This window comes from Cohnella sp. GCM10027633, from assembly GCF_042675445.1.
GTDB lineage: Bacteria > Bacillota > Bacilli > Paenibacillales > Paenibacillaceae > Cohnella.
Genome location: NZ_JBHTGV010000005.1, coordinates 403700 through 461370 on the forward strand (window position 1 = coordinate 403700; position 57671 = coordinate 461370).

The following is a 57671-nucleotide window of genomic DNA, read 5'->3' on the forward strand; positions in this document are numbered from 1 at the left end:
TTGAAGAATAAGCGGAAAAGCGCGATACGAGGACTATCCATCCTCGTTATCATTCCTATGGTTCTAACGAGCTTCAGCGGAATGGCGTTAGCCGCCGTCGCCGGAGGCGGGACGAAGGCGGAGGCGGTAAGCGTTTCCGTCGCGAGCTTCGACTATTCGGGAGGCAATGCCAAGACGTTCGCCGTCGATGACGGCATGGAGCGCGTCGCGACGATTACGTTGGAAACCGATTATGTTGACATGTCGGGGCTCGTGAGCGAGATTAACGAGCAGCTCGCCGGCGCCGTTTCCGACATCGAAGCGATCGATAACGGGAACACGTTCATGCTGCGCTCGCGTATCGTCGGCAAATTCAGCGTTATCATGCTTTCCGGCGCGAACGTATCCGACTTCTTCTCGGGCACGGTATACCGCGGTGTGCCCACCGATCAACAAATCGTCGAGGAAGTCCAAGCGGCGCTCACGCCTTTGTACGGCACGGACGAGAGCCAAGGATGGGTCACGGTGCCGATTACGTTGCCTTCGGACATGAATGGAACGACCATTACCTGGTCCTCGGCTAACCCAAGCGTTCTCACGAGCGCGGGCGCAGTTACGAGACAACCGAACGATACGGTCGTGACGTTGACGGCCCACATTACGTTGAATAACGCAACGGCCGATCAGACCTACGATATTACGGTAATCGGGACGGAGCCCCGCGTCGTAATGACGGACGAAGAGCGCGTCGCGAATACGAAAGCGAGCTTGACTCCGTTCTACGACACGGACGAGACGCAAGCATACGTAAGGGGCAGCGTCACGTTGCCGACGACGGACATCATTAATGACACCATCATCACGTGGGTATCGCAGAACGAGAACGTCATATCCGATACCGGCTACGTACAGAGGCAATCGGCGACGCAGAATATTACATTAACGGCTACGATTACGAGGAATAGCGTTACCGATACGGCTATCTTCATCCTCTCCGTCATCGGCTACGACTCGGAATGGATTCTGCAACAAAGGCCCGATATCCATCCGACCTATGCAAGCGGAGATTACGAGTCGTCGGTAACGCAGGATCTCCAGCTGCCGAGCGCTTACAACGGCGTCGCTATTAGCTGGTCGTCGAACGACTCTGCGATCGCGAACGACGGGACCGTGCGGCAACCGAACTTCGCGGACGGCCGACCGAAGTCGTGTTGACGGCTACGCTGACGAGAGCGGACGCCCTAGAGACGAAGGCGTTCACCCTTACCGTTCAGACGTTGCCCGAGACGGATCTCGAGGCGGTAACCTACGACAAGAGTAATCTTGTCATCGGATATGCGGCCGGAGACTCCGCGAGCAGCGTGACGGGCAACGTGACGTTGGATACCGAAGGCGATCACGGCTCGGCGATTACATGGTCTACCGACAATGACACCGTCATCACGGCTGCAGGCGTCGTAAGAAGATTGTCGGGCACTGACGCGACGGTCACGTTGACGGCCAGCATCGCCAAAGGAACGGAAGTGCTTACGAAGACGTTCGTCCTGACCGTGAAGGGAACTCCGATCCCGGTTATTGTCGCTCCGCCGCCGCCGGTCTCGTTGACCGATGCAACGGCAGCGTTAATCGGATCGTCGGGCGATAACGCGATCGTGGCTCCCGTCGATACTTCGACGAACGGCGAAGGAGTCGTCGTAACGAAGGTGGACGAACAGAAGCTGCTGAATCAATTATCGCAAGGGGATACCCTAGCCATCGTAATCCCTCTCCCCGATACGAAGGGCACGTCCGTCGTCTCTCTGACGCCGGGATTGCTGACCGCGCTGCAGCAGAAGGACGAGCATGCTAAGGTCGTGTTCCAGAGCAACGGCGTCACGTACGAGATTCCCGCGGCGCTGGCGGACGTATCCGCGATCGAGCAAGCGCTCGGGCTGACGGGGACGGATGCGGAGGACGCGGAGCTTCGGATCGCGATCGAGCTCGTTCCCGCAAGCACCGTGCAACGTCAGATCGCGGATGCGAACGGTACGCTTGCGGCTTCCGTCGTCAGCTTCTCGATCTCCGTCGTTACGCCGAATCGGACGTACGAACTCAACGACTTCGCGGGCACGTATATTAGCCGCTCCTTCGAATTGGACAAAGCCGTCGATCCCTCGGTAGCGGTAGGCGTAATCGTTCATTCGGACGGTACGGTGACGCCGGTTCCGACGACGTTCACGACCGTCGGGGGCACGCCGGTAGCGGTGCTGAAGGCCGACCACAACTCGGTCTATACGGTAATTGAACATACAAGCGCGCTAACCGACGTGGACGCTTCTTGGGCGAAAGACAACATCACGGCATTGGCCAACAAACTGATTATCAAAGGATACGAGGACGGTACGTTCAAACCGAACGGGAACGTAACCCGGGCGGAATTCGCGCAGATGATCGTCGCGGGATTGGGGCTGAACGCGGTTTCCGGCTCTTCGAAATTCTCGGACGTGAATGCCGAAGCTTGGTACGCGGGCGTTGTCGGAGCCGCGTCTTCCCGCGGGTTCATCACGGGATACGAGGGAGGCAGCTTCAAGCCGAATCAGCCGATTACCCGGGAGGAAGAAGCCGTCATTCTAAGCCGCGTGCTCGCGTACCTGCGGCATGAAGCCAACGCAAGCGAGGCCGTTCTGGCGCAATTCCGCGATCGGGACGCGATCGCGGCTTATGCTCGATCCGCAGTCGCCATGCTAGCGGAACTGAAAGTGATGAACGGCAACGCGCAAGGCGACGTAAGCCCGAAAGCTGCCGCTACGCGCGCCGAGACGGCGGCGTTGATCTATAAGCTGCTGCGTTCCGTGGATCTTCTCAACTAATCTCCGGTATCGGCGATACGCGAATAAGGCCAGGGTTCGCCTGATGACAGGTGCCCTGGCCTTTATCTATTACGATAATTCCCCCGCATGCGTAACCCGGTTCCGCCCGTTCTCCTTCGAACGGTACAGCGCCTGGTCCGCCTGGCCGATCAGCGTCTCGTCCGTGTACCCAGGCGTCATCGTCGCGACGCCGAAGCTCGCCGTCACGCGAAGATCTGCCAACGGCGTCGCCTCGATGCTCGCCCGGTACCGTTCCGCGATCGCGACCGCGTTGTCCCAGTTCGCCTGCGGCAAGAGAAGCACGAATTCTTCTCCCCCGTAGCGAGCGACGACGTCGGACTCTCTGGCTTTGGACTTGAGCAATTGGCCCAGCTGTTTCAGCACGATATCGCCGACCGGATGGCCGTACGTATCGTTAATGGACTTGAACCGGTCGATGTCGAGGATAATGAGCGAGAACGGCGCCTGGGACCGATGGAACATCGCGATGTTGGCCAGCAAGCTTTCTTGGAAGTAACGACGGTTGTACAGTCCGGTCAGCGGGTCGGTCAGCGCCATCGTCTCGAGCATGTGGTTGACGTTCATGAGCTCCCGTTGCTTGCGCTCGTACTCTTCGTGCAACGCTTCGAGCCTCATGTTCGCTTCGTTCGTCTGCTGGTAGAGCTCCTCGAGCTTCTTCTTCGTCTGCATGATGTCCTTCTCGTGCTCCAGCCGCTTGCGCATCTCGACGACGACGCAATCCATGAACGTCTCGCCGTCCCTCTGTTGCCGAACGCCGTTGAGCAATACCGGAACGTCCAATCCGTTACGCGCGCGAAGCGAGAGGAAGATCTCGCTGACTTGCCCGTGCAGCTGCATGACCGGATAGAAGTACGTGTGGAAGAACAGCTTGTTCGTCACGGACATGAACGTCTCGATATGGTTGCCGACCAGCTCGTCCCTCTCGCGGGCAAGCATGTCCGCAAGCGTCCGGTTGGCGGATCGGATAATCCCTTCGGCCGAGATGGAGAAGTAGCCGCACGGCGCATGGTCCAATTGGATGTCCATCGGCTTATGCCCCCTTGCCCAGTCGCGAGTCGTCCAAATACTGCTTGATCATGGCCGTCGTCTCTTCGGGATGGCTGAGCTGAGGATAGTGGCCTTTGGCGGTCATCATCCGCAGCGTGCTGCCCGCCAGATGGGCGTGCAAGTAGTTGCCGACTTCGATCGGGGCGATGCTGTCGTCGGAGCATTGCAGAATGAGCGAAGGGACGGTGGAGCGATCCAGCTCCGCCCGGCTATCGGACAGGAAGGTAACCTCCGCGAATTGTCTCGCGATCTGCGGATCCCGGGAGCAGAACGTCTTCTCCAGCTCGTCCGACAGCTCTCGGCGCTCGTGGTTCTGCATAACGATCGGCGCGATGTAGCTAGCCCAACCTCTGAAATTCATCTGCATCATCGTAAGCAGCTCGTCGATATCCGCTCTATCGAATCCTCCGTAGTAGGCGGGGAGGTCATTGACGTAGCGGGGCGACGGGCCGATCATGACGAGGCGGCCGAAATGCCGGGGCGCCCGGATCGACGCCAACAGCCCGATCATGCTGCTCACGGAGTGTCCGACGAAGACGGCGTCGGTTAAGTCGAGCGTCTCCATGATGTCCAGCACGTCTTGGGCATAGCCCTGCAGATCGTTGTATTTCACCGCATCGTACTCGCCTAGCATCGACTTGCCCGAGCCGACGTAATCGAACAAGACGACGCGATAGTCGTCCTCGAAGCTCGGAACGATGTGCCGCCACATCTCTTGGTCGCAGCCGAAGCCGTGCGCGAATACGATCGGACGGGTGCCTTTGCCGAATATTTTCACATGATTGCGTTCCAGAACGTCGATCGTCATGGCGGTATCCCCCTCGATCAGGCATCGCTAAGTTGCTAGTACGACTATTATATTCGATAAATGTCGACAATGCCTATGGATATGCAATCTTCGTTCGACTGTACAAAATGGACGCGAGAATACTATGATGAGTGGATACGATGCGATAACGGGATACAGAAGGAGATTTGTTATGACCACAAGAAGCTTTCGGGACTATACATTAAGCGAAGAGATCTTAAGGGCGCTGGAGAACCTCGGCTATAAGGAGCCTACGGACGTGCAGGAGAAGGTGATTCCGCTCGCGCTCGAAGGCAAGGACATCGCGGTCAAATCCCGGACGGGCAGCGGCAAGACGGCGGCGTTCGGCATTCCGGTCTGCGAGAACGCGCTATGGGAAGAGAACAAGCCGCAAGCGCTCGTGCTGGCGCCTACCCGGGAGCTGGCGTTGCAGGTGAGCGAGGATATGACGAATATCGGGAGATTCAAGCGGATCAAGTCGGCGGCGATCTTCGGCAAAGATCCGTTCGCCAAGCAAGCCGCGCTGCTGAAGCAGAAAACCCATGTCGTCGTCGGAACGCCGGGACGCGTGCTGGACCACATCGGCAGAGGGACGATCGACTTGTCGAATATCCGGTACCTGGTCATCGACGAAGCCGACGAAATGCTCAACATGGGGTTCATCGAGCAAGTGGAGAGCATCCTCCAAGCGCTTCCGAAGGAACGGACGACGCTGCTCTTCTCCGCGACGCTTCCGAAGGACGTCGAGAAGCTGTGTCATCAATACATGAGAAATCCGATCGATATCGAGATCTCCACCCCCGGCGGCGGAGCGCAGAACAACCTGATCGATCATTCGCTCATCGCGACGGCGAAGGACGCGGACAAGCCGAAGCTGCTCCGGGACGTCCTCGTGGTGGAAAATCCGGATAGCGCGATTATTTTCGGTAGGACGCAGGAGTCGGTCGATCTGGTTTACCGGCAATTGGACACGATCGGTCTCCGCTGCGGGAAGATTCACGGCGGCATGGAGCAAGAGGACCGCATCAAGGTCATGAACGCGTTCCGCAGAGGCGAATTCCGCTACCTCGTCGCGACGGACGTGGCGGCCAGAGGCATCGACATCGACAGCATCACGCACGTCATTAACTACGATATGCCGCAGGACAACGAGAGCTACGTTCATCGCAGCGGCCGCACGGGACGCGCGGGCAAGGAAGGCAAGGCGATCTCCTTCGCGTTGCCATCCGAGGACAAGTTCCTCGCGAGCATCGAGCGCTACGTCGGCTTCGAGATCCGCAAGCGGAAGGCGCCATCCTCAGACGAAGTGCAGCTGAGGCAGCCGTCCTTCGAGAAGAAGGTCACGACCCAGCCGACGATCAAGAAGGACAAGAACGCGCAGCTCAACCAAGGCATCACGAAGCTGTATTTCGGCGGCGGGAAGAAGAAGAAGCTGAGACCGGTCGACTTCGTCGGCACGCTCTCTAATCTTCCGGGCATGTCCGCGGACGATATCGGCATCATCGCCATTCAGGAGCTGGAGTCGTACGTCGACATTCTGAACGGCAAAGGCAAGCTCGTGCTCGAAGCGATGAAGTCGACGACGGTCAAGGGCAAGCTGCTGAAGGTGTACGTGGCGAACAAGTAGAGTGGAAAATGGGGGGATCGCGGTGAGCGTCATTCGGTTGGAGAACGTGACGAAGAAATACGAGGATTCGCTGATTTTCAGAGATATTTATTTTCGCTTGAGCCAAGGGGAACGCATCGGTCTCATCGGCCGGAACGGCGCGGGCAAGTCGACGGTGTTCAAGCTGATTCTGGGCAAGGAGGAGCCGACGTCCGGCAAGGTCGAGATCGACCCGCAGGCGAAGATCGGATACTTCTCGCAATTCTCCGAGTTAAGCGGCAGCATGTCCGTCCAGCAAGTGCTGGAGACGTGCTTCGAGCAGGTCGCGCTGATCGAACGGGAGCTGCAGGATGTCGCGGACAAGCTCGGGATCGCGACCGACGACGGCGAGATGGACAGGTTGTTGTCGCGGCAAGCGGAGCTATTCGAGCAGATGGAGCATCTGGACGGCTGGAACGTATCGGTCGAGATCAACACGGTACTGACGAAGCTGGGGTTTAATGACCGGTCGCGGCATCAGCCGATCGACGAGCTGTCCGGAGGTTGGCGGAACCGCGCCGCGCTCGCCAAGATGCTCATCGAGCAGCCCGACGTCGTCTTGCTCGACGAGCCGACCAACTACTTGGACATCGAGGGGATCACGTGGCTGGAACAATGGCTGTATCGGTTCAAGGGGGCCATGATTCTCGTGTCGCATGACCGTCAATTCATCGACAAGGTCGTCACGCAGGTCATCGAGATCGAGAACTATCATTTTCAGGAATATGAAGGCAACTACACCGATTACGTCCGGAAGAAGAAAATGCGCAAGAAGGAGCTCGACCGCCAGTTCGAATGGGAGGAGGAGCTTCTTCTCATGGAAGTCGAGGCGATCGACGACCGCGCGACCCGGAAGGCGGCGTCGAAGGACCGCCTCTCCCGCAAGCTGGCGGACAACAAGAAGCGGATCGAGCCGCACCCGGTCAACGTCCTCATTACCGATATCTACGAGAGGCTGCGGTTCCCGGATAAGCTGTGCGAAGCGAAGGGCATCGGGCAAACCTACGACGGCCGGCGAATCTTCGAGAACGTCAGCTTCGACATTCAGAAGGAAGACCGTCTCGTCATCGTAGGTCCGAACGGAAGCGGGAAATCGACGCTCATCAAGGCGCTCACGGGGCAAGAGAAGCCCGAATCCGGGGAGATCGTCTGGGAGAAGGGCGTCGACTATGCCTACTTCAACCGAATGTGGGCCGAGCTTGAACCGAAGGATACGGTCAGCCACGCGGTGAACACGTACGGACTCGGACTGGACGCGCCGCGCAAGAAGGTGAACAAGTTCCTGTCCATGCTGCAATTCTCGGAGGCGGACCTGAGCAAGCAGATCGGCAACCTGTCCGGAGGGCAGAAGGCGCGGGTCGCGTTGGCCAAGTGCTTGTTGTCTGGCGCGGCCGTCATCGTCTTGGACGAACCGACGAACCATCTGGATCTGACGAGTATTCAGGTCATGGAACAGGCGTTAATTCATTTTCCCGGGGCCGTCGTGACGGTCAGCCATGACCGGTTCTTCATCGACAAGATCGGGACGAAGATGCTGACGTTCGATCCGGCGACGGGCGTAAGCGAGCAGAGTTTGTAGGCGGCTGGAGGCCGCGCGCGGGCGGACGGTTGTTAGGGACGTGATGGAGCATTAGCAGGTCATAAGTTAAGCCCTCGATTCGCTTATGCGGTCGGGGGCTGTTTTGTAGATAACCATCAATAATTACGATTTATCTTGTTCATAAAACTCAATATAGCTTCAATGCGTATCTGATCAGCGCACTCTTCGCAATAAAAATACTTATCCTTTCTTTCCTTTGCTTGCTTATATTTTAGCGAACCTTCGTACGCGCTGAATGTTTTTTTACAACTAAAACAAATTACATCATAGTAAAACATTGTTATCCCTCCAAATTGACAACACCTTACTTTCTAGTTGATATATCGAAGATTGTAACCAGTTCTCTCGTATATTCCTGAACATCTAAATGAGGCTTTCTCATTAATTCCATGGTGAACCCATCAATGGCATTTCTTATTGTTAACGCCATCACCCTTGCCGATGGTTGGGTAAATTCCCGGAAGACTCCTTCTTGCATCCCAAGGACGAGAATATTTTCAATCGGAAGTAAAATAGCTTTATCATGGTCTGCTGCAAACTGAAGTTTACCATCAGCGGTTATCGTTTTAGAAACCAATTCTATAACAGCGAAAACATGCTGCCGATTTTCAGCTACAAATGCAAGATTGGATTCAATATACGCTCGAAGCATCTCTTTAGGAGATTTTTGAGTTTCTACTCGTGGAGCAATATAGGATTGCCAAGCTATATAGTATTCGATAGTTATTTGCTCTAATAATTCCTCTTTGTTTGCAAAATGATAAGAAATAACCCCCTTACTGATATTTGCGCGTTTTGCAATTAGTCCTAGAGAGGCGTGAGTGTAACCTACTTCTGCGATCGTTTCAATCGCACATTCCACGATTTGAGCTCTACGGGCTTTTTCGATGAATGACATCTCTTTTTGATTGGTCGATTTATTTTTTATATTCATGTTCATATTTTAGTACGATCGTACAAAAAATCAAATGGCGTCGAGAAAAAAGTGAGGACCGTAGCATAGAAAAAGGCTGCAACCGCGTACTCCGCGACTGCAGCCCGCACGGGGCAATGCTTTTATTACTCCCGCCGCGACAGCTTCTCCTGCGCCAGCCGGATCATCTCGCGGACCATCGCGCCGCCGATCTGGCCGCCGACTTGGCCGGCTTCCTCGGTCGTCAGCTGGCCGTTGCCGCCGCCGCGATGCAGAGGGACGCCAAGCTCCTCCGCGACCTCGTATTTCACGTCGTCCGGATTCGCCGGATCGACGTCGTAGCCTTCCTTGCGCATGACGTCCGCCTTGAAGGTTCGCAAGCCTTGCTCGGCTTCGGGCACGAGCGGTTTTCTTCTTCTGGCCATAGGGTTCGTCCTCCTCCGGTGAAGCTTGCCCCTATGTTGCCCGAATGCGATATTGTTTATGGCTGTTCAAGCTTTACGGCGCGAAATGTTAATGCGGATAACGCGGATAAAGAGCAAAGGCCAGTACCGGTTCGCCGGCACTGGCCCTTATCCCTTCTATTGGAAGAACTTCGGCAAGTACGCCTTGTTCTTCTCCAGCATCTCGTCCAGCAGCTTCTTGGCGACGCCGACCGACGGCACGAGAGGGTTCGCGACCATCGCCTGCAACGCGATGTCGCGGTCGCCCGTGATCGCCGCTTCGATCGTCAGCCGTTCGTACGTCTTGACCGCGGCGATCAAGCCCTTCGCTTGCTCAGGTACCTTCGTAACCGGCAACGGAAGCGGTCCTTGAGCGGTCACGACGCAGTTCACTTCGATCGCCGCGTCCTCCGGTAGGAAGTCGAGCACCCGGCCGTTCGCCACGTTCAGCGTCTGGATGTCGCGCCTGTCGTTGTACAGCGACACCATGAGGTTGACCGCCGCTTCGGAGTAGTACGCGCCGCCGCGCTTCTCGAGCTGCTTCGGCTTCTCCTGAAGGTTCGGGTCCTTGTACAGCTCGAACAGCTCGTCTTCGACGCGCTTGACGACTTCCGCGCGCGTGCCGTTCGCCTTCAGCGATTCGAGCTGCTCCGCGAGCATCGCGTCCGACATATAGAAGTACTTAAGATAGTAAGAAGGGAATCCTCCCAGGGAGCGCAGGAAGTCCGCGTCCCATTCGGTCGCCGGCACGTTCTTGCCGGAATATTCCTCGCGCTTGTCCAGCAGTTCAGTCAGCTTGTCTTCGCCGTCGATCTCGATCCGGGTCACCCAGTGCAGGTGATTAAGTCCGACGAATTCTGTATAGATCGCGCGCGGATTGACTTCGTACTTGCCGATCAGCCATTTATGAAGTCCGATCGGAGCGTTGCATAGACCGATGCTCTTCACCTTGGAGTAGCGAGAGATCGCTTCGGTTACCATGCCCGCCGGGTTCGTGAAGTTCAGCAGCCACGCTTCCGGCGCAAGCTCCTCGATGTCGCGGCAGATGTCGAGCAGCACCGGAATGGTGCGCAGCGCCTTCATCATGCCGCCCGGGCCGGTCGTCTCTTGCCCGATGACGCCGTGCAGGTTCGGCAGATGCTCATCCCACTTGCGAGCCTCGAGCAGTCCGACGCGCATCTGCGTCGATATGAAGTCGGCGCCCGCGATCGCTTGCCTGCGGTCGAGCGTCAGATGGACGTCGATCGGGAGGCCCGACTTCTCGACCATCCGTTTGGCCAGATTGCCGACGATCTCGAGCTTGTGCTTGCCTTCCTCGATGTCGACGAGCCAGAGCTCGCGGATCGGCAGTTCACCGTAATGTTTGATGAAGCCCTCGACGATTTCCGGCGTATAGGACGAGCCGCCTCCGATGACGGCGATTTTCAACCCTGTGGACCGTGTCATGCTATTCCATCTCCTTCACGGATCATAGTCTAAGCTAACGAGTACTCCGATACGTGCTGCAAGTTCCGATAGATCGCTTCCGGCAAGGCGATGCCCGTCGCTTCGACGGCCATCCATACCGCGCCGACGACCGGCTCGACCGACAGCTTGACGACCTTCGCTCCAGGAGCCGCTTCCCGCGTCGCCTCTTCGATCGGCGCTCGCACGAAGTCGCCTTCGCCGCGCACGACGATGCTGCCCGCCAGCACGACGTCGAAGCTGTCGTTGCTCATGCCGAGCTTGTTCACGATCGCTTGGACCGACTTGCCCAGTTCGACGCCTTGCTCGCGCAAGATGCGAATCGCCACGCCGTCGCCTTGCGCGGCCGCTTCGAACAACAGCTTCGCCAGATGCAGCGGCGGCGACTTCTCGTGGTCGAGATAGTCGTCGTACATCGCCTGCACGCTGTCGTAGCCGAGCTCCGCCAGCACGAGCGGCGTCAGCAGCGTCGCCGGCTCGCGGCCGTCCCACGCCCGGATGACCGCCCGTAACGCTTCCACGCATAGCGCGCCGCCGCCTCCGTAGTCGCCGTACGTATACGAGAAGCCGCCGACTTGGATGAACTCCCCGGCCGGATTGACGCCGGCGCTGTTAATGCCCGTGCCGCAGATGAGCACGATGCCGTACGGGCGATCGGTGCCCGCGCGCATCGCGATCATCGTGTCGCAGTTGATGGCGTGCCGCGGGAAGCCGAGCTCCGCGATCATCGGCCGAAGAATGCGGTAGTCCGCCTCCCGGTCCGCCCCCGCCAAGCCGAAATAGGCGAACGCGATATCTTGCTGCGTCAGTCCGGCTTGCGAGAGCGCCATCTCCGCCGATTCGCGGATGTTGCGCTTCGCTTCCTCGTAACCGATCTGGTGATTGCCGTTGCCGCTATGGCCCTTGCCTACGACGGTGCCTTGCTCGTCGACGATCAGCGCGTACGTCTTGCTGCCTCCGCCGTCGACGCCCATATAGTAGTTCAATGCGCTCACTCTCGCTCTCTATCGTTCTGTCGTCTTGGGCGGCGCGGTCGATTCCCTGACGATCAGCTCCGGTTCCAGCTGAATCGTCTCGCGGCGTACGCCCGGCTCATTCATGGCGGAGAGCAGCAGATCTACCGCCGCGCTCGCGATCTTCTCCGCCGGCTGGCGGACGGTCGTCAGCGCCGGACGGAATTCCGCGGCCAGGAACTGATCGTCGAATCCGACGATCGAGATGTCGCTAGGAACGCGGATGCCGACGGTCTTGCATGCATCTATGACGCCGATCGCGATGTAGTCGTCGCCCGCGAACACCGCGGTCGGCAGCTTGCCGGCCTCGATCCATCGGTTCGCGAACTTATAGCCCGTGCTAATCCCGAACTCGCCGCGCTCGACGGCATACGGCCGCAAGCCCGACTCCTCGAGCGCGCATAGGAAACCCCGTTCCCGTTCGCGGCTGCTCAGGAACGACTCGGTACCGCCGATATGGGCGATCTCCGTATGGCCGAGCCCGATCAGGTGCTTCGCCGCGTCGTATCCGCCCTTGAAGTTGTCGATGACGACCGAGGACACGGAAGCATCGCGAAGGGAATTGTCGATGAGGATGAACGGGATATTCTTCCGCTTCAGCTCCATGACGTATTCGTCCTCGTCGACCGGAGAGAGCAAGATGACGCCGTCGACCCGATCCTCTTGGAACAAGGAGCGGTGGAAGGCGTCGTCGTACCGGTTCGAGATGGATAGCGCGAGAAAATAACCGTGCTCCGCCAGCCGGTCGTTCACTTCCTTCACGACCGAATCGAGGAACGAGTCCTGCAGCGTCGTGATCGTCAGTCCGATGATGCCCGTCTTGCCGCGGGCGAGGCTGCGCGCCGAGGCGTTCGGCGTGTAATCGAGCTCGCGCATCGCCTGCAGCACCTTGTCCCGGTTCGCTTGACGAACCGAAGAGGCGTTGTTGATCACTCGCGATACGGTGACGACGGACAGGCCGGACTTCTTGGCGACGTCGAATATGCTTACCTTCATGGCGTCTCTCTCCCAAAAGTTAAAGCGCTTAAACTTATCTGCACTTATTATAAACCTGCTTAAAGGCGAAGGCAAGCGTAAATCGCTAATGCCGCCGGCACACGCCTAGCCCGCAATGCTCATAGACTAGGCAATAAACAGCGTTCATTCGCGAAAGGAAAATGATTCATGTATGGATACGGATGGAATGGAACGTATGGATACGCGCAGTACCCTTACGACTACTTGTATCGCGCCTATCCCCCGATTCAGCCGCTGACGTTCGTGCTCGTCCACGGTTCGTGGGCGGACGCGGGCTTCTGGAACGGCGTCGCCGGAGAACTGCGCCGGATGGGGCATAAGGTCTACGTGCCGGAATACCCCGGACACGGCGGCGACCCGAACATGAACGTCACCCACGCGCAAATCACGAAGGCGGTCGCCGATTACATCACGTCGAACGACTTGCGCGATATCATCCTGGTCGGCCACAGCTTCGGCGGGTCCGTCGTACAGAAGACGGCCGAGCTCGTGCCGGAGAGGATCAAACGTCTCGTGTTCATGGACGGGTTCGTGCTCGGCGACGGCCAGTCCGTGCTGGACCAATTCCCGCCGCCCGTGCAGCAGTCTTTCGAGCAGCTCCGGAAGGCGTCGAAGGACGATTCGATCATGCTGCCTTTCCCGGTGTTCCGGGAGCAGTTCGTGAATCTGTCCGACTTGGCGCTCGCGCGGCAGCTCTATGCCGAGGTCCGTCCCGAGCCCGCGAAGCCGGCGTTCGAGAAGCTTGACCTGAAGAAGTTCTATACCCTGCAGATGCCTCGCAGCTACCTCTATCTGACGGAAGACAACGTCCTGCCCCAAGGCGACGGCTACGGTTGGAGTCCGCATATGTCGAGCCGCCTCGGCTTGTTCCGGCTGATCAAGTCCGACGGAGATCACATGACGTACTTCCGCACGAATCCCGCGTTGATGGCGCAGAAGCTATACGAGGCATCGAGAGATTGAGCCGAACGAGATCGCAAAGGGCCGGGAATTCGCTTAATTAGGCGGACGTCCCCGGCCCTTCCGCGTCTTCCGCATTCTCGGGAGCCTTATCGGGCAAAAATAAGTTACGATTGATCATCAGCCCGAGGTAGTCGTCGATCTGCTCGGGAGGAATGCGCGCCCCGTCGTTCATCCACCAAGTGCACAGACCGGACGCCGCGCCGGAGTAGAAGGCGGCCATCATCTCGACGGGGACTTTGAAGTTCATGCCGTTCGCCTGCGCGCGCAGCATGTCCCGCTTGAGCGCTTCCGCTCCGTGCTTCGTCAGCATTTCGTTCAGGAAGCTGCTCTCGCCGGCGGCTTTGGCGAGTACCCGAAATTCCTTCGCGTCCGCGAATCGCATCATCAATCGCATCGGGTGGAAGATCCGTTCCTCGTAGCTCGTGCCCGCGAACAGCTCGTCCATCTTCGCCAATCCGTAGGAGAGCAAGGCGAACTTGTCTTCGAAATGCTTGTAGAAAGTCGTGCGGTGCACCATCGCGGCGTCGCAGATTTCCTGGACGGTGAGCGAATCGAATTCGCGGGCTTCGAGCAAGTCCAGCAGCGCGTTCCATAATAACTTGCGCGTGCGCATCACCCGCATGTCCGTCTTGCCGCTTAGCCTGTCTTTCGTATACATTTCGGCCTCCTTTGTAGATTAGCCTACACTCCGGCTTGATCTGGTTCTTGGCGAATAATGTCGACGCGTGTATATTATTAACTATACAGTTGTAGCTTTACGCATACAAATGTAGATTTTACATTATCGCACGTAGAAGGGTAGGAAACAGAGAGAGATGAATGCTTCAAGCACAAGCGCTCAATCGGGAGCGCCGGATCTTAGTAAAATCAAACGGGGACCGATCGTCATCGCGCTCATCATCGGCGCGTTCGTCGCGATCCTTAACGAGACGTTGCTCGGGAACGCGTTCCCGGAACTGATGAAGGCGTTCGACGTCGAGGCGTCCACGATCCAATGGCTGACGACGGCTTACATGCTCGTCGTCGGGGTGCTCGTCCCGGTAACGGCGTTGCTTCAGCAATGGTTCACGACAAGGCAGATGTTCATCGGGGCGATGACCCTATTCTTGATCGGGACGATCGTCTCGGCGTTCGCGCCAGAGTTCGGCGTGCTGCTGACCGGCCGGATTATTCAGGCGTTAGGCACGGGATTGATGCTGCCGGTCATGATGAACACGATATTGGCCATCTTCCCGCCGGATAAGCGCGGCGGCGCGATGGGCCTCATCGGTCTCGTCATCATGTTCGCGCCGGCGATCGGACCGACGGTGTCCGGGCTGATTCTGGACAAGATGTCGTGGGAATGGCTGTTCATTCTCGTCATTCCGTTGGCTGCTTTCTCGATCGTGTTCGCGGCCGTCTTCATGAAGAACGTATCCACGATCACGAAGCCTAAGGTGGACATCTTGTCCATTCTGTTCTCTACCGCCGGGTTCGGCGGCATCGTCTACGGCTTCAGCTCCGCGGGCGAGAGAGGATGGTCGGATCAGGAAGTCATCTGGACGATCAGCGTCGGCGGGGTCTCGCTGGTGTTGTTCATCTGGCGTCAGCTCCGGCTGAAAGAGCCGGTGCTCGATCTGCGGACGTTCAAGTTCCCGATGTTCACGCTCGTCACGATTCTGCTCTTCGTCCTTATGATGACGCTGTTCTCGACGATGACGATGCTGCCGATGCTCCTGCAAGGCGCGCTGCTCATGACTGCGTTCAAGTCCGGACTCATCATGCTGCCGGGCGGCGTCATCAACGGCATCATGGCGCCCGTCGCGGGCACGTTGTTCGACAAGTTCGGGCCTCGCGTGCTCGTCATCCCCGGTCTTGCGATTACCGTCGGCTCGATCTGGATGTTCACGGGAATCGACGCGGGAACGAGCACGGGCTATATCGTCACGGTTCATATTCTGATGATGATCGGCCTCTCGCTCGTCATGATGCCGGCGCAGACGACCGGCTTGAATCAGTTGCCGCGCCATCTGTACGCGCACGGCTCCGCGATTCTGAATACGTTGATGCAAGTGTCCGGCGCGATCGGGACGGCGCTGTTCATCAGCATCATGTCGAACGGCCAGGAGGATTACCTGGACAAGTCGAGCGATCCGGGAGCTCCGGCGGAGATCGCGAATTCGCTCGTATCCGGCATCAACGACGCGTTCTGGATCGGTCTGGTTATCGGAATCGTGGCGCTCGTCATCGGCTTCTTCATCCGCCGCGTGAAGCCGCCGGAAGGCGAAGAAGCGCGCGAGCCGATGGGTCACTAATCTTCGCATCAAGGACAAGCCCTGCACGACCAAAAAACGGAAGCCCGCGGGCTTCCGTTTTTCATATCATCATCCCTCATTACTTGCTCAACGCGTCCAGTACCGCCTGCACGCCGTAAGCGTTGCCGATCGGACCGTAGCCGAGAGCGAGCTGGCCGTCGACGCCGTACACATGGCCGTTCTGCACGGCCTTCAGCTTCTTCCATACTTCGCCGTCGTCCCACTCGTCGGTAAGCGCGGGGATCGTCTTATCGCTGTAGTTGAAGTAGCCAAGGACGATATAGTCAGGGTCGAGCACGCTCAAGCCTTCAAGCGATAGCTCCGCGCCTTCTGTCATATCGATATCGGCGGATTCCGGCGCCTTGAGTCCCATGCCTTCATAGTACTGCTTCGTGTAATTCGTTCCTTGGAGCCATACCGTCTTGTCGCGAACTTGCAGGAAGGCGACTTTGCCTTCCAAGCCCGCGAGCTTCTCCTTCGAAGACTGCAGCAGCGCGTTATAGTCCGCGATATACTTCGCCGCCGTCTCTTCTTGGCCGACGATTTCGCCGAACTTCGTGACGAGCGCCGGCCAGTTCGACCAGACGTCCGTCGTCGCTTCGTCGATCACGACGGTCGTGGCGATCTTCTCGAGGTCGGCCGTAATGTCCTTGTTGACCGCGTTGCCCGCGAGGATTAAGTCCGGCTTGTAGGCGAGCAGCGCCTCCAGGTTCACTTCCGTGTTCTCGCCGACGATCTTCAGCTCCTGCAGCTTGTCCACGTAAGGCTTATAGCTATCCGTATGAAGCGTCGATTGCGCCTCCGTGAACGGCAGAGCCAGCGCGACCGACGGGATGTCGAACAGCAGCAGCGAATCGCCGTAGCCCCAGTGAACGACCGCAACCTTCTTCGGTTGCTCCTTGATCTCAATGTCGCCGTTCGCCGCTTGGATCGTGCGCGGGAACGCGCTAGTCTCTTGCGACGCGGGAGCGGAAGCCGTAGCCGATGCCGTGCTCTCCGGGGAAGCCGAAGCGGTATTGCCGCTATTCGCGGCATTGTCGTTCGCGTTATTCGAGCCGCAAGCGCTCAGGATTAGAACGATAACTAACAAGCTGGCCCATAGGGCTAGTGATTTCGCGCGCATTCTTCGTCAAGCATCCTCTCTGAATTCCATTATCCGATAACGATTCTCATTATCAATGATGAGATTATCATTCCCCGGCTTGAATGGAAATGGAGATATTCCCGACTTTATAATGGACGATTTCTTCTGCGATATTCTCCGACGGCGCCGGGAGGAAGTCCAGCGTGCTTCTTGAACAGCCTGCTGAAGTAATAGGCATCCAAGTAACCGACGCTCCTCGCGACTTCGGCGACCGAGAATTGACCCGTCGCGAGCAGCTCTCGCGCCCGGTTCATCCGATACTGGATCAAGTAATCGATCGGCCCGATGCCGACGTACTTGCGGAATAGGTAGGAGAAATATTTCGGCTTCATGCGGCACCGTTCCGCCAAGCTGCCCAGCGTAAGCGGCTGCGCGAAGTTCGCTCGGATATACGCGATCGTCTCGTCGATCGGCGCATGGCTATCCAGGTTCCGGTGTTGGCGCTCGGATCGGAGGGCGTTGTTGAGCAACCGGAAGAAGAGCGTCTTCTTCTCCAGCAAGCCCATCGCGTCCGGCGACGAAGCCGCCAGAGCGAGCTGGTCCAGCAGCTGAAGCAGCTCTGGACGAGGTCCGCATGGAGCATCGTGATGTCCGTCAAGCTCGCCGGCTCGGCTCCTTCCGCGACGCAGGGGAGGTAATGGACGAGGCAATATTCGAACGGTTCGTCGCCGGTACGGATTTCGAGCCGCTTACGCCAGCCCCCTAGCAGCGCTTTGCCGGGCTCCATCGCATACCGATCGTCATCCTCGAACCGGAATTCGGCGCTGCCCTTCAAGCAGACGATTAAGCCGCATTTGGTCGTGGGGCGGTTGACGTGTCCGCCGTACGTCTCGTCCGGAGCCAGCACCGTCCGATAGACGCCGTGCACGTCGATAGGCGTACTCGCGAAAGCTTGCGCCAGTTCCTCGTAGGAATAGGCCATAGCCGTTTCCCGCCTTTCCGTAATGTCCGATTGTATCTCATTATACATTTTCCGCGGACGGGCCGTAAAAATCAATCATCGCGGAGTACAACCTGTCGCCGTGCCGCATATGCTGTACATGAGCAACCATCCTCCCTCAAGGAGGTGATGCAAAATGTCGATTATACCGTTGACGTACTGGATGGAAGTCGCTCTCTGGGTCGTTCTTGGCGCGATGGCCGTCGATTTCCTGATCGGCCTGTTCCAATCGCTTACCGGCGGCAAGATCTCGGTCGAACCCGTCCTTGGCCATTTGAAGGACATCGGAGGCTACGTGCTGGCGCTATTGATCCTGGCAGGCGTATCCGTTATGGACACGACGGGCTGGATCGTGGAAGCGGGCTATTATGTCGGCGCGATTGCCGTCGTCGTCAAATATTTAATGAGCATTAAGAGCAAGTTCTAATCGATCCCATCGATAGGAGAGGGGCTCCGCATAGGGCGGAGTCTCTTTTTCATGCTGTTGAGAGAGCGGGGAATTGGATAAAATAAGAGAAACGAGGTTGTCTCGCGTCCGTAGAATGATAGGCAAGCTAGATTGGGATAAAGGGGATTGATCATGCAGACGCCTTGGAAAAAAGCGTTCGCGTATATTTTCGCCGGGCAAATCTTCTCGATTCTGACGTCGTCGATGGTGCAGTTCTCGATCATCTGGCATCTGACGGAGACGACGGAATCGGCGGTCGTGCTAACGATAGCCGGGATGATCGCGTTCCTGCCCCAAGCGGTGCTCGGGCCGTTCATCGGGGTATGGCTGGATCGGATGAACCGCAAAAAGACGATGATCGTCTCCGACTCCGCGATCGCGTTGTTCAGCCTTCTGCTGGGCGTATACTTCTACTTTGGAGATCCGAGCCTGGCGTTCGTCTACCTGATCCTGCTCGTCCGCTCGGTCGCGGCCGCGTTCCATGCGCCGTCGTTCCAAGCGGCCATTCCGTTGATCGCTCCGGCGGAAGAGCTGACCCGGGTAGCGGGCTGGCACCAGATGGTGTTCTCGGTGTCGACCGTCATCGGTCCGGCGCTCGGCATCGCCGTCTATTCGGCGACGTCCATGGGCGTCGTGCTGTTCTTGGACGTGCTCGGCGCATTGATCGCTTGCCTCATGCTGATGAGGGTTCGCATCAACCAACCGAAACCGGCGACGCACGAGAAGAAGGACTTCGCCGCGGAGTTCAAGGTCGGCTGGCAGGCGTTCGTCAAGGTGAAGCCGGTCGTCATCATTACGGGGGCGACGGCGGTATTCAGCATCGCGTTCATGCCGCTCGCGACGCTATTCCCGTTCATGACGCTGTCGCACTTCGGACGGGGAGGATATAGCGCGAGCCTCGTCGAAGCGGTGTTCAGCGCCGGCATGATCGCAGGCGGGCTGGGGTTGTCCGTCCTGGCGTCGAAGGCGAAGGACGTCACGTACATCTGGCTCAGCCTCGTCGCGATCGGCGTCGCGTGCGCGGTCAGCGGCGTGCTCGATCCGGGCGCGTTCGCCGCGTTCGTCGTCATGTCGTTCCTGATGGGAGCGGCGTCCCCGTTCTTCAACGGACCGTACATGGCGATGATTCAGCGGGCGTTCGAGCCGGAGATGCTCGGTCGCGTCATCTCGCTCGTCACGAGCGTCATGCTGCTCGCTTCGCCGATTGGACTGGTGCTGGCGGGGCCGATCGTGGACAAGTTCGGCATCGAGTCTTGGTTCTTCTGGGCGGGCATCGTGACCGTCCTGACCGGGCTGTTCCTCCTGTCTCAGATCAAGCGGCTGCAGGTGGACGCGGCGGAGACGGCGCAAGCGCAATCCTAATGCTTCAAGCACCGAGTTGAGATGACGAATCGTCATCTCAATTTTTTTATGAATTTCTTCAGTGCTTTTCCCTCGCGGTCGAAATCGACTTTCGCTTTGAAGTTGTCGCGGATATTGTGGCATAGAGCGGCATACCGGCGTTCATCCGAGTAGTAGACGATCTTTCGCGCGATCTCGCCGGGCGTTAATCCGTCTATGGCCACGCACGTGATTCCGTCCGACATAAGCTCTATTCCCTGTTTGTCTTCGTAGTCCGCCATTCTTACGATCATCGGCCGCGCTACGGCGGCGCTGTTATAGATCACATGCCCGTACCCGTCGCCGCCGTTCTTGGTATGCCATACGAATCTGGCCTTCTTCATGCATCTCGCGACTTCGGCGGGACCCGCGGCATCTCCGTCCCGGCAGTTCCCGCCGAAGCTTCGGAACGTCCAATCGGGCATTAACCTTTCTATCTCTTCGAACAGCTTCCAATCCGAAACATATTGATCGGCCGTCGCGAAGCAATTGATGAAGGCGTGAATATGGCGGCCCGGGGATGCGAAGTCGGGATGGAACACGGTCAGATCGAACTCTTGATGATAACGAATATAATGGATGTCGCTAGGTACGTCTCTAACTAGCGCGCTGGACATCACGTTCCGCACCTGCCTATCTTCGATAGTCCAAGGATTGCCGATCTGGAAGATCAGCTTCGGCTTGCGGGGATGAACGGCGCAGAGCCGGCGATAAGGTTCGATATGCTCGGGGACCGAAGCGATTACGATATCCACCGGCATTCGGTAGAAGGCTTCTAAAGTAATAGCTTTATGGGCGAATCCTTCGTCTTGGTACGAGTAAACGGAAGGGTAGGGAAGACCTGCGATCGTTCCCTTCAGTTTAAGCGGCGTTGCTCCTTCTATGCTCAGATACTGATTCACCACGCCCGGGTCGTCCGACAACCGCCATAACCCTTGGGTATGCCAATCCAAGCCGATGGGACGATAGAGACTTCCGTTCATGCGTCCTTCGAACAGCATGATCAGACTGTACAACAGCGAGGAGTGATGGAAGTCGGCGAATACCAACGGCTTTGCGTTCACGGGGTTCCCCTCCTTCATGTTATTGCCGCACCCGGTCTGTTTGTCTAGAACGATTGCGGATAATCGACATACACATGACTGTATATATTGCCGACTGCGGGTAATCCATCAGTGGAGGTTGCGAGGATGCAGGTTGTTTTCCGGAATTATTTCTACGAAGCAACGGGCTTCGGCAATTGCGCTCGCCAATTAGCCTGTCGGTTGGAGGATGCCGGCGTCGACGTGAGAATCGAGGTCATGGGAGACCGCAGCGTTTCCTTGGATAAATCGGAGTTGGACAGATTGCGCAGATTGGAGAACAAGCCGAATCAGAGAGACCAGGTCCTGTTAACCCAGGAAGTTCAAAGGCGTTCGCAAGATCGGGGAAGATTCGCGAAGGCGCTCAGCTGTACCATGTGGGAAACTTCCAAAGCCCCGGCGGAGATGGTGGAGGGCTGCAATCAGTTCGACGGTCTTATCCTGCCGAACGAGTTCAATCGTCAAACCTTCTTGAAGGGCGGCGCCAAAGTCCCCTTATTGATCGCGCCTTACGGCGTCGACGCCGACCTGTTCCATCCCGTCGGGAGACGGGAGAGGCTTGGAGAGAGCGAGGAGACGTTCGTATTCCTATCCGTGTTCGGCTGGTCTCACCGCAAGGGACCGGACATTCTGCTGAAAGCTTATCTGCAAGAATTCGGCGAGCATGAACCCGTCGTGCTCCTGATCAAAACGTTCGCGAAGCCGACGGAGCCCATACCGCGGTCCTGGTACGAGCAAGCGATTCAGCAGGTGCCGAGAAAAACGGGCACGCCGAGAGTACGAACGTTCACCGACATTATGACCCCCCGGAAATTGGCTGAGTTATACCGCGGCGCGGACTGTTACGTGTCGCCGACGAGAGGCGAAGGGGTAGGTCTTCCATTCTTGGAGAGCATGGCGTGCGAGACGCCGGTCATTGCCACGGGGTGGAGCGGACATACCGATTTCATTAAGCCCAGCAACGGATACTTGATTCCTTTTCGCTTGGTACCCGCTCAGCCGCTGCATTATACCCAGCTCTACAAACCGGACCAATTATGGGCGGAAGCGGATGGCGGATCGCTGCAATTGATCATGAGGAAGGCGTACGCCGATCGCGATATATCGAGAGCCAAGGCGAAGCAAGCGCGAGAAACCGCGATGCGATGGAACTGGGAACGTTCGGCGGCCCTATTCATCCAGGCGATCGAGAAGACCGTCGGAACGAGAATAACCGCTCCCAAGACGAATGAAATACTGAAACGATAGCGGGGGTATAAGGGATGCGAGTTGGAATCGATATGTACTACGCCCAGCATCAGGTGGCGTTCGACGGTATCGGGAACTATGCTTTTTCTCATATTGCTCATCTATCGGAGCATCCCGATATACAGCTGTATTACTTTCAGCCGGACTACCGCATTCTGACCAAGGAGCAATATCAGACTCAATTATCGAACTTTATTCTGGATAATCGGCTGGATATCTTTCACTTCCCGAGTCCGATGCAGATTCCGTTCCCGGAGATCATCTTGCATGATCGGTTGCCCCGGGTTCGGTTAACCGCTCTTGTTCACGATATTATTCCGTTGATCTATCCCGACGTGTACTTGGCGGATAAGAATATCAAGCGGCTATACCATCTCCAATTGGCGATGCTCAAGAACTTCGATCATTTGTTTACGAACTCGAGGTTCACTGGGAAGGACCTCGTTCGAATCGGATTCGCTCCCGAGTCCATCACGGCAATCGGCGTAGGCTGCCAGGATTTTTTCGTGCTCGAGCAAGCGGATCTGCAAGAAATGCGGCATTTATTCCCTGTAGATAAGCCTTACGTAATGGCGTTCAACCCTTCCGATTATCGCAAGAACGCGGAGAGAATCATTCAAGCGTTCGCTCGGGCCGCGGAACATTCCCGATTCGGCGCGAATGTTCGGTTGCTGTTCGTCAATCAGCTTTCGGAAGCCGTCAGAGCGAAGCTTGACGGGCTGGCGGCGGAGTGCGGCATTGCGGATCGCGTCTTCTATACGGGTCGAATAAGCAAGTCTCAGTTATTGCGTCTGTATAACCGAGCGCAGGGACTCGTCTTTCCCTCCTTGTACGAGGGGGTCGGGCTGCCTGCGCTCGAGGCCATGCTATGCGGAACGCCCGTTCTTACGTCCAACGGCAGCTCCATGCCCGAGATCGTCGGGGATGCGGCCATTCAAGTGGATCCGCATGACGTGAACCAAATCGCGCAAGGGCTGGTCGAGCTCGTGTCCAACGCCGCATTGCGGCGCAAACTCGTCGAACGCGGGTTCAGGCAAGCCGAACGGTTCCAGTGGACGGCCGTATCGAACCGTACGGCCGCCAAATTCCGCGAGCTGGTCAAACAAGCCCCGAAATTGAAAAACATAGCGGAGCATTCCGTTGCGAACGACGAACTGGAGGATACGTTGGAGCAATTGAAATCGGATCTGGCCGAGAGATACGATCGGGACAGGGAAAGCTTGCTGAACGAATTGCGAAGCGACATCGATAGAACCGTAGCCGATCTCTATCAATATATCGACCGGATGTTCGAGCAAGGGACGATCGGCGATACGCATCCCAAACCGTCGATAACTTCCGCCTCTCGTCGTATTCATGAACGGAGTACGGGCCATCGGAGGAGCAAACAACGAAATCGATCGAAACAGAAGTCGTCGTTCAAGAAGAAGAGCTCGACGAGGCGCAGGAAGATCGCGAAGCGGGCGGATTAGAACGCCTTTTCCAATCCTTCGTAGACGACATACTTCTTGTAGGCTTCAATGTCTTGACTTCGGTAAACGCGAAGAAGCTTCAGTTTGGCGCGCAAAGTGTTCAAATCCAATATTCGATCGCTTAATTTGAACGCGTACAGATTGTTCTTGACTAACCGATGCATCACCTCGGACAAGGCGATATGTTGGGGATGTCCGTATTCTCCGTTCAAGCCGTGCGTTACGATCATTTCATATGTTCTTTCGTTAAGTACCCGCTCGATATCCCGGCTTAGCCGCGTACGATCGAAGTCGCCGTCGTACCGATCTTCATAGTTCCATATTTCATAGTCTGCCTGCACGAATGCCATGGCTTTCGCGTATTCGCGCCTTCGCGATTCGTTATCTCCGTTGGTGACGCAGATCACCTTCCAGCGTTTATCCCCCAGCAACAACGCTCCCCCGAATATGCTCTCGTCGTCGGGATGAGCCACGACCATAAGACGATCAGCCAATCGATGATCCCTCCGCGCGCGATACGGCCTATTTTTTTCCATACTATGAGTCGCTTCGGGTTTCGTGCAAGAATTCGATCGCCGCCGAATAACGACGAACCGGCGATCGCCTCTTGCGAGGGATCGCCGGTTCGTATATCCGTCTATTTGAGCTTGCTCAAATCCTCCGTTCGATGGAATATGTTAGGAAAATTCGAACCCTGTCTGGGCGAATGACATAGATTGATCCTACAACGGGATTCAGGAGAAGGAGAGACTCGCCATGAAGCGATGGAGACAGACCGCCATGCTGTCGCTCGCCGCCGCGTTGATCGTCGTGCTGGCCGCTTGCGGAGGGGACGGCAACGACAAGTCGTCCGAGAAGGTAACCGTCAAGTTTTCCGAGGTAATCCGGTCCATCTTCTACGCGCCGCACTATGCGGCCATGTCGCAAGGCTTCTTCGAGGACGAGGGCATCGCGCTCGACCTCAACACCGCCCAAGGATCCGATAAGGGCGCCGCCGCATTGCTCGCGGGCACGGCCGACATCTCGATGGTCGGTCCGGAGACGGCGATCTACATTCACAACCAGAAGGGCGATAAGACGCTCAAAATATTTTACCAGCTTACGATGAAGGACGGCTCGTTCCTGCTGTCCCGCGAGAAGCTCGATTCGTTCGAGTGGAGCGACTTGGCGGGCAAGAAGGTCATCGGGTGGCGTACGGGCAGCGCGCCGGGGATGGTCATGAACTCCACTCTGCTGAAGGAAGGGGTGACGGACGCCGAAGTCGTCACCAACATCGCGGCACCGGCGATGGCGGGCGCGTTCGCGAGCGGCCAGGGCGACTTCATCCAGTTGTTCGAGCCGGTCGCGTCGACGCTCGTCAAGGAAGGCAAGGCGTATTACGCGGCATCGCTGGGCGAAGCGTTCGGCGCGTTCCCCGAGACGTCGTACGTCGCGACTTCGGACTATATCAAGGATCATCCGGACGTCATCCAGCGGTTCTCCAACGCTGTCGCCAAGGGCGCCGCTTGGCTGCAGACCGCGTCCGACGACGATATCGCGAAGGCGCTCGCCCCGTTCTTCGAGGGCACTTCGAGCGATCTGATCATCCAGTCGATCGAGCGGTATAAGGGGCAGGACACATGGACGACCGATCCGGTGATGACGCGGGAGCAGTTCGATACGCTGCAAGCGGTGCTCGTCGAGAACGGCGTGCTGAAGGCGGAAGAGAAGATCGCGGATATGGACGCCGTCGTCGATATGACCTACGCGAAGAAGATCGATACGGAGTAACCGGCCATGAAGCAGATCGAAGTGCATGACGTCGGACTCAGCTATTTTACGCCGAAGCAAGAGACGGAAGCGCTCCGGGACGTGAACATGGAGATCGGCTCGGGAGAGTTCATCAGCATCGTGGGACCGAGCGGCTGCGGGAAGAGCACGCTGCTCTCCCTCGTCTCCGGCATGCTGAAGCCGACGTCCGGGAAGGTGTTGGTCGGCGGCCGGGAAACGTCGGGCGTCTCCCCGAAGGTCGGCTACATGCTGCAGCGCGACCACCTGTTCGAATGGCGCGACGTGCTGAGCAACCTGCTCGTCGGCGCGGAAATCCGGCGGCTGGACCGAGGAAGGGCGCTGGTTCGGGCGCGGGAGCTGCTGGAGCGTTACGGGTTGGCGGGCTTCGCCGGACACAGTCCGGAGCAGCTGTCCGGCGGCATGCGCCAGCGGGTCGCGCTCATTCGGACGCTCGTCACCGACCCGGACATTCTGCTGCTCGACGAACCGTTCTCCGCGCTCGACTACCAATCCCGCCTAACGCTGGCGGAAGACGTGTTCCATATCATCAAGGATCAAGGCAAGACCGCGATCCTCGTCACGCACGATATCTCGGAGGCGATCAGCATGGCCGACCGCGTGCTCGTCATGTCGAAGCGTCCGAGCTCGATCATCGCCGAATATCCGATCTCGTTCGAGGAAGGCGAGGGCCTATCCCCGTGGAAGAAACGGGAAGCGGGCCGGTATCACGAATACTTCAACTCCATATGGAAGGATCTCGATGGCCATGTCGTCACCGCGCGATAACGAGCCGTCGCCGGGATACGTCCGGTACAAGAAGCTGCAGAAGCGGGCGCGCGCGGGGATCGTCCTGTCGCGCCTCGCGCTGCTCGTCGCATTCCTCGGACTATGGGAACTGGCGGCCAGGCTGAAATGGATCGACCCGCTGCTTACGAGCCAGCCGTCCAAGGCGGCGACGACGTTCCGCGAGCTGGCGTTCGAAGGCTCCCTGTTCATGCATGCCCGCGTGACGGCGACCGAGACGATCATCGGCATCGTCGTATCGATGGCGCTCGGCACGTTGATCGCCGTTCTGTTCTGGTGGTCGACTTACGCTTCCAAGGTGCTGGAGCCTTATATGGTCGTGCTGAACGCGCTGCCCAAGGTGGCGCTCGGGCCGATCTTCTACATCTGGCTCGGCGACCGATATTCCGTCTACGGGATGGCCGTCGCGATCTCGGTCATCGTCACGATCATCATGGTGGAGAACGGCTTCAAGGACATCGCGCGCACGAAGCTTCAGTTGATGGATTCGTTCGGAGCTACCAAGCTGCAGATGCTGCGGATGGTCATGCTGCCGGCCAGCGTGCCGAACCTGATCGCGACGCTCAAGGTGAACGTCGGACTGACGCTCGTCGGCGTCGTGATGGGAGAGTTCCTGTCCTCGAAGGCGGGACTCGGCTATCTCATCATCTACGGCGGGCAAGTGTTCCAGATGAACATGGTCATGGTCAGCATCTGCATGCTGGCGCTGATGTCCGTATTGCTATACGGCATCGTTAATCTGATCGGCAACGCGCTCTTGAAGCGGGGCTTTCACGGGAAGATGTGAGGCCTCGCTTTGCTTTTTTGCTTTCGGGCGCGTATGCGAGTAGAATAGATCAGTCTGCCCGGAGATGGGGTGCCGTCTTCGGGCTATGCGCCGTCCCGATGATTCGTCAAATCGCCGGGTATCGATCGGGGCATTTTACAGTACGTTGGGGGTGGAAGAACGCGTGGAAACCGAAACGAAGCCGGACCTGCAGGCCGTGCCGATCTGGCGTTGCGTAGACAAAGAATGCAAAGCCTGGACGCGGGAAGAGCTGGCGACGTCGGACGCGCCGGAATGTCCGCTGTGCAAGGGACAGATGATTCGGGGCATCAAGCATTTGCCGAAGCTCGTGAAGAAGCATAAGGCGGCGCGCAAGCCGGCCGATCCTTGGAAGTAGAGAGATAGACTATTAAGAACCAAAGACGCTTTCCGCGATTCGCGCAGCGTCTTTGTTCGTATTTCAGCCTCTATATACGAAGATTCGTACCCATGACGCAACGGTCAGTTGATCATTCGCATTCTCCCTTGCCAATACGGCTTGCGAATTTCCGCTTTGTTCAGCTTGCCGACCGAAGTTCTGGCCAGCGTATCCGTAATCGCTAATCGAGTAGGGAGCTTATAGACCGCAAGCCGGCCGGCGCACCAGACCCTGAGCTCCTCTAACGACAGCTCGGCATGTTCTTTTACTACGATCACTGCGGTCACCTCTTCGCCATCGTCCGGCAGCGGCGTTCCGATGACGGCAACCTCCTCGATCGCGGGATGCGTGCTCAATGCTTCCTCGACTTCCGAGCCGTATACGTTCGAGCCGCCTACGATAACGATGTCTTTTTTTCGATCCAGCAGATATAGAAAGCCGTCCTTGTCGAACTGGCCAATATCGCCCGTATGCAACCATCCGTTCCGCAGCGCATTGCTCGTCTCTTCGGGATTGTTCCAGTACCCCAGCATGAGTTGTTCTCCTCTGCAGATGACCTCGCCGAAGGCCCCTTCCTCCACATCTTGGCCCGATTCGTCGACGATGCGTACTTCGAAAGGCCGTTGTCCCCAATACTCCGTATGCTTCGGGTTCCCTACGGATAGGATTCGGTCGGGGGTGCCTAGGGCAAAACAGTCGTTAATGGAGACGAAGCTAATGAATTGACCGCTCTCCGTCTGCGAATATACTTCGATCAGATGGGCGTTCGGGAATACTTCGCGCGCTTGCTTGAAGGTTGTCTCGCCGAAGGGAGTGCCGCCGCAGGAAATGCCTTCGACGTAGGGTATAGGCGTGTCCCGTTGCGTCAGCAAGCGAACGATGTCTTTGAATAGCAACCCGACGGTGCCGATGGATTTCAGCTGTTCGCGCTCGATGAGCCGCACGGCTTCTTCCGCTTGCAGCGGGTACGTGTCCGGGTAGACAAGGCAACCGCCTTCGAACAACGTTGTCCACAAGATGAACTGTCCGGTCAGGTGCGCCTGGTTCGGGACGAGGGACTTCTTCGTCTTGTTGTGTCCGCCGCCTCTCTCCGGATTCAGGAATGACCAGCTGGCGATGCCGCGGTGCGAGTGCATGACGCCTTTGGAACGGCCGGTCGTTCCGCCGGTATAGATAATGAGCGCGACATCGTCGGGCGATGCTTGATGCCATAGGGTTAGTTGAGGGGAGTCTGAGATGAAACTCGCGATGGAAGGGCGGGATTGCGTCGAACGAACGGGAATGGGGTGGATAATGGAGAGTGTTTCCACGCATTCGGAGATTTTCGCGTTCTCCGAATCGTAGACGATGGCAATCGGGTCGGCATCTCTGACGATCTGGACAATTTCATCTCGCGCTAGACCGGGGAAGATTCCAACCGGTATCGCTCCGATGGCGATTGCGGCGCATTCCGCGATGGCGAGAGAGGGGGAAGGGTCGCTAAGCAGAACAATCCGATCGCCAGGCTTGACACCAAGCTCCCGTAGTCCATAGGCAACGCTATTCGCGTAACAAAGTACTTGTTCGTAGGTGTAAGAACCATGTCGATCTTTCATGGCATCGCGATCGGGCTGCATGCGGGCGACCGTCGGCAGTATTTGCGATAGCAACATAGCGGCGCCTCCTCCTTATGAATTGTAATAATTCCTATAAATTTACCCTGCTATTGAAGCGTATCATGGGAGAGGCGGTGCGACAAATTGCGATTATTTATAAATGCAAGAGGTTTTGGTTATGGGTAACCAGACAAAGCAACCTCATTGAATTCCCCCATGCATAACGGTAAAATGAACGATATATGGAAACGTCGATAAAAGGTGGTCTGAACGATGGCGCATGCATTCGCGATCGAGCCGAGCGGCTACACGCCGTTCGAGAACGAAGACGAGGAAATCTCGAAATGCCGGGAATGGGGCTTGCTGTCCGACAAGGCGACCAAGACGAAGGCGTTCACGTACAAGAGGGCCGGACAAGCCTGGGGCTGCAGCATCGTCGGCTACGTCGATTCGTTCACGGCGGTCATCGCGTTCGAGAGCGGGCAGCGTCATTGCATCCACCCGTCCTTCTTGAAGGAGATGCAGGCGTCGAGCTTCGGCAGCCGGGCCGTAGCGGATAGCGAGGCCGAAGGCGCGGCAAGCGGTGAAGGCGAGCCGGTAGTCGCGGCGCAAGCGTTGGCAGAGCCGGCTGCCTCCGAGCCAGCGGCGGCGCCGGAACCGGTCAAGGCGGCTCCGCCCGCGGCGGCGGAACCGAAGAAGGAGCCGGCCGCCAAGCCGGGCAAGAAGCAGAAGCTTCAGTTGCCGGAGGACAAGGTGAAGATGACGGCGACCGTTCAGGAGTTCGCGAAGGTGCCGAACCACTTCACCGAAGAAGAGGACGAGGTCGTCATCTACGAGGCAGTCGCGATTCTCGATCCCGAGATCGAGGTCGGGCTGGCCTGGTCGAGCCATAGCGCCACGCTGAAGAAGCTGGAGCTGGCGGTCGGCGACAAGCTGACGTTCGACGGGAAGATCGCGGCGAAGAAGCTGCTCAAGCATCCGGTCCCGTACAAGATCAACAACCCGAGCAAAATCCAGAAAAACGCCGAAGAGTGATCCGCGTAGGATCGCTCTTTTTGCGATTAGCGATCGGGGGAGGAAGCCGTGAATAAGACGTTGTTGCAGGACGGACTAACGATCATCGCGCGGTGCAAGCCCGTCACCGGCGACATCTGGCACGCGCACTACGGCGCCGCCGCGATCGCGGCATACGATCTCGCGCGAGACGATCGAATCGATCCGGAAGCCGCGCGACGTCTAACGGAGCAGGCGAAGGAGATGGTAAGACGTCACGCGTTGCCGGCCTTCGAGACGGACGGCGGATCGCGCCTCGTCCACGCCGCCGAAGCCGAGGCCGTCATTGTCGCCGCGCTCGAGCGGACGATCGACGGGCTGCACTGGGTCGGCCACAACGCGATCTACGCGGCGCATAGCTTGCGGGCGATTCGGGAGCTGGGCGGCGAGGTAAGCGAGGATGTGCCTGACGGTATCGCGCAACTTATCGGCTCGTTCGAGCGAACGATACCGGGCCGATCTTGGCTCGGCTACACGGCATCCGAAGTCAAGCGACTCGTCATCGAGCCGTCCGACGGCATGCCCGACATCGAAAGGCCCGAGCAACTGTCCGAGTTCGTGCTCGGCGAGCTTGCCGCCTTCGTAACGATCTACCGGGCGGAAGCGCACCACGACCTGATCGGTCATCTGCTCACTTACTCGCACGCGCTCAACCTGCTGCACGACCTCGGTTACGCTGCCCAGTTCAAGAGAGGCGTCGTTCCGCTGCAACGGCTCGCCAAGGCGCTCCGCGCTAGCCGGAGCATCCCGCCCGACGACCCGATCAAGCTCGCATCGCCGGTCGACCGCCTGCCTCTCGTGCCGGCGAGGCGCTCGCCGCATCTGCCCGAAGAGGCGGCGTATTGGGGCGACGAGGTTGCGGAGCACGACTGGGATTACGGCCATTCGTTCAAGTTTCCGGCCGCGTTCTACGATCACTCTCGTCGTGCTCGTTACGCAGACGTCGCGGTCGTTCGAAACTTTCGATACCTCATTAATCTTAAGCACGGTTAAAGAAAAGGTGGAGTCGCACATGTCCGTTCGTCAACGCATGACCCGTAAGTCGATCATCGCAGGGATCGCCCTCGCCCTTGCGTTCGCAAGCGTACCCGTCCAACCGGCGCGTTCCGCGATCGCAGCACCGGCCGTGGCAGCTTCTAAGGCAGTCAAGCAGCCGATTGACGTCGACGACGTCGCGATCGCCGAGAAGTTATTCGGCTTCATCGCGGAAGAGCTGAAGCTATCGGAGGCCGAAGCCTCGGAGCTCGACGCGAGCCGCCTTATGGAAGTGTTCCTCGGCGGAGTGCCCGCCGGCTACGCGAGGCAATTCGTATCGTTCGTCTACCGCGAGGAGACGGGCATCGAGCTGTTGCTGCTGGCCGCCGACGCGAATCTGACCCGCATGCGGTTGCTCGGCAGCGCCGATTCGAGCGAAGAAGGAGCCCTATTCATCAACATGGGCAAGCTGGAGCTGTCGACCGATAACGATCGCTTGATCGTCTGGACGCAGGCGCCGTTCCGTGCGTTCGAATCGAATGCCGAGCTGCAATGGAACGGCGAGAAGCTCATTGTAGCGGTGCATGAATACGACGATCCTTCCCAAGCGTACTTCGATAAGAAGGGCGAGCTGATTCGCAAGAAGGACATCGCCGGGCTGCTTCGCCTGGACGAAACCGACGCGGCGTCGTATCCCGCCTTCTATCAGGAATATTTCGAGCTGGCCGGGCCGGCGTTGCTATTGTCTCACCAGAAGGCGCTGGGCTTCTATCAGCAAGACTTGAAGACGGCGATCCGCTATCTCGCTTACGGACTCGGCCAGTATGCGGACGCGTTCGGCGTCCGGTACGAGGACGGCAAGCTGACGAAGGCTGACATTGTCGGCTCGTCCGAAGAATTCGCCATGCAGCCGACGATCGGCTTCGGCAAGTACGTCGCCATCCTGAACGATTACGCGTACTTCCTGACGCTCGCCGGACGCAACAAGGAGGCGAAGCCGCTGCTCGCGAACGTCGTCAAGCTGGCGCCGGATCGCGTGGTCGCGTATTTGAACTTGGCCGACGCCGAGTGGGCGCTCGGACTGAAGGCGGACGCCAAGACGCATTATAAGCAGTATTGGAAGCTTCTCGGGAGCAAGGCGGCGAAAGTCGCGCCGAAGCGGGTGCAGGAACGGATCAAGGCCAAATAAAGTTACTCCTTATGCGCCGGGACCGTCACAAACGGAGCTTAAGCGGAACCTATAGGATAGCGGGATTCTTATGCCCGCACCGCGGATCGAGGTGTACGTCATGTATGACGCATTATATATGAAACACGGAAGCCGGATGAAAGGCATCGCTTATCGCATGCTCGGCTCGGTATCCGACGCGGAGGACGCGGTTCACGACGTCTTCGCGAAGCTGGCGGCGGGAGAACCGGTCGAGATGCAGTATCCCGGAGCGTACTTGGCGAAGCTGACGGTCAATCGGTGCCTCAACATTCTGAAGTCCGCCAGAAGGCGCCGGGAGAGCTATATCGGAGCTTGGCTGCCGGAGCCGATCATCGAGTCGGCCGAGCAAGGACCCGAGGCGAGGCTGGACAGCGACGGAGACGTCTCGTACGCGTGGCTCGTCATGCTCGAGCGGCTGACGCCGGCGGAGCGGGCGGTATTCGTGCTGCGCGAGTCGTTCGGGTACGGTTACGACGAGCTGGCGTCGATGCTGGGCAAGACGGAAGCGAACTGCCGCAAGCTGCAGTCTCGCGCGGCGGCCAAGCTTAAGGATGCGCCGCAACAGACGGCCCAACCTGAGCCTGAGCACGTCTTCGTCTGGATGAAGGCGTTCCTGAAGGCGGCGCGCGACGGGGATTTCACCGAGGTCATCGCCCGCCTGTCCGAGGACGCGGTGCTCGTCTCCGACGGCGGCGGCAAAGTGCGCGCGGCGATCAACCCGATCTACGGCCGCGAACGGGTGGCGGCGTTCTTCGAAGGACTCTCCGCGAAGGGAGCCTATCGGGGAGAATGGGCTGAGGTGTTCGTGAACGGTCAACGCGGGCTGATGTACCGTAAGGACGACTTCATACGGGTCATTACCGTAGTCGGGGACGAAGATGGACGAATCTCCTCCGTCTACATGATTATGAACCCGGATAAGCTCGTCCACGTGAATTTGCTTAGAGGCGTCACAAACGGGGAACCTACATTGTCTTAGGTTTGGTAAGCAACACAATAACCGAATCACGAGGAGGACAACCCCATGCAACAAAGAATCGACTACGTAAAAGTCGCGCCGGGCTTATTCCAACACATCTTGCAATTGGAGCAATATATCCGCGGAGCCGGCTTGGATAAGAAGCTGCTCGAGCTCGTGAAGATCCGCGTATCCCAAATCAACGGCTGCGCGTACTGTCTCGACATGCACACGCACGAGACCCGCCAAGGCGGCGAGAGCGAGCAACGCATCCATTGCCTGCCCGCTTGGCGCGAAGCGCCGATCTATTCCGAGCAAGAGCGTCTGGCGCTCGAGCTCGCGGAAGTCGTCACGCTGCTGCCTTCGAACCGCGTATCCGACGAACTGTTCGGCCGCCTGCGCGAGCATTGGGACGAGAAGGGCATCTGCGATCTCGTCGGCGCGATCATCACGATCAACAGCTGGAACCGCCTCGCGGTGTCGATGGGCAACGTGCCGCCGATTCGTTAAGCGATGTTCTATATGGTAAGAAGAGCCGGGACTCCTCCTTACGAGGGGCTCCGGCTCTTCGGCGTTCATGGCCTTTCATTACGTTTCACGGCGCGAGAGCCTTGTCGAACAGGCGGATGACCTCGGCGCTGTACGTCTCCAGGTCGAGTCCGGACGTGATCGACGTTCCGGCCAGTTGCTCGCCGATCGCGCCTTGGATCGCGCTGGCCATGACCGGCACGAGGAACGGCCCGAAATCACCGCTTGCTTGCCCTTCGGCCAGGATGCCTTTGAGCATGGCGGCCATCGGGTCTTCTTCGCCGTCGTCTTCCAGCTTGTAGTAAGGAACGTTGTCCGGCGTTCGGGCATGGAAGATAATCTCAATCAGCGCCGCATTGTGCTTCGGCCGCGTGCCTTGGTACGCGAGATGCGAAGCGATGTACGCGTGCAGCTTCTCCCGCGCCGTCTCCGCGGCTTCCACCCGCGCGCCCACGTACGTCACCATCTCGTGGAGCAACGTCATGAGCGTATGATCCATCAGGTCGTTCTTGTCTTGAAAATGATACGACAGAAGCGCGGTGCTGACGCCCGCCCGCTTGGCGATCTGGGCGAGACTCGCGTTCGCGAAGCCGATCTCGTCGAGTGTGACGATGGCGGCTTCGATCATCTGCGCGCGCCGCGCTTCGGTGATGAAGGAAGGTTTATCTCCCGGATTAGGACCCGTCGGCATCCTTGTTCTCCTTTGCGCCGGACTTGGATTTCCTGCTTAGCCAGCCCAGCATGATGATGAAGATAATAATCGCGATATTGATCGTCAGCTTAACCGGATTCGCGTCGCTCAGCCATTCGAAGAACGAGCCGTCGGACAGCTTGCCGGCGGCTTTGCCGGCGACGACGAAGACGACGATGACCAGGCGAGCGGCGAGAATGATCGGAATGAAGGACAGCGCGAGCTTGAACCATTCCCAGCCGCTCTTGCGACCGGTCGCCAGGATCGGCGCGGCGGCGAGCGCCGTTAAGCTGCCGATGGTCATTAGAATCGGTTGAATCCAATGATACCAGCGGAACTCCGGATCGTCCAATGCGTCCCCGTAGAAGTGCCAGACCGCCCATAGCGCGGCCATGCCGATGAGCGCGCTAATGGGAGACAGCCATCTTAAGTCGTTTTGCGAGAGCGAGGTTTCGGGGGATGCGGATTTGTTCGTATCGTTCATGAACGTGTTCCTCCTCATAATTTGTTCGTTTACTTAAAATACTGATTACTTAATCAAATATTAAATCGACCGACCGAAAAAGTCAACGGGCGGTCGTCTTCTCGGGAAAAGACTTCGCCCGAGCAGCGGGTCGCGTCGTTTGATGCCGCATGGAAAACGCGATATACTTGTACCCAAAGCGTTAATAACTGGATGTCAATGGGAGGGCTAGCGCGTGGCGAAGACGGACTATCAGAACCCGGACGAGTATATTCGTACGTTTCCGAAGGAAGTCCAGGAAGGGCTGGAGCTGATCCGGCGAACCGTCAAGGAAGCCGTGCCCGAGGCGACGGAAGCGATTAGTTATCAGATTCCGGTATTCGAGCATCACGGCAAGCTGATCTATTACTCGGCTTACGCGAAGCATTACTCGCTGTCTTTTCCGCCTCCGTTCGCGGTGTTCGAGGCGTTCAAGGAGCGGTTGTCGCGCTACGCCGTATCGAAGTCCGCCGTACAGTTGCCGATGAGCGAGCCGCTCCCGACGGCTCTCATCGCGGACATGGTCAAGTTCAACGCGCGGGAGAACGAGAACAAGCCCGCGAAGAAGCGCAAGTAGCCCGTTAATCCGAACGAAGGAGCCATTGCCGCGCCTATGAACACGAACAAAATGCTGCCGATCATCGTCATCTTCTCGATCGTTCTGATCGGAATAATCGCAACGCTCTTCTTCTTGCCCGGTTACGAGGGAGCCGTCGGGTTCGACGTGACGATCCTTCCTTTTCTCAACGCCGTATTCAATCTGTTCACCTTCTCGTTCCTGCTGATCGCCTTGATCTCGATCAAGCAGCGCAATATCGCGCGTCACCGCGCCTTCGTCCTGGCGGCGTTCGGCACGACGTTCCTGTTCCTCGTCTGTTACGTCGTCTACCACTTCCTGACGGAACCGACGACGTTCGGCGGGGCTCAGTGGCTGAAATCCATCTACTTGTTCATTCTCGTCACGCATATTCTGCTGGCCATCGTGAACGTGCCGCTCGCGCTCATCAGCGCCCTGTTCGGCTTCGCGATGAAGGCCGAGCGCCACCGCAAGATCGCCAAATGGACGATGCCGATCTGGCTGTACGTCAGCAGCACCGGCGTTATCGTCTACTTGCTGATCTCGCCTTATTATTGAGGAGCTATTCCCGATGAAGTCGCACGGTTGCAGAGAGCGCCGTTGCGGCTTTTTCCTATGCGTCCGCCGATCGCCGATATGATAATTATCATGCGCAACTCATGACTATAATGCGTGGGAAGGCGATCGGCGATGCGGTAAGATGGGGTGCATAAGGAGTGATGAACGATGAACGCGGCAATCGAGCTAGAGCGGGTCACGAAGATATACAAGGGTAAAAAAGCGGTGGACGATCTGTCGCTGAAGGTGGAGAAGGGCACGGTGTTCGCGCTGCTCGGGCCGAACGGCGCCGGCAAGACGACGACGATCTCGATGATCCTCGGCATGCGGCAGCCGACTTCCGGCCGCGTGAAGCTGCTCGGCGGCGATCCGAAGGATATCCGGGTGCGCGACCGGATCGGGGCGATGCTGCAGGACGTCAGCGTCATCGACAGCCTGAAGGTGGCGGAGACGATCAACCTGTTCCGCAGCTATTATGCGAAGCCGCAGTCGTTGGAGCAACTGCTTCGCATCTCCGGCCTCGAGAAAGAGCGGGACAAGATGGCCACCGCGCTCTCGGGCGGACAACAACGCAGGCTCGGCTTCGCGCTCGCCGCGGCCGGAGATCCGGAAGTCATCTTCCTCGACGAGCCGACCGTCGGCATGGACGTCACGTCGCGGCAGACGTTCTGGGACACGATCCGGACGATGGCCGACAGAGGGAGAACGGTCGTGCTTACGACGCACTATCTGGAGGAAGCCGACAGTCTGGCAGACCGGGTCGTCGTCATTAACGAAGGACGGATCGTCGCCGACGGCACGCCGAGCCAGATCAAGGCGGAGACGACGGGCAGGGTCATCTCGTTCACCGCCGGAGCTTCGGTTACGACCGAGCTGCTGAGCGCGCTTCCCGGAGTGACGAACGTCGAATGGAACGGCCGCCGCGCGAAGCTGCATAGCGGCGATACCGACCGGTTGATCGCGCTGCTCATCGAACGGCGCTTCGATATGCGGGACATCGAAATTCAGAGCGGCGGCTTGGAAGACGCGTTCCAAGCGCTCGTTCAGCAGAAAGGGGCACACTGACATGAATGGGATTACGATGCGGGCGACGTTCGCCCAGTGCAAGGCGGAGCTGCTCCGCACGGCTCGCAACCGTCGATTCGTTATTTTCTCGGTGATCATGCCGGTCATCTTCTACTTCATCTTCACGAGCACGGTCGGAGACGATACGCAGGTCGGCAACGTCGATTGGAGCTCGTATTACCTCATGTCGATGACCGTCTACGGCGTCGTCGGCGCGAGCCTTACGTCCTTCGCCCAACGGCTGTCGAAGGAACGCTCGCAAGGCTGGCTCTCGCTGCTTCGTATTACGCCGCTGCCGTCGTGGTCTTACGTCGTGTCCAAGGTCATGGCTCAGGGGTTCATTAACCTCTGCATCGTTCTGATCATGTTCCTCGTCGGCGGCTTCGTGAAGCATGTAGACCTATCGGCGACGGCATGGATCACGAGCGGGCTGTTCATCTGGATCGGCGGCTTCTCGTTCATGGGCATCGGCACGTTGATCGGCTCGCTGAAGAACGCGGACTTCGCGCAGGTGCTGTCGATGATCTGCTACATGGGGATGTCCATCCTCGGCGGACTCTGGTTCCCGACCGAGTCGATGTCCGATACGATGCAGAAGATCGCCCATGCGCTGCCGACGTATCGGCTCGGCCAAGGCGCGTGGGACGCGGTCGCGGGCGCTTCGGTTAACTGGAACGGCGTGCTTATCTTGATCGCTTACGTAGCCGTCTTCCTCGCGATCTCTTCCTACGTCATGAAGAAACAGGATGCGGTGTAAGGATGAAGCGACTGTCGACAATTCACGAAATGATTCTAAAGCGGCCCGAAGGGGGGCCGCCTTTCGCGTTCGCGATGGTGTGGCTCGTCTATCTGCTGTTCCCGATAACCGAAGTGGCGGACAAGGCGCCGGTCGAGCAATGGGTCGGCTTCCCGCTCATCGTCGCGTTCGCCGCTTCGCATATCGTAGGCTTCGTGCGGGAGCAATGGCGGTTGGCCTGCATCGTCGCTCAACTGTTCATCATCGGCTATTTCATCTGGCGTTATCACGAGAGCTTCGTCTACATGGGCTTCTATACGGCGTCGCTGCTCGGCATGCTGTCGACGACGCGGCAGATCGGCATCGCGCTGTCCGGCATGTTCATGCTGTTCGGGTTCGATGTATGGCGGTACGAAATGACGCGGACGATGGACGACTTCCTGGGCTTGCTGCCCGCGGTTCTCGCCATGCTGCTGCTTCCCGTCGCGATGCTGATCGGCCGGCGTTCGCGGCGGTTAAGGATGCAGCTGCGTCTCGCCAACGACGAGATCGAGCGGCTGTCCAAGAGCGAGGAGCGGCAGCGTATCTCTCGCGAGCTGCACGATACGCTGGGCCATACGCTGACGATGATTACGCTCAAGAGCGAATTGGCGGAGAAAATGATCGACGCGAAGCCCGAGCGGGCGAAGCAGGAAATCCGCGACGTGCAGGCGACGTCCCGCGCGGCGCTTAAGCAGGTGCGGGATCTCGTGACCGATATGAGCGCGGTGACGATTCTCGAAGAGCTGCCGAACGCCAAGCGCATATTGGCCGCCGCTTCTATCGGCGTGAAGCTGCAAGGGGACTTCGATAGCATCGCGCTTAGTCCTCTGCTCGATAACTTGCTCGGCATGTGCATGCGCGAAGCGGTCACGAACGTCGTGAAGCATAGCCGCGCTCGCCTGTGCACGATCGCTTGGGCGGAGGAGCCGGCACGGTACGTGCTGACCGTCGCCGACGACGGCGTCGGTCTAGCCGGTCGAGACGAACAGGGAATATTGCCGGCTCACGGCCACAACGGCCTGCGAGGGATGCAGGAGCGGTTGAACCTGGTCGACGGGCTTCTGAGGTTGACGCCGAATTCGCCCCAAGGACAAGGGGCTCGGCTTACGATTACGGTGCCGAAGGTTAACGCGGCATCTTCGGGGAGGATGTAGGATGAGGATTATTTTGGCGGAGGATCAAGGCATGCTGCGGGGAGCGCTGAGCGCGCTGCTCGATCTGGAGCCGGACATCGAAGTCGTCGGACAAGCGGAGAACGGGGAACAGGCGCTCGCGATGATTCGGGAGCTGAAGCCGGAGCTGTGCGTGCTCGATATCGAGATGCCGCTGCTGACGGGACTGGACGTCGCCGAACGGCTGCGTGCGGATAACGACTCTTGCCGCGTGATCATTCTGACGACGTTCTCCCGCGCGGGGTACTTCCAGCGGGCGATGAAAGCCGGGGCGAAGGGGTTCCTGCTGAAGGATTCGCCGATCGCGGAGCTCGCGGCGGCGCTTCGGGACGTGCACGCCGGCAAGCGGGCGATCAGTCCCGAACTCGCGCTGTCGTTCTGGGAGTCGGAGAATCCGCTGACGGAACGCGAACGCGAGGTGCTGAAGCTGGCGCGGGAGGGCATGTCCGCGGGCGAGATCGCGGACGTGCTGTTCCTGACGGCGGGCACGGTGCGCAACTATTGGTCCGAAGCGATTCAGAAGCTGGAAGCAAAGAATCGGGTCGACGCGATCGCCATCGCGGCGAAGAATGGATGGTTGGACTAGGCGGGCAGGTGGTGCGTGGGGCGGAGTTAGCGTGAAGACCGGCTTTCGGGGCGTGGACCCCGGGAAGCCGGTCTTTTTGGTTTGGTCGATTGCCTGCTCCGGATTGCTGCGGCAGATTAACGTTATGAGGTGGCGTTAAATGGGCGGTTTGTCGGCGTATGGCGAAATAGCTTTATGAGACAGCGTTAAATCGGCGGTCGAGCGACCGCTGGCGGAATAACGTTATGAGACAGCGTTAAATCGGCGGTCCGGCGACAGTTGGCGGAATAGCGTTATGAGACAGCGTTAAATCGGCAGTCGGGCGACCGTTGGCGGAATAACGTTATGAGACAGCGTTAAATCGGCGGTCGGGCGACAGTTGGCGAAATAGCGTTATGAGACAGCGTTAAATGGGCGGCCGGGCGACAGTTGGCGAAATAGCGTTATGAGACAGCACTAAATTGGCGTGAGGCCGGCGTATGGCGAAATAGCGTTATGAGACAGCACTAAATTGGCGTGAGGCCGGCGTATGGCGAAATAGCGTTATGAGACAGCACTAAATTGGCGTGAGGCCGGCGTATGGCGAAATAGCGTTATGAGACAGCGTTAAATTTGCGTGAGGCCGGCGTATGGCGAAATAGCGTTATGAGACAGCGTTAAATTTGCGTGAGGCCGGCGTATGGCGAAATAGCGTTATGAGACAGCACTAAATTGGCGTGAGGCCGGCGTATGGCGAAATAGCGTTATGAGACGGCACTAATCCGGCGCCTCACCTCAATTCGTGTCGTCGGAACGGTCGATGAGTAGAATGTACTCGCTCCCGACCGGAATCGAGACGGTGCGGATCCACTTTCGCGTGTCCAGATCCGAGTAGCGCGGCGATAACATCGCCTCCGTGCGGGACTTGCCGCGCGAGAGCAGCGGAATGAAGTACGGGCGCCAGCTCCAATCGGCGTTGCGGTATTGCTTCTGCACGCGCCATTCTCCGCCGTGGCTCCTGTCGTGGTTGGAGGACAATTGAATGCCGGTGTTGGTGCATAGGAAGACGCGGTGGCAAGATTCGTCCAGACTGCCGAGCATCGCCCGTATCGCGTCGTCCGCCTGGTCTGCCGGATCTGCCGAGACGGAGCGATCGGCGGCGAGCGGGGAACGGGACATCTCCTGTTCGATATCGGACCGGCGAACCGACTCGATGAGCGCGGTGCCGACTTCGTCCCAATGCGCTTGCGACTCCCGGAGCCGGTCCCGGTGATCCGCTAGCTCCGCCTCGATCAGCTCGGTGAACGCGTCCGGCGCGATGAACCCGGGGACCGCGGGGGAGAATAGGTAGCCTTGCACGTATCGCGCGCCGATCTGGATCGCCCGCCGCAAGTCGTCGCGGGTTTCCACGCCTTCGACCAAGAGCGAGGCGCCCATCTGCTCGGCCAACGTCGAGAAGGAACGCATGGCGCCCAGGTACCCTTGGTGGACGGCGCTCTTCTTCATCAAGTGAATATCGATCTTCAGCAGGTTCGGCTGAATCTGGGCGATCCGGTCGAAGTTGCTGAAGCCGGAGCCGACGTCGTCGATCGCGATCTGGCAACCGCTCTCCCGGTAGAGATTGATGATCTGGTTCAACTCCGACATGGAGCCGGTGAACTCTTCCTCCGTAATCTCGATGCAGATGCGACGCGGATCGACGCCGTACTTCTGCAGCAACTGCAAGGTATGCAGTTCGCCCGTCTTGACGTACTGGTCATAGATCCACGAGGGCTTCAGATTCAGGAACAGAACGGGAGGATCGGCCATAGCGCTCAGCTTCCCGAGCGCTTGCTCGCGCAGCAATCTGTCCACGCGCACGTGCTCGGCCACGGAGATGCCGGCGTCCGTGAAGAACGGGCCGAGGCTGCGGATCGTCCCGTCCACGGCATGCCTGCCGAGCGTCTCGTATCCGACGATGCCGCGCGTCTCCAGCGCGATGATCGGTTGGAAGTAGGCGTGTAATTCGCCTAAGGGTGCAGTGGAAGGTACGGCGTCGTCGCCTGTTGCGGTACCGTTGCGGTTATTCATAAGGAACCCCTTCGCTAGCCTCGGTGTCATGAATGTTAACATCAGCCATTTTTCATTATTGTAATGTAAAGTCTGACGTTAGCATAGTGAACATTGTCGAATTAGTAGGAATAATTGAAGATTCCGTCGAGAAGACGCCGCGCGAGCCACTTTTTACATAACTCCTCATCTATTCGCACATCTCAATAATAGTCGTTTGGTAGAGTTTGAACGTTGAAGAAATACGAGACCAATCGAGGAGGATATCTCATGGCGAAGTGGTTCATCCGAAGGAAGAGATTCATTGGCCTAGCCATGGCCGTTGCATTGTTGTTCATTACGGTAATCCCGCAAGGATTCAACGGACAAGCTTCGGCTGCCGCGAATGCCGATCACGTCGTGATCAGCCAAGTGTACGCCGGCGGCAAGGACAATGCTTCGAGTCCATCCACTTATACGCACGACTATATCGAATTGTATAATCCGACGGAGAATCCGGTTGCTCTGGATAACTATTCGATTCAATACGTTCCCGTCGGCTATACAGCGGGAGACTGGAACGTCATCGCGTTCGGCGCGAACCAGACGATCCCGGCTCATGGTTATTTCCTGATAAAAGGCAACCAAGGCGGCGGAGTAACGAATGAGACGTCTAAGGCGGTAAACAATCCGGACGTGACGGCTTCCGGCTCCTTCCCTCACTTGAGCAAGAACGGCGGCGTCGTCGCGCTCGTGAGCAGCTCGACTCCTCTGTCCGCCGCTCAGTCCAGCGGTAACGGTATCGTCGACTTGGTCGGCTTCGGCAAAACGTCCGCAGGCCCGGCGGCTTACGAGAACGCGGCGTCGACGGGCGCGTGGCCGGCGGACCTATCCTATAAGAAGTTTCTCGTTCGCAAGGGCGTGAACGATGCCGGAACCGTCATTACGCCGACGAGTACGAGCACCGGGTACGGCAACGGTTACGATTCGGATGCGAACAGCGTCGATTTCGTCGTGCTGGATGCTGCCGACGGCGGCGTTATCGCCCCGCGCGGCAGCCAATTTCCGGTCGAGCCGCTCATTCGCGGCACGGTCGAAGGCTCCGACAACACGATCGCGATGAACGACGCGAGAACGGTTAACCCGGCTAACGATTCCTTCAAGGTCAACCTCTCGAGCGTAACGGGCACCGTGTATAGCGGCAACTTGACTAGCTCCGTCTACGTCACGCCGGAAATTCCGGGCCTTGCGGTATCCGCGACGGGCGACAACGCGACCAATTCGGTTACGATTACGCTGAGCGGAACGGCGAACAGCGACGTAACGGGCGATATTCCGTTGAAGGTCGTGGTTACGTCCAACGCGCTCCAGTCGGGCGGCAACCTGTACGGCAACTCGCAAGAAATTCAAGGAGCGACCCTGCTTGCCTTCAGCGCGGCGCCGATTCCGGCACCTGAGCTGACAGTCTCGGCAGGCGACGCTTACGGTACGGCGAACACGACGCAGACGACGATCTTCGTCGACGATACGATCGGCGGAACGAACAAGCTCGTCTATAAGAGCTTAGGCGCAACGGCTGCTGCCGTACCGAACGTCGGCGATACACTGACTGGTTACACGGACTTGCCGGCAGACAAGAAAGTTACCGCTACGAACGGAGAATATATCGCCGTTGCGGAAGTGAACAACTCCACGGGTGCTGTCGTGAAATTCGGCCAAACGCCGGCTGTCGTCGAAGGAGATCGTCCCGACCTCGTCAGCGTAACGAAGATCGGCAGCTTCCAAGCCGGTCAGTCGAGCGATAGCGGCGGCATCGCCGAGATCGTGGCGTATAACCCCGAGAATAAGCGTTTCTACTCGGTCAACGGAGCATCCGTTCCGCCGAAGCTCGATATCGTCGACATCAACGCCGACGGCACGACGAATCTTCACAAGAGCGTGCGCATTAAAGAAGACCTGTTGACGCCGAGCGTTCCCGGCTTCGAGTACGGCGACTTCTCGAGCGTGAACGTGAATACGGAGAACGATCGGATTTATCTGGCGATTCAAGCCAAAGACTATTCGGCGAACGGAATCATCCTCGCGCTAGACTATGAGGGCAATTTCCAAGCAAAATATGATGCCGGCGTACAACCGGATATGGTGACTTCGACTAAAGACGGCAAGTATGTGCTGACGGCGAACGAAGGCGAGCCTCGCTTGAAGGATGCGGACGGCGCGTCCCATCCGAACGGGGATCCGAAAGGCAGCGTTACGATCGTCGATCTTACGACGGAAACTCCTGCATTCTCCAACGTTGAATTCACCGACACGAGCGTCATTGCCGACGACGTTCATATCCGCTCGGTTTCCACGAACGGCGCAATCACGGCAGCACCTACATTATTGACCAGAGGCACGAAGGCCCAAGCGGCGTACGACTTCGAGCCGGAATATATCGCGATCTCGGGCAACAAGGCTTACGTCTCCCTGCAGGAGAATAACGCCATCGCGACGATCGACATTAGCGGCAAGAGCGTTATCAGCGTGAAAAGCTTAGGGTACAAAGATTTTAGCTTGCCTAACCATTCCCTTGATCTCGTTAACGACGGTCAAATTCGTTTCGAGAACGTGCCTTACTACGGCATGTACATGCCGGACGGCATCGACGCGTATACGAACGAGAACGGAACGTACCTGTTCACGGCTAACGAAGGGGAGGCGACGGCCGACTGGCCGGGCTTCACGAACAATGGGAAAGTCGGCGGCAGCTCGCGTTACAAGAACGTCGAGATCAACACGGATAAGCTGGACCAAGGCTTCTATATGGGAGGCGGCCGGTCGTTCTCGATCTATAACGCCGACACGCTGGAGCAAGTATACGACAGCGGCAACGACTTCGAGAAAATTACCGCGAACCGGGTAACGGCGAACTTCAACGCAAGCAACAGCAGCACGTCCATGGACAACCGCAGCGCGAAGAAGGGACCTGAGCCGGAATACGTCAAGGTCGGCAAGGTAGGCAACAAGGCGCTCGCGTTTATCGGGCTTGAGCGCGTCGGCGGCGTCATGACGTACGACGTGACGAACCCGCTCAGCCCCGTATTCTTGAACTACACGAACACTCGCGACTTCAGCCAAGGCCTGAATGCCGACACCGGTCCGGAAGGCGTCGAATTCATCTCGGCTTCCGACAGCCCGACGGGCTTGCCGCTCGTGCTCGTGGCGAACGAAGTCGGCGGTACGATCGCCGTGATGCAACTGAACGTGACGAAGCTCACGCTCGATCAAACCGCTGTTTCCCTGAAAGTCGGCGACGCGGCGAAGAAGGTTAACGCAACCGTAACGCCTTCCGCGACGGTAACGTGGACGTCCTCTAACACGTCTGTGGCAACGGTAGACGCAAGCGGTAATGTAACGCCGGTAGCAACAGGCACGGCAACGATTAAAGCAGTAAGCGCGGACGGTTATGCCGCTGCCGAAGTTGCGGTAACGATATCCCCGGCTGACGGCACGGGCGGTGGAGATTTCACGCTGCGCGTGCTGCATACGAACGATACGCATGCGCACTTGGATACAGTCGCGAAGCGGGTGACGGCGATTCAGGATAACCGGACGTCGAACACGATCTTGCTGGATGCGGGTGACGTGTTCTCTGGTACGCTGTACTTCACGAAGTACGAGGGCATGGCCGATCTCGAGTTCATGAACTTGATCGGCTACGACGCCATGGTGCCGGGTAACCACGAGTTCGACAAAGGCCCTGCGGCGTTGGAGCGGTTCATTAAGGCCGCCGGCTTCCCGGTCGTCAGCTCGAACATCGATTACAGCGCGAACACGGGACTGAACGGTATCTATAAGAACGAAATCGGAGGAATCGACAATCCGATCGCGGACGCTCACATCTATCCGTCCGTCGTGCTCAGCGTAGACGGGGAACAAGTCGGCGTATTCGGCTTGACGACGGAAGAAACGGTCGGCATCTCTTCCCCGGGCGATACGCTGTCGTTCGAGAATTACCTTGCTAGCGCTGAAGCTTCGGTGGCGGCACTGAAAGCGGAAGGCATTAACAAGATCATCGCGTTGTCGCACATCGGATATGAGTTCGATCGGATCCTGGCTGACGAAGTGGAAGGCATCGACATCATCGTCGGCGGCCACAGCCATACGAAGCTGGATCAGCCCGTCGTGAGAAACGCGGCGGACGAACCGACGGTAATCGTGCAGGCAGGCGAATACGGCGATAACCTGGGCAAGCTGGATGCTGTGTTCGATACGGATGGCGTCTTGAAGTCGTGGGACGGCCAGTTGATTCCGGTTGCCGGATATGCGGACGATTCGGTCGCGAAAGCGAAGCTGGACGTATACAAAGCGGAGATTGCCGAGCTCATGTCGGAGGTCGTCGGCAAGACGAACGTTCAGCTTGTGTACGAACGCATGATCGACGGCCAGATGAAGCGCGTCGTACGCCAAGAGGAGACGAACCTTGGCAATCTGATTACGGACGGCATGAGGGAAGCGATGAAGTCGAAGATTAGCGCGCTCCTTCCAACCTCCGAGCTGTCTTCGATTAAAGGTTATATCGCGCTTCAGAACGGAGGCGGCATTCGCACGGGCATTCCGGCCGGCGATATTACGCTGGGTCAAGTTCGGACGCTTATGCCGTTCGATAACAGCATCGTCGCGGTGAAGGTGACGGGACGCGAACTGATTCTCGCGCTCGAGAACGGCGTCGCGGACGCGCCGGCGGAACGGGGCGGATTCGCGCACGTGGCGGGCATGAAGTTCTATTACGATTCGACGAAGGCGAAGCAGACGATCGACCAGTCGGCGGGAACGATTACGTCTAACGGATCGAGAGTCGTTAAGGTCGAAATTCAGAACGCGGACGGCTCCTATTCCGTCGTCGATCCGGACGCGTACTATATGCTCGCGACGAACTCGTTCACGGCGGCGGGAGGCGACTTCTACTACTCGCTGAAGCAAGCGAAGGACGCCGGCAGATATTACGAGCTGTATATGCCGGATTACGAAGTGTTCCTGGAGCATCTAGATCGGGTTGGCACGGTCAACATTAGCACGCAAGGGCGCATCGTTGATCTGAAAGGTCAGCCTCTGCCGGGCGGTAATACCGGCGGTAATACGGGAGGCAACACGGGCGGATCCACGACTCCGGTCACGCCGCCGAAGACCGACGAACCGACTTCTTCCACAGAAGGCGGCAAGACGACGGTGAAGACGGAAGTGCCTACGAAGACCGACGCGAACGGCAACGCGACGGCAACGGTTAATAAAGAACAAATCGACGCGGCGCTGAAGGCGATCGCATCGAACGGTACGAATACGGTATTGGAATTCAAAGCGACGGCAGACGCCGGCGCGAAGCAAGCGACGATCAATCTGCCTTCGGATTCGTTCAAGCAAGTGGCAAGCAGCGGCGCGGGCGCTGTCGCGATCGATGCAGGCATCGGTCAGCTCGTGTTCGACGGCAAGACGATCGATACGATCGCGGGCGCGGCGAACAGCGGCGAAGTCTCGGTCGCGATCGTCAAGACGAGCGCGGCGGACGTTGCGGCCAGTGCGCCTGCAGGCGCGAAAGACGCGATTATAGCGGCGATCGGCGACCGTCCGGTATTCGACTTCACGGTAACGGCAGGCGGCAACAAGGTGTCGGACTTCGCGGGCGGAACGGTTACGGTTAACGTGCCATACACCCCGAAAGCCGGCGAAGACTTGAACGCGATCGTTATCTACTACATCGCGGACAACGGCGACATCGTCATGGTACCGAACGGCTCATACGACGCGGCGACGGGCAAGCTGACGTTCGGCGTCAAGCACTTCTCGCAATACGCGGTGGGCTATAACTCGGTATCCTTCGATGATACGAACGCAAGCTTCGCGAAAGACTACATCACGTATTTGGCGGCTCGGAATATCCTTAAAGGCGTTAACGACACGACGTTCTCGCCTTCGGCGCAAGTTACGCGCGCGGACTTCACGCTCATCTTGGCGAGAATCGCCGGCGCGGACCTGAGCAAGTATAGCGGCAGCAGCTTCGGAGACGTACCTGCGGGCACATACTACGCGGCATCCGTTGAATGGGCATCGCAAGCGGGCATCGTCAACGGCGTAGCGACAGGCAAGTTCGCTCCGCAATCCTCGATTACGCGGGAGCAAATGGCGACGATGATCGTGCGACTGGCGAAGGCCATCGGCGTAACGCTGCCGACGACCTCCGCAGCCGTAACGTTCGCCGACGAAGCCGACGTCCAGCCGTACGCGCTGGAAGCGGCGAAGGCGGTGCAACGAGCGGGTATCATCAACGGTAAGACGCGCGCTAGCGTGTCGGGCAGCTTCTTCGCTCCGGCGGACAACGCGACGCGCGAAGAGACGGCCAAGATGCTGGCGATCTTCATGAAAGCTTCTTTGAACTAATCCATACTTGTCCGTAGGAGCCCCTCGCGAGAGTCTCGCGAGAGGGGCTCCTTTTTAACATTCCACTGACGTTCGCGACACATCTCGCTAATACTCAAGTTGTACTCTACTTGTAGACAACTACTCTACCAAAGGGGTTATCAACTCAATGAACAGAACTTCGAAGCTGTCCGCAGCCGTATTGACGACATCCATTCTTCTCGGAGCGATCGCTCCGACGACTTCGTTCGCAGCTTCTCCGGCCGCAACGACGCAAGCGAAGAAAGCCGGCTTCACCCAGGCGACCGTCGAGCGCAACGCTCAAGGCAAAGTCGTCATCCGTTGGCAAACGAACGCAGACCTCGGACCGATCAAAATTTACTGGAGCACGTCGCCCGACGATATCAAGGCGAAGGGCAAGCTGCTCGGCGCGACGATGACGAGCTACGGCGGTTACGTAGCCGCGGATCCGAAGCCGGGATCCCGCGTGTACTATTGGATCAAAGCCGGCAACGGCGCGACGGCGACGACGGCCGAGCGCCAAGTGCAACTGCAAGGCGCGTTCAACTTCCGCGACCTGGGCGGCTACAAGACGACGGACGGCAAGACGGTGAAGTGGGGCAAGCTGTTCCGCGGCGAAGAGCTCGGTCACCTGACCGCTGCCGACTTGAAGACAATCCAGGAGATGGGCATTAAGACGAACGTCGATTTCCGGACCGACGCTGAAGTGAAGGCATTGGCGGATCCCACGATCGCGGGCGTGAAGTACGTCCGTACGGACGCCGGCAACGTGGGCTCGACGGCGGACCTGCAATCGATGATTGCCTCCGGCATGATGAAGGATGCGGACACCGCGGTACAGATGATGGCCGGCTTCAACAAGCAGATGGTCGACGATCCGAAGTTCTACGTGCAATTGATGGAACTGCTCAACGATCCGAAGAACATCGGCCTGCTGCAGCACTGCACGGCGGGTAAGGACCGCACGGGTCTCGGATCCGCGATCATCCTGCTGACGCTCGGCGTCGACGAGAAGACGGTCATGGAAGACTACCTGCGCAGCAACTTTTACCGCGCCGAAGCGAACAAGAAGATGATCGACGGCGTTAAGCAGCAGATCAAGGACGAGAACGTGGTTGCCGCCATCTCGACTTTGATGGGCGTTCAGAAGGAGTTCCTGCAAGCGGCCATCGACGAGATGAAAGCGAAGTACGGCTCCATCGACGCGTTCATCGAGAAGGGCCTCGGCGTAACGAAGCAAGAGCGAGCGAAGCTGAAGGCAATGTATACGGCGTAAGCCGGAAGAAGAGAAGCCCCTCCGGACCGGAGGGGCTTTGTTATGCGAATATGCGGATATAAGCAGAAGACCCGAAGAGCGCAACAGTCGCAAGATTGTCACGCCGCGCTCGGTCCCATATGCATCGTTCGTGCTAAACTATGGGAAAATATCCAATCCAAAGGGTGATTCGCATGGTAGTGGTCATCGTGTCGTTAGCGACGGCGATCTTGCTAGCGGTCAGCGGCTTGCATCTGTACTGGGCGAGCGGCGGACGATGGGGAGGCGCGGCGGCCGTCCCGCGGAAGGCGGACGGAGGGGAGCTATTGTTCAAGCCCCGCGTGCCGGAGACGGTCGCGGTAGCGTTACTATTGCTCGTCGCCGCGGCCGCGCTTCTCGTCCAAGCGGACCTGATCATCATAGGGACCGTCGATCGTTACGCCAAGTTCGCCTGCATCCTATGCGCGGTCGTGTTCTTCGTCCGTGCTGTCGGCGAGTTCAAGTACCTCGGGCTGTTCAAGCGAATCCGGAACACGGCGTTCGGCCGCAACGATACGCTGTATTATAGCCCGATGTGCTTGTTCCTGGCGCTCGCGTACGTGCTGGCGTTGCTGGGATAACAGATTCCCAGCTATCTAGATCAGCTTCTTGTACTGCTTGATCACGCTCTGGTGCATGCCCTCGTGATAGAGGTTGAAGCTTAGGAATTGCTCGGAAGACGCAAGCGTGATGCCCGTCGACGTCGTGTACGGCGGCTCGATCGCTTGCTGCATCCGATCGCCGAGCGCTTCCTGTATGCGTGCCAGCTGGCCGCGCAGCAGCGCTTCGAGCTCCGGCAGCGTCGGGGGCGTAACGCCTTCCGGCGGGTTCAGCGGCGTCGTGCCGTATTCGAACAGCGCTTTGAAGCCGTCCGGCAATTGAAGCGGCAGTCCGATGTAATGGAAGGCGAACCGCTCCAGCACGACGTATACGTGGCCGAGGTTCCAGCGGATGCTGTTGCGGAAGCCGTCCGGGATGATGTCCGCCGCTTCCTCGGTTACGCCTTCGATCGCTTTAACCGTGCCGCCGCGTACGAACGCCAGTTGTTTGAACAAGTAATGAGACATCGCCTACGTCACTCCTCTATCCATAAATTGAGAGTTATTATACCATAAGGCGGAGGTGATCGAGATGATTATCGAACCGGCGACGCGCGGCGATTCCGCGTATATTCGCTCGAGGGATCGTCACGTGCGTCCCGACCTGATCGACTCCAAGATCGATAACGGCGAAATCATGATGATTCGCGATGCCTACGGCGCGGCGATCGGTTGGCTGCGCTACGGGTATTTCTGGGACAATACGCCATTCATGAACATGCTGTGGCTGGACGAGCCGTACCGGGGACAAGGCTTGGGCAAGAGCGCCGTCCTGCATTGGGAAGACGAGCTGCGGAGGCGAGGCTTCCCGCTCGTCATGACCTCGACGCTGTCGAACGAAGAGGCGCAGCACTTTTATCGTAAGCTCGGTTATAAGGATGCCGGGTGTCTTCTGCTCGAGGGCGAAGCGCTCGAAATCCTCATGACCAAATCGCTCTAACTCCAATTCAGATAAGGGTTGGGCATCGGATGAGCGAATTTGTCGGACAGCCCGCTCATCCGGCACAGCTTGTATAGATCGTGCGAGCCCATTAGTTGATGACGCAATGCCGCGTACATGTTGTTCAGCGACTCTCTGGCGATTCGCCGCGCTTGCTCCAGCTGGTTATTGTTCAGCTCGCGCATGACCTGGCTGACGACGTCGAGCGGATAACCGGCGTTGCGCAGCGTGCGGATCATGAGCGCTTGCCGCACGTGGGAGCGCGTGAACGTCCGGTACCCGTTGTGCGGATCGCGATCCGGCGTCAGCAGCCCTTCCTTCTCCCAGTGCCGAATGGCGGACGCCGGAATCGACGTCTCTTCCGATACTTCCCCGATCGTTAACCCCTTCCGGCGCGACTTGGCGTCCACTTCGTCGAGCTCCCGGGTCTCCAGCATTTGAATCGTTTTCTCCGTCATCGTCTTGTCCTGCCATAGCTTCGCCTGCTGCTCGTTCAGCGACCAGAGCGCCTCGTCCATGCGTCCGTCGCGGACGAGACGAAGGGCGTTGCAGGTAAGCGTCATGCCGTATCCGGGATACATGGAGCGTATACACTCGAAGTAGGCGACGTGCGTCTCCGTGTAAATCCGGTAGCCGTTGGGGCCGCGGTCGATCGGCGGGAGGACTTCCCAGCTTTCGTAATGGCGAAGCGCGCTCGTGCTGACGTTCAGCCGGCGGGCGATGTCGATCGGGCGAATAGGCAAGACGGGTTCCATCCTCTCGTGAAACATTGAAGCACCATAGTAAAGTTGAAGTTTAAATATCGACGTATTTTATACCTAACCTTATCATTTGCATTAATGTTATACAATGACCTTGCGTGGTAATCGATCGAGAAACACGGGAGGCGAACAAAGAATGAAGGATTACATTCGCATCAGAGGCGCGCGGGAGAACAACTTGCGGGGCGTGTCGCTCGATATTCCGAAGTACAAGCTCGTCGTGCTGACCGGCCCTTCGGGCTCGGGCAAGTCTACGTTGGCAATGGATACGCTGCAGCGAGAATGCCAGCGGCAATACATGGAGTCGATGGGGATGATGTCGGACTCCATCAGCAAGCAGAAGGTCGAGGCGATCGAGGGATTGTCCCCGTCGATCAGCGTCGGCCAACACGTCACGAACCGGAATCCGCGATCGACGGTCGGTACGGTGACCGATATTTACACGTACTTGCGGGCGATCTTCTCGCGAACCGGGCATCGCCCGTGTCCGAAGTGCGGAGGAGACGTGCCTCCGCCGATTCCGCAGGCGGCGGATGACATCGCGTTAGACGAGGAGGCGCCGCACGGTACGGTCGACTGTCCGCACTGCGGCGAGACGCTCGAACGGTTCGGGATGCCGCACTTCTCGTTCAATACGCACGAAGGCGCATGCGAGCCTTGCTCCGGCCTCGGTCATGTGGCGCAATTGCGGATGGAAGCGGTATTCGATACGTCGAAAAGCCTAAAAGAAGGCGGCGTCACGTTCCTCTACGACATGATGGTCGAATACTACGGGAATATCCTGAACGCGGCGGCGAAGCATTACGGCTTCTCCTTCGATCCGGAGCTGCCGCTCAAGGAGTATTCCGAAGCTCAACGGGACTTGCTCTATTACGGCGTCGAGAGCGAGCAATTCATGCGGCATTATCCGGGCGCGAAGCCGCCGAAGACGGTGACGCTCGGCAAGTTCGAGGGCATCGTGACGGGTATCTGGCGTCGCTACAAGGAGAAGGGCGGAGAGGCGGAAGGCTTGAACAGCGCGGCGTTCTTCCGCCAGCATACGTGCCCGGACTGCGGCGGGGCGAAGCTGAAGGCGGAGGTTCGCTCCGTTCGGGTCGCGGGAGCGGCGATCCAAGAGATCGCGGAATGGCCGCTAGAGGCGATTCTCGAATGGTTGGGACGCGTTCCGGCTGAAGTGCCGGCTCAGAGCCTGGATCTCGTCGAGGCGATCGTGAAGGACGAGATTCCGTCCCGCCTGAAGCGGATTCTGAACCTCGGCCTCGGTTACCTGTCGCTGAACCGGCAGTCGATCACGCTGTCCGGGGGCGAAGCCCAGAGGCTCCGCCTCGCGTCTCTGCTCGGGTCGGGCTTGACCGGCGTGCTGTATATTCTGGACGAGCCGACGGCCGGCCTGCACGCGAGAGATACGGCGGGCTTGATCGAGGTGCTTAAGCAATTGCGCGATATGGGCAACACGGTGCTCGTCATCGAGCACGACATCGAGACGATGCGGGCGGCCGATCACGTCATCGACATGGGACCGGGCGCGGGCAGCTTCGGCGGGCAAGTCGTCGGCGAAGGAAGCCTCGAGCAGCTCATGCAGGCGGAGCGTTCGGTGACGGGCGCCTACTTGCGGGAGGAGCGGGGCTACGCGGTTAACCGGAAACGCAGAGCGGGTACCGGGCGATCGCTGACCGTAATCAACGCCCATGCGCGCAATCTGAAGAACGTGACCGTCTCGTTCCCGCTCGGCAGTCTCGTATCCGTGACGGGCGTGTCGGGCTCCGGCAAGTCGACGCTCGTGTTCGACCTGCTCGCGGAAGGGGCGAACGGCAACCTGCGTCCGGACGGCTGCGACGGCATCGAGGGTACGGAGGAAGTCGGCGAATGGATTTCGGTCGACCAGTCGCCGATCGGCAGAATGCAGCGTTCTAACGTGGCGACTTATACGGATATTTTCACCGCGATGCGGAACTTGTTCGCCGGATTGCCAGAGGCGAAGAAGCGGAAGCTGACGTCCAAGCACTTCTCCTTCAACACGCCGGGCGGACGGTGCGAGCATTGCCAGGGGCTCGGCGTGCTGACGCTGGACATGCACTTCCTGCCGGATATCGAGGTGCGCTGTCCGGCTTGCCGCGGGCGCCGGTTCCAAGACGAGGTGCTTCGTGTCACGTACGAGGGGTATTCGATCTCGGATCTGCTGGACATGACGGTGCAGGAGAGTCTCGGGATATTCAACGGTAACGATAAAATGGCGGAGACGATCCGCCTCCTCTGCGAAGTCGGCCTCGGCTACTTGCACTGGGGGCAGTCGGTGCGGACGCTGTCCGGAGGCGAAGGCCAACGGATCCGGCTCGCCAAGGAGCTCAGCAAGAAGACGAAGAAGCATACGCTCTACTTGTTGGACGAACCGACGACAGGCTTGCACCCGGCCGACGTGAAGCGGCTGACGGTGCTGCTCGACCGGCTCGTCGACGCGGGCAACACCGTTATCGTCGTCGAGCACAATCTCGAGCTGATCCGCGAATGCGACTGGGTCGTGGACATCGGGCCGGAGGGCGGCCTCGAAGGAGGCACGGTCGTGGCCGAAGGCACGCCGGAGCAAGTCGCGCAAGTCCGCGGCTCGCATACGGGCCGGCACCTGCGCGAGGCGCTCGGGTAGAGACGGGGCGGAGAGGATAAGACAACGGCGGCTACAGGGCGTGATCCTGTGCCGCCGTTTGCGCGTTGTTGGCTCTTGTACGTTTACCTATTCTTCGCGATTTTGAATAATAATGATTTTCATTCTCAATGAGAATATGATACGATTAAACCATTCTAATGACAAGGATCGAACGCGTCTACCGTCACGATTCGGCGCTTCGCGGTCCCAGCGCAGGCAGGCCTATTCAACAGAGGTGAATTCGGAGTCATGCTTAAACGATTTTTCGCTTATTATCAGCCTTATAAGGGGCTGTTCCTGCTCGACTTCGGTTGCGCGGTGTTCGCGGGCTTGCTGGAGCTCGCGTTCCCGGTCGTCGTCAACCGCTTCGTCGACGATCTGCTGCCGGACGGCAATTGGCAGATCATCGTATGGGCTTCCATCGGATTGCTCGCGCTCTACATACTCAATACGGTCCTCAGCTATATCGTGAACTATTGGGGACATATGCTCGGCATCAACATCGAGACCGACATGCGCAAGAAGCTGTTCGAGCACGTCCAGAAGCTGAGCTTCCGGTTCTTCGACAATACGAAGACCGGCCATCTGATCTCCCGGCTGACGAACGACATGATGCAGATCGGCGAGATGGCGCATCACGGTCCCGAGGACTTCTTCATCGCGATCATGACGCTGTTCGGCTCGTTCACGCTCATGATGTTCATCAACTGGAAGCTCGCGGTGCTGACGTTCCTGGTCGTGCCGGCGATCATCTGGCTCGTCGTCTACTTCAACGGCAAGATGACGAAGGCGGTCGAGCAGCTGTTCTCGGACATCGGCGACTTCAACGCCCGCATCGAAGACAACGTCGGCGGCATTCGCGTCGTGCAGGCGTTCACGAACGAAGCGCACGAGAAGGCCCAATTCCAAGCGAACAACAGCCGCTTCCGCCTGACCAAGCTGCTCTCCTACAAGCTCATCGCCAAGAACGGTTCCATCAGCTACATGATGATGCGCTTCGTCACGCTGTTCGTCATGGTGTGCGGCACCTGGTTCGTCATTCATGGCCAGCTCTCGTACGGGGAGTTCATCGGATTCCTGCTGCTCACCCAAGTGTTCTTCCGGCCGATCGAGAAGATCAACGCCATCATCGAGAGCTATCCGCAAGGCATCGCGGGCTTCAAGCGCTATACCGAACTGCTCGACACGGAGCCGGATATCGCCGACAAGCCGGACGCGCGCGACATCGGCAGGCTGCAGCGGGACATCCGCTACGAGAACGTCTCGTTCGGTTACGAGGACGAGTCGCACGTGCTCGCGGGAATTAACCTGACGATCCGCGCGGGCGAGACGGTCGCCTTCGTCGGACCGTCCGGCGCCGGCAAGACGACGCTGTGCAGCTTACTGCCTCGCTTCTACGAAGCGGCCGCCGGGTCGATCCGCATCGACGGCGTCGACATCCGCGACGTCAAGCTCGCGTCGCTTCGCGAGCAGATCGGCATCGTGCAGCAGGACGTGTTCCTGTTCTCCGGAACGGTGCGCGACAATATCGCGTACGGCAAGCTCGGCGCGAGCGAGGAACAGATCTGGGAAGCGGCTCGACTGGCGCGGTTGGATACCTTCATCCGTTCGCAGCCGGAAGGGCTCGAGACGATCATCGGCGAGCGGGGCGTCAAGCTGTCCGGCGGGCAGAAGCAGCGGCTCGCGATCGCGCGGATGTTCCTGAAGAACCCGCCGATTCTCATCCTCGACGAAGCGACCTCCGCGCTCGATACCGAGACGGAGACGCAGATCCAGCAATCGCTCGCGGAGCTGGCCAAGGGGCGCACGACGCTCGTCATCGCGCACCGGCTGGCAACGATCAAGAACGCGGACCGCATCGTCGTCGTGACGGAGCAGGGCATATCGGAGCAAGGCAGCCATCGGGAGCTGGTATCGGCCGGAGGCGTGTACAGCCGTCTTCACCAAGCGCAATTCGGAACGTAATTACCTTCATATACAAGGAGTGGGCGACATGAGCGAGAGAGACGTTTACGACGTAACGATTATCGGGGGCGGTCCCGCGGGGCTGTTCTCCGCTTTCTATAGCGGGCTGCGGGAGATGAAGACGAAGATTATCGAGTTCCAGGAATTTTTGGGAGGCAAGGTCAATGTCTATCCGGAGAAAATGATCTGGGACGTCGGCGGGCTCACGCCGGTTACCGGCGAGCAGCTCATCGAGCAACTGGTGGCGCAAGGACGGACGTTCGATCCGACGCTGGCGCTCGGCGAGAAGGTGACGTCGATCGGCAAGGAAGAAGACGGCACCTTCGTCCTGCAGACGTCTTCCGGAGCGACGCATTATTCCCGCACGGTCATCCTGGCGATCGGCTACGGCATCCTGAAGCCGACGAAGCTGAACCTCGAAGGCGCGGAGCGCTACGAAGTCGCCAATCTCCACTACACGGTCAAGTCGATCTCGAGGTTCAAGAACAAGACGGTGCTCATCTCCGGCGGCGGCCACACGGCGATCGACTGGGCGAACGAGCTCGCGCCGATCGCGAAGCAGGTCATCCTGTCCTACCGCAAGGATTCGTTGAAGGGACACGAGGCCGACGTCACGAGAATGGGCGAGAACGGCGTCGTCTGCCTGCTCAACACCGAGCTGGAGAAGCTGCTTGCGCAGACGGGCCAAGAGGCGATCGACCGCGTCGTGCTGCGCAACAACGAGGACGACTCTCTCGCGGAGATCGCCGTCGACGAGATTATTATCAGCCACGGCTACGACCGCGACCGGACGTTGTTGGAGAACAGCGAGGTTCGCATCGACATGAAGGACGAGTGGAACATCGCCGGGACGCCGATGAGCGAGACGTCCGTACCCGGCGTCTTCGCGGCGGGAGACTTGCTCGCGCACGACGGCAAGCTGCATCTGATCGCAGGCGCGTTCCAGGACGCGGCGAACGCGGTCAACAAGGCGAAGCAGTTCATCGCGCCGGAAGCGGAAGCGTGGGGCATGGTATCGTCCCATAACGACCGTTTCGCCGAGCGGAACCGCGAGCTGAAGAAGCAGCTGTTCGGCAGCTGATCGCCCCAAGAGATACAAAAAGGTTGGACAACGGCTTCAAGCCGTCGTCCAACCTTTTTTTGTGCATACGTACATGGCAAACCGCTTATTCGTCGAAATCCGGCAGCGGCTTGACCGCCGGTTCCTCCGCGGGCTTCACCTTCTTGATGAAGAACGCGAGCGCGAGAGCGGCGATCGTCATCCACATGGCGACGATGAACGAATGGTTAAT

At 58.5% G+C, this 57671-nt stretch carries 52 protein-coding genes (1 of these 52 cut by a window edge); 32 read left to right on the forward strand and 20 right to left on the reverse strand.

The window, feature by feature from the left end:
- Positions 1 to 81 precede the first annotated feature (81 nt).
- Together ACFQZG_RS15280 and ACFQZG_RS15285 are read left to right on the forward strand one after the other, a co-directional pair.
- Positions 82 to 1194, forward strand: a complete 1113-nt coding sequence (locus tag ACFQZG_RS15280) for an immunoglobulin-like domain-containing protein (RefSeq protein WP_378153953.1) — start codon at positions 82 to 84, stop codon at positions 1192 to 1194.
- Positions 1188 to 2828: an S-layer homology domain-containing protein gene (locus tag ACFQZG_RS15285; protein WP_378153955.1), complete on the forward strand. Its 1641-nt coding sequence runs from the start codon at positions 1188 to 1190 to the stop codon at positions 2826 to 2828. The genes ACFQZG_RS15280 and ACFQZG_RS15285 overlap by 7 nt, the downstream gene beginning before the upstream one ends.
- A gap of 69 nt (positions 2829 to 2897) precedes the next feature.
- Here the strand turns inward: ACFQZG_RS15285 and ACFQZG_RS15290 are convergent, their stop codons facing one another.
- Positions 2898 to 3875, reverse strand: a complete 978-nt coding sequence (locus ACFQZG_RS15290) for a sensor domain-containing diguanylate cyclase (RefSeq protein WP_378153957.1) — start codon at positions 3873 to 3875, stop codon at positions 2898 to 2900.
- A 4-nt stretch (positions 3876 to 3879) separates the two neighbouring features.
- Positions 3880 to 4704, reverse strand: coding sequence for an alpha/beta fold hydrolase (locus ACFQZG_RS15295; protein WP_378153959.1), 825 nt, complete (start codon positions 4702 to 4704; stop codon positions 3880 to 3882).
- 172 nt (positions 4705 to 4876) lie between these two features.
- Between ACFQZG_RS15295 and ACFQZG_RS15300 the strand changes: the two genes are divergently transcribed.
- Positions 4877 to 6331: a DEAD/DEAH box helicase gene (locus tag ACFQZG_RS15300; protein WP_378153960.1), complete on the forward strand. Its 1455-nt coding sequence runs from the start codon at positions 4877 to 4879 to the stop codon at positions 6329 to 6331.
- Positions 6332 to 6353: 22 nt separating this feature from the next.
- Positions 6354 to 7928 (forward strand): ABC-F family ATP-binding cassette domain-containing protein, encoded by a 1575-nt coding sequence (locus ACFQZG_RS15305; RefSeq protein WP_378153962.1) that lies wholly within the window; start codon positions 6354 to 6356, stop codon positions 7926 to 7928.
- A 325-nt stretch (positions 7929 to 8253) separates the two neighbouring features.
- Here the strand turns inward: ACFQZG_RS15305 and ACFQZG_RS15310 are convergent, their stop codons facing one another.
- The 5 genes from ACFQZG_RS15310 to ACFQZG_RS15330 form a co-directional block, all read right to left on the reverse strand.
- Entirely contained in the window at positions 8254 to 8883 is a 630-nt protein-coding gene (locus tag ACFQZG_RS15310) for a TetR/AcrR family transcriptional regulator (RefSeq protein WP_378154075.1), read from the reverse strand.
- A gap of 125 nt (positions 8884 to 9008) precedes the next feature.
- Positions 9009 to 9287, reverse strand: a complete 279-nt coding sequence (locus ACFQZG_RS15315) for an alpha/beta-type small acid-soluble spore protein (protein ID WP_378153963.1) — start codon at positions 9285 to 9287, stop codon at positions 9009 to 9011.
- A gap of 156 nt (positions 9288 to 9443) precedes the next feature.
- Positions 9444 to 10751: a 6-phospho-beta-glucosidase gene (locus tag ACFQZG_RS15320; protein WP_378153965.1), complete on the reverse strand. Its 1308-nt coding sequence runs from the start codon at positions 10749 to 10751 to the stop codon at positions 9444 to 9446.
- A gap of 29 nt (positions 10752 to 10780) precedes the next feature.
- Positions 10781 to 11755 (reverse strand): N-acetylglucosamine kinase, encoded by a 975-nt coding sequence (locus ACFQZG_RS15325; RefSeq protein ID WP_378154077.1) that lies wholly within the window; start codon positions 11753 to 11755, stop codon positions 10781 to 10783.
- Positions 11756 to 11773: 18 nt separating this feature from the next.
- Positions 11774 to 12778: a LacI family DNA-binding transcriptional regulator gene (locus ACFQZG_RS15330; protein ID WP_378153967.1), complete on the reverse strand. Its 1005-nt coding sequence runs from the start codon at positions 12776 to 12778 to the stop codon at positions 11774 to 11776.
- Between the two features lie 168 nt (positions 12779 to 12946).
- On the opposite strand from ACFQZG_RS15330, the gene ACFQZG_RS15335 reads away from it, so the two are divergent.
- A complete protein-coding gene (locus ACFQZG_RS15335) occupies positions 12947 to 13762 on the forward strand; it encodes an alpha/beta hydrolase (RefSeq protein ID WP_378153969.1) in 816 nt (271 codons plus the stop codon).
- 37 nt (positions 13763 to 13799) lie between these two features.
- Here ACFQZG_RS15335 and ACFQZG_RS15340 read toward each other — a convergent pair whose 3' ends face one another.
- Entirely contained in the window at positions 13800 to 14420 is a 621-nt protein-coding gene (locus ACFQZG_RS15340) for a TetR/AcrR family transcriptional regulator (protein ID WP_378153970.1), read from the reverse strand.
- A gap of 157 nt (positions 14421 to 14577) precedes the next feature.
- On the opposite strand from ACFQZG_RS15340, the gene ACFQZG_RS15345 reads away from it, so the two are divergent.
- Entirely contained in the window at positions 14578 to 16056 is a 1479-nt protein-coding gene (locus ACFQZG_RS15345) for a DHA2 family efflux MFS transporter permease subunit (protein WP_378153972.1), read from the forward strand.
- 79 nt (positions 16057 to 16135) lie between these two features.
- Here ACFQZG_RS15345 and ACFQZG_RS15350 read toward each other — a convergent pair whose 3' ends face one another.
- The 3 genes from ACFQZG_RS15350 to ACFQZG_RS15360 all read right to left on the reverse strand — a co-directional run bounded on the left by ACFQZG_RS15350 (position 16136) and on the right by ACFQZG_RS15360 (position 18122).
- Positions 16136 to 17179 (reverse strand): ABC transporter substrate-binding protein, encoded by a 1044-nt coding sequence (locus tag ACFQZG_RS15350; protein WP_378153973.1) that lies wholly within the window; start codon positions 17177 to 17179, stop codon positions 16136 to 16138.
- Positions 17180 to 17286: 107 nt separating this feature from the next.
- Positions 17287 to 17532: a helix-turn-helix transcriptional regulator gene (locus ACFQZG_RS15355; protein ID WP_378153975.1), complete on the reverse strand. Its 246-nt coding sequence runs from the start codon at positions 17530 to 17532 to the stop codon at positions 17287 to 17289.
- Positions 17529 to 18122: a hypothetical protein gene (locus tag ACFQZG_RS15360; RefSeq protein WP_378153976.1), complete on the reverse strand. Its 594-nt coding sequence runs from the start codon at positions 18120 to 18122 to the stop codon at positions 17529 to 17531. The genes ACFQZG_RS15355 and ACFQZG_RS15360 overlap by 4 nt, the downstream gene beginning before the upstream one ends.
- A gap of 154 nt (positions 18123 to 18276) precedes the next feature.
- Here ACFQZG_RS15360 and ACFQZG_RS15365 point away from each other — a divergent pair, with 154 nt between their 5' ends.
- Both ACFQZG_RS15365 and ACFQZG_RS15370 read left to right on the forward strand, forming a co-directional pair.
- Positions 18277 to 18567, forward strand: a complete 291-nt coding sequence (locus tag ACFQZG_RS15365; protein ID WP_378153977.1) for a hypothetical protein — start codon at positions 18277 to 18279, stop codon at positions 18565 to 18567.
- 153 nt (positions 18568 to 18720) lie between these two features.
- Positions 18721 to 19950, forward strand: coding sequence for an MFS transporter (locus ACFQZG_RS15370; RefSeq protein ID WP_378153979.1), 1230 nt, complete (start codon positions 18721 to 18723; stop codon positions 19948 to 19950).
- Between the two features lie 32 nt (positions 19951 to 19982).
- On the opposite strand, the gene ACFQZG_RS15375 is transcribed toward ACFQZG_RS15370, so the two are convergent.
- Entirely contained in the window at positions 19983 to 21032 is a 1050-nt protein-coding gene (locus tag ACFQZG_RS15375) for a hypothetical protein (RefSeq protein ID WP_378153981.1), read from the reverse strand.
- Positions 21033 to 21158: 126 nt separating this feature from the next.
- Between ACFQZG_RS15375 and ACFQZG_RS15380 the strand changes: the two genes are divergently transcribed.
- Positions 21159 to 22298 (forward strand): glycosyltransferase family 4 protein, encoded by a 1140-nt coding sequence (locus ACFQZG_RS15380; protein WP_378153983.1) that lies wholly within the window; start codon positions 21159 to 21161, stop codon positions 22296 to 22298.
- Positions 22299 to 22312: 14 nt separating this feature from the next.
- Positions 22313 to 23770, forward strand: coding sequence for a glycosyltransferase family 4 protein (locus ACFQZG_RS15385; RefSeq protein ID WP_378153985.1), 1458 nt, complete (start codon positions 22313 to 22315; stop codon positions 23768 to 23770).
- On the opposite strand, the gene ACFQZG_RS15390 is transcribed toward ACFQZG_RS15385, so the two are convergent.
- A complete protein-coding gene (locus ACFQZG_RS15390; RefSeq protein ID WP_378153987.1) occupies positions 23767 to 24264 on the reverse strand; it encodes a PIG-L family deacetylase in 498 nt (165 codons plus the stop codon). The genes ACFQZG_RS15385 and ACFQZG_RS15390 overlap by 4 nt on opposite strands.
- A 262-nt stretch (positions 24265 to 24526) precedes the next feature.
- Between ACFQZG_RS15390 and ACFQZG_RS15395 the strand changes: the two genes are divergently transcribed.
- The 4 genes from ACFQZG_RS15395 (at position 24527) to ACFQZG_RS15410 (ending at position 27507) form a co-directional block, all read left to right on the forward strand.
- Positions 24527 to 25540 carry an ABC transporter substrate-binding protein gene (locus ACFQZG_RS15395; RefSeq protein WP_378153989.1) on the forward strand — a complete coding sequence of 338 codons (1014 nt, stop codon included), beginning with the start codon at positions 24527 to 24529 and terminating at the stop codon, positions 25538 to 25540.
- 6 nt (positions 25541 to 25546) lie between these two features.
- A complete protein-coding gene (locus ACFQZG_RS15400; RefSeq protein ID WP_378153991.1) occupies positions 25547 to 26326 on the forward strand; it encodes an ABC transporter ATP-binding protein in 780 nt (259 codons plus the stop codon).
- Positions 26301 to 27131: an ABC transporter permease gene (locus tag ACFQZG_RS15405; protein ID WP_378153992.1), complete on the forward strand. Its 831-nt coding sequence runs from the start codon at positions 26301 to 26303 to the stop codon at positions 27129 to 27131. The genes ACFQZG_RS15400 and ACFQZG_RS15405 overlap by 26 nt, the downstream gene beginning before the upstream one ends.
- A 163-nt stretch (positions 27132 to 27294) precedes the next feature.
- Positions 27295 to 27507, forward strand: coding sequence for a cold-inducible protein YdjO-related protein (locus tag ACFQZG_RS15410; RefSeq protein WP_378153994.1), 213 nt, complete (start codon positions 27295 to 27297; stop codon positions 27505 to 27507).
- Between the two features lie 104 nt (positions 27508 to 27611).
- On the opposite strand, the gene ACFQZG_RS15415 is transcribed toward ACFQZG_RS15410, so the two are convergent.
- Positions 27612 to 29180 (reverse strand): class I adenylate-forming enzyme family protein, encoded by a 1569-nt coding sequence (locus ACFQZG_RS15415; RefSeq protein WP_378153996.1) that lies wholly within the window; start codon positions 29178 to 29180, stop codon positions 27612 to 27614.
- A gap of 216 nt (positions 29181 to 29396) precedes the next feature.
- Between ACFQZG_RS15415 and ACFQZG_RS15420 the strand changes: the two genes are divergently transcribed.
- The 5 genes from ACFQZG_RS15420 to ACFQZG_RS15440 all read left to right on the forward strand — a co-directional run bounded on the left by ACFQZG_RS15420 (position 29397) and on the right by ACFQZG_RS15440 (position 33829).
- Complete coding sequence (locus tag ACFQZG_RS15420) at positions 29397 to 30158, forward strand: hypothetical protein (RefSeq protein WP_378153998.1); 762 nt, start codon at positions 29397 to 29399, stop codon at positions 30156 to 30158.
- A gap of 48 nt (positions 30159 to 30206) precedes the next feature.
- Complete coding sequence (locus tag ACFQZG_RS15425) at positions 30207 to 31169, forward strand: hypothetical protein (RefSeq protein ID WP_378154000.1); 963 nt, start codon at positions 30207 to 30209, stop codon at positions 31167 to 31169.
- Positions 31170 to 31188: 19 nt separating this feature from the next.
- Positions 31189 to 32340, forward strand: coding sequence for a type IV pilus biogenesis/stability protein PilW (locus ACFQZG_RS15430; protein WP_378154002.1), 1152 nt, complete (start codon positions 31189 to 31191; stop codon positions 32338 to 32340).
- A gap of 100 nt (positions 32341 to 32440) precedes the next feature.
- On the forward strand, positions 32441 to 33340 hold the full coding sequence (sigJ, locus tag ACFQZG_RS15435; RefSeq protein WP_378154004.1) for an RNA polymerase sigma factor SigJ: 900 nt from the start codon (positions 32441 to 32443) through the stop codon (positions 33338 to 33340).
- A 45-nt stretch (positions 33341 to 33385) separates the two neighbouring features.
- Positions 33386 to 33829: a carboxymuconolactone decarboxylase family protein gene (locus ACFQZG_RS15440; protein ID WP_378154006.1), complete on the forward strand. Its 444-nt coding sequence runs from the start codon at positions 33386 to 33388 to the stop codon at positions 33827 to 33829.
- An 85-nt stretch (positions 33830 to 33914) separates the two neighbouring features.
- On the opposite strand, the gene ACFQZG_RS15445 is transcribed toward ACFQZG_RS15440, so the two are convergent.
- Positions 33915 to 34538, reverse strand: a complete 624-nt coding sequence (locus tag ACFQZG_RS15445; RefSeq protein ID WP_378154008.1) for a TetR family transcriptional regulator — start codon at positions 34536 to 34538, stop codon at positions 33915 to 33917.
- On the reverse strand, positions 34522 to 35022 hold the full coding sequence (locus ACFQZG_RS15450) for a hypothetical protein (protein ID WP_378154010.1): 501 nt from the start codon (positions 35020 to 35022) through the stop codon (positions 34522 to 34524). The genes ACFQZG_RS15445 and ACFQZG_RS15450 overlap by 17 nt, the downstream gene beginning before the upstream one ends.
- A 214-nt stretch (positions 35023 to 35236) precedes the next feature.
- Here ACFQZG_RS15450 and ACFQZG_RS15455 point away from each other — a divergent pair, with 214 nt between their 5' ends.
- The 6 genes from ACFQZG_RS15455 (at position 35237) to ACFQZG_RS15480 (ending at position 39776) form a co-directional block, all read left to right on the forward strand.
- On the forward strand, positions 35237 to 35617 hold the full coding sequence (locus tag ACFQZG_RS15455; RefSeq protein WP_378154012.1) for an iron chaperone: 381 nt from the start codon (positions 35237 to 35239) through the stop codon (positions 35615 to 35617).
- A gap of 36 nt (positions 35618 to 35653) precedes the next feature.
- Positions 35654 to 36175: a DUF420 domain-containing protein gene (locus ACFQZG_RS15460; protein ID WP_378154014.1), complete on the forward strand. Its 522-nt coding sequence runs from the start codon at positions 35654 to 35656 to the stop codon at positions 36173 to 36175.
- Between the two features lie 168 nt (positions 36176 to 36343).
- Positions 36344 to 37240 (forward strand): ABC transporter ATP-binding protein, encoded by an 897-nt coding sequence (locus ACFQZG_RS15465; RefSeq protein WP_378154016.1) that lies wholly within the window; start codon positions 36344 to 36346, stop codon positions 37238 to 37240.
- A 1-nt stretch (position 37241) separates the two neighbouring features.
- Positions 37242 to 37997 carry an ABC transporter permease gene (locus ACFQZG_RS15470; protein WP_378154017.1) on the forward strand — a complete coding sequence of 252 codons (756 nt, stop codon included), beginning with the start codon at positions 37242 to 37244 and terminating at the stop codon, positions 37995 to 37997.
- Positions 37998 to 37999: 2 nt separating this feature from the next.
- Entirely contained in the window at positions 38000 to 39172 is a 1173-nt protein-coding gene (locus tag ACFQZG_RS15475) for a sensor histidine kinase (protein WP_378154019.1), read from the forward strand.
- A gap of 1 nt (position 39173) precedes the next feature.
- Positions 39174 to 39776: a response regulator transcription factor gene (locus tag ACFQZG_RS15480; RefSeq protein WP_378154021.1), complete on the forward strand. Its 603-nt coding sequence runs from the start codon at positions 39174 to 39176 to the stop codon at positions 39774 to 39776.
- A gap of 753 nt (positions 39777 to 40529) precedes the next feature.
- On the opposite strand, the gene ACFQZG_RS15485 is transcribed toward ACFQZG_RS15480, so the two are convergent.
- Entirely contained in the window at positions 40530 to 41804 is a 1275-nt protein-coding gene (locus ACFQZG_RS15485; protein WP_378154023.1) for an EAL domain-containing protein, read from the reverse strand.
- A gap of 249 nt (positions 41805 to 42053) precedes the next feature.
- On the opposite strand from ACFQZG_RS15485, the gene ACFQZG_RS15490 reads away from it, so the two are divergent.
- The 3 genes from ACFQZG_RS15490 to ACFQZG_RS15500 all read left to right on the forward strand — a co-directional run bounded on the left by ACFQZG_RS15490 (position 42054) and on the right by ACFQZG_RS15500 (position 50054).
- The gene (locus ACFQZG_RS15490) at positions 42054 to 48179 is read left to right on the forward strand and encodes a choice-of-anchor I family protein (RefSeq protein WP_378154025.1); all 6126 of its coding nucleotides are present in this window, start codon (positions 42054 to 42056) and stop codon (positions 48177 to 48179) included.
- Positions 48180 to 48327: 148 nt separating this feature from the next.
- Positions 48328 to 49455: a tyrosine-protein phosphatase gene (locus ACFQZG_RS15495; protein ID WP_378154027.1), complete on the forward strand. Its 1128-nt coding sequence runs from the start codon at positions 48328 to 48330 to the stop codon at positions 49453 to 49455.
- Between the two features lie 173 nt (positions 49456 to 49628).
- The gene (locus ACFQZG_RS15500; RefSeq protein ID WP_378154029.1) at positions 49629 to 50054 is read left to right on the forward strand and encodes a DUF3995 domain-containing protein; all 426 of its coding nucleotides are present in this window, start codon (positions 49629 to 49631) and stop codon (positions 50052 to 50054) included.
- Positions 50055 to 50069: 15 nt separating this feature from the next.
- On the opposite strand, the gene ACFQZG_RS15505 is transcribed toward ACFQZG_RS15500, so the two are convergent.
- Positions 50070 to 50540, reverse strand: coding sequence for a DinB family protein (locus ACFQZG_RS15505; RefSeq protein WP_378154031.1), 471 nt, complete (start codon positions 50538 to 50540; stop codon positions 50070 to 50072).
- A 64-nt stretch (positions 50541 to 50604) separates the two neighbouring features.
- On the opposite strand from ACFQZG_RS15505, the gene ACFQZG_RS15510 reads away from it, so the two are divergent.
- A complete protein-coding gene (locus tag ACFQZG_RS15510) occupies positions 50605 to 51012 on the forward strand; it encodes a GNAT family N-acetyltransferase (protein WP_378154033.1) in 408 nt (135 codons plus the stop codon).
- Here the strand turns inward: ACFQZG_RS15510 and ACFQZG_RS15515 are convergent.
- A complete protein-coding gene (locus tag ACFQZG_RS15515) occupies positions 51009 to 51755 on the reverse strand; it encodes a MerR family transcriptional regulator (RefSeq protein WP_378154034.1) in 747 nt (248 codons plus the stop codon). The genes ACFQZG_RS15510 and ACFQZG_RS15515 overlap by 4 nt on opposite strands.
- Positions 51756 to 51909: 154 nt before the next feature.
- On the opposite strand from ACFQZG_RS15515, the gene uvrA reads away from it, so the two are divergent.
- From uvrA to ACFQZG_RS15530, 3 genes are all read left to right on the forward strand, one after another.
- Positions 51910 to 54414, forward strand: coding sequence for an excinuclease ABC subunit UvrA (uvrA, locus tag ACFQZG_RS15520; protein WP_378154036.1), 2505 nt, complete (start codon positions 51910 to 51912; stop codon positions 54412 to 54414).
- A 249-nt stretch (positions 54415 to 54663) separates the two neighbouring features.
- A complete protein-coding gene (locus ACFQZG_RS15525; RefSeq protein ID WP_378154038.1) occupies positions 54664 to 56379 on the forward strand; it encodes an ABC transporter ATP-binding protein in 1716 nt (571 codons plus the stop codon).
- A gap of 28 nt (positions 56380 to 56407) precedes the next feature.
- The gene (locus tag ACFQZG_RS15530; protein WP_378154040.1) at positions 56408 to 57460 is read left to right on the forward strand and encodes an NAD(P)/FAD-dependent oxidoreductase; all 1053 of its coding nucleotides are present in this window, start codon (positions 56408 to 56410) and stop codon (positions 57458 to 57460) included.
- Positions 57461 to 57545: 85 nt separating this feature from the next.
- On the opposite strand, the gene ACFQZG_RS15535 is transcribed toward ACFQZG_RS15530, so the two are convergent.
- Positions 57546 to 57671: the end of a DHA2 family efflux MFS transporter permease subunit gene (locus ACFQZG_RS15535; RefSeq protein WP_378154042.1), read on the reverse strand. 1359 nt of this gene lie beyond the right edge of the window; 126 of the gene's 1485 nt are visible here — the last part of the coding sequence; its start codon lies off the right edge, out of view; it ends in the stop codon at positions 57546 to 57548.

Excerpts from the sequence above, each read along its gene's own strand:
- ACFQZG_RS15280 (WP_378153953.1), top strand. The coding sequence starts at position 82 with ATGGCGTTAGCCGCCGTCGCCGGAGGCGGGACGAAGGCGGAGGCGGTA.
- ACFQZG_RS15290 (WP_378153957.1), bottom strand. The coding sequence starts at position 3,875 with ATGGACATCCAATTGGACCATGCGCCGTGCGGCTACTTCTCCATCTCG.
- ACFQZG_RS15295 (WP_378153959.1), bottom strand. The coding sequence starts at position 4,704 with ATGACGATCGACGTTCTGGAACGCAATCATGTGAAAATATTCGGCAAA.
- ACFQZG_RS15300 (WP_378153960.1), top strand. The coding sequence starts at position 4,877 with ATGACCACAAGAAGCTTTCGGGACTATACATTAAGCGAAGAGATCTTA.
- ACFQZG_RS15310 (WP_378154075.1), bottom strand. The coding sequence starts at position 8,883 with ATGAATATAAAAAATAAATCGACCAATCAAAAAGAGATGTCATTCATC.
- ACFQZG_RS15315 (WP_378153963.1), bottom strand. The coding sequence starts at position 9,287 with ATGGCCAGAAGAAGAAAACCGCTCGTGCCCGAAGCCGAGCAAGGCTTG.
- ACFQZG_RS15320 (WP_378153965.1), bottom strand. The coding sequence starts at position 10,751 with ATGACACGGTCCACAGGGTTGAAAATCGCCGTCATCGGAGGCGGCTCG.
- ACFQZG_RS15330 (WP_378153967.1), bottom strand. The coding sequence starts at position 12,778 with ATGAAGGTAAGCATATTCGACGTCGCCAAGAAGTCCGGCCTGTCCGTC.
- ACFQZG_RS15335 (WP_378153969.1), top strand. The coding sequence starts at position 12,947 with ATGTATGGATACGGATGGAATGGAACGTATGGATACGCGCAGTACCCT.
- ACFQZG_RS15340 (WP_378153970.1), bottom strand. The coding sequence starts at position 14,420 with ATGTATACGAAAGACAGGCTAAGCGGCAAGACGGACATGCGGGTGATG.
- ACFQZG_RS15345 (WP_378153972.1), top strand. The coding sequence starts at position 14,578 with ATGAATGCTTCAAGCACAAGCGCTCAATCGGGAGCGCCGGATCTTAGT.
- ACFQZG_RS15350 (WP_378153973.1), bottom strand. The coding sequence starts at position 17,179 with ATGCGCGCGAAATCACTAGCCCTATGGGCCAGCTTGTTAGTTATCGTT.
- ACFQZG_RS15355 (WP_378153975.1), bottom strand. The coding sequence starts at position 17,532 with ATGAAGCCGAAATATTTCTCCTACCTATTCCGCAAGTACGTCGGCATC.
- ACFQZG_RS15360 (WP_378153976.1), bottom strand. The coding sequence starts at position 18,122 with ATGGCCTATTCCTACGAGGAACTGGCGCAAGCTTTCGCGAGTACGCCT.
- ACFQZG_RS15365 (WP_378153977.1), top strand. The coding sequence starts at position 18,277 with ATGTCGATTATACCGTTGACGTACTGGATGGAAGTCGCTCTCTGGGTC.
- ACFQZG_RS15370 (WP_378153979.1), top strand. The coding sequence starts at position 18,721 with ATGCAGACGCCTTGGAAAAAAGCGTTCGCGTATATTTTCGCCGGGCAA.
- ACFQZG_RS15380 (WP_378153983.1), top strand. The coding sequence starts at position 21,159 with ATGCAGGTTGTTTTCCGGAATTATTTCTACGAAGCAACGGGCTTCGGC.
- ACFQZG_RS15385 (WP_378153985.1), top strand. The coding sequence starts at position 22,313 with ATGCGAGTTGGAATCGATATGTACTACGCCCAGCATCAGGTGGCGTTC.
- ACFQZG_RS15395 (WP_378153989.1), top strand. The coding sequence starts at position 24,527 with ATGAAGCGATGGAGACAGACCGCCATGCTGTCGCTCGCCGCCGCGTTG.
- ACFQZG_RS15400 (WP_378153991.1), top strand. The coding sequence starts at position 25,547 with ATGAAGCAGATCGAAGTGCATGACGTCGGACTCAGCTATTTTACGCCG.
- ACFQZG_RS15405 (WP_378153992.1), top strand. The coding sequence starts at position 26,301 with ATGGCCATGTCGTCACCGCGCGATAACGAGCCGTCGCCGGGATACGTC.
- ACFQZG_RS15415 (WP_378153996.1), bottom strand. The coding sequence starts at position 29,180 with ATGTTGCTATCGCAAATACTGCCGACGGTCGCCCGCATGCAGCCCGAT.
- ACFQZG_RS15420 (WP_378153998.1), top strand. The coding sequence starts at position 29,397 with ATGGCGCATGCATTCGCGATCGAGCCGAGCGGCTACACGCCGTTCGAG.
- ACFQZG_RS15430 (WP_378154002.1), top strand. The coding sequence starts at position 31,189 with ATGTCCGTTCGTCAACGCATGACCCGTAAGTCGATCATCGCAGGGATC.
- sigJ (WP_378154004.1), top strand. The coding sequence starts at position 32,441 with ATGTATGACGCATTATATATGAAACACGGAAGCCGGATGAAAGGCATC.
- ACFQZG_RS15440 (WP_378154006.1), top strand. The coding sequence starts at position 33,386 with ATGCAACAAAGAATCGACTACGTAAAAGTCGCGCCGGGCTTATTCCAA.
- ACFQZG_RS15445 (WP_378154008.1), bottom strand. The coding sequence starts at position 34,538 with ATGCCGACGGGTCCTAATCCGGGAGATAAACCTTCCTTCATCACCGAA.
- ACFQZG_RS15450 (WP_378154010.1), bottom strand. The coding sequence starts at position 35,022 with ATGAACGATACGAACAAATCCGCATCCCCCGAAACCTCGCTCTCGCAA.
- ACFQZG_RS15460 (WP_378154014.1), top strand. The coding sequence starts at position 35,654 with ATGAACACGAACAAAATGCTGCCGATCATCGTCATCTTCTCGATCGTT.
- ACFQZG_RS15465 (WP_378154016.1), top strand. The coding sequence starts at position 36,344 with ATGAACGCGGCAATCGAGCTAGAGCGGGTCACGAAGATATACAAGGGT.
- ACFQZG_RS15470 (WP_378154017.1), top strand. The coding sequence starts at position 37,242 with ATGAATGGGATTACGATGCGGGCGACGTTCGCCCAGTGCAAGGCGGAG.
- ACFQZG_RS15475 (WP_378154019.1), top strand. The coding sequence starts at position 38,000 with ATGAAGCGACTGTCGACAATTCACGAAATGATTCTAAAGCGGCCCGAA.
- ACFQZG_RS15480 (WP_378154021.1), top strand. The coding sequence starts at position 39,174 with ATGAGGATTATTTTGGCGGAGGATCAAGGCATGCTGCGGGGAGCGCTG.
- ACFQZG_RS15485 (WP_378154023.1), bottom strand. The coding sequence starts at position 41,804 with ATGAATAACCGCAACGGTACCGCAACAGGCGACGACGCCGTACCTTCC.
- ACFQZG_RS15490 (WP_378154025.1), top strand. The coding sequence starts at position 42,054 with ATGGCGAAGTGGTTCATCCGAAGGAAGAGATTCATTGGCCTAGCCATG.
- ACFQZG_RS15495 (WP_378154027.1), top strand. The coding sequence starts at position 48,328 with ATGAACAGAACTTCGAAGCTGTCCGCAGCCGTATTGACGACATCCATT.
- ACFQZG_RS15500 (WP_378154029.1), top strand. The coding sequence starts at position 49,629 with ATGGTAGTGGTCATCGTGTCGTTAGCGACGGCGATCTTGCTAGCGGTC.
- ACFQZG_RS15505 (WP_378154031.1), bottom strand. The coding sequence starts at position 50,540 with ATGTCTCATTACTTGTTCAAACAACTGGCGTTCGTACGCGGCGGCACG.
- ACFQZG_RS15510 (WP_378154033.1), top strand. The coding sequence starts at position 50,605 with ATGATTATCGAACCGGCGACGCGCGGCGATTCCGCGTATATTCGCTCG.
- uvrA (WP_378154036.1), top strand. The coding sequence starts at position 51,910 with ATGAAGGATTACATTCGCATCAGAGGCGCGCGGGAGAACAACTTGCGG.
- ACFQZG_RS15525 (WP_378154038.1), top strand. The coding sequence starts at position 54,664 with ATGCTTAAACGATTTTTCGCTTATTATCAGCCTTATAAGGGGCTGTTC.
- ACFQZG_RS15530 (WP_378154040.1), top strand. The coding sequence starts at position 56,408 with ATGAGCGAGAGAGACGTTTACGACGTAACGATTATCGGGGGCGGTCCC.